The sequence below is a fragment of the Actinomyces bowdenii genome, assembly GCF_017592395.1.
GTDB classification, from domain to species: Bacteria; Actinomycetota; Actinomycetes; order Actinomycetales; family Actinomycetaceae; genus Actinomyces; species Actinomyces bowdenii.
In genome coordinates this window covers 28,214-81,038 of sequence record NZ_JAGFOU010000018.1, presented here as the reverse complement: position 1 = coordinate 81,038, position 52,825 = coordinate 28,214, and the positions used below count along the sequence as shown (strand labels likewise).

The 52,825-nt window shown below is 72.5% G+C and carries 53 protein-coding genes; 29 read left to right on the top strand and 24 right to left on the bottom strand.

From position 1 onward, the window contains the following. Positions 1-340: 340 nt before the first annotated feature. The gene (locus J5X07_RS09095) at positions 341-1,306 is read right to left on the bottom strand and encodes a hypothetical protein (RefSeq protein ID WP_208479561.1); all 966 of its coding nucleotides are present in this window, start codon (positions 1,304-1,306) and stop codon (positions 341-343) included. A 153-nt stretch (positions 1,307-1,459) separates the two neighbouring features. After that, complete coding sequence (ychF, locus tag J5X07_RS09090) at positions 1,460-2,545, bottom strand: redox-regulated ATPase YchF (protein WP_208479560.1); 1,086 nt, start codon at positions 2,543-2,545, stop codon at positions 1,460-1,462. Positions 2,546-2,829: 284 nt separating this feature from the next. Here ychF and J5X07_RS09085 point away from each other — a divergent pair, with 284 nt between their 5' ends. The 9 genes from J5X07_RS09085 (at position 2,830) to J5X07_RS09045 (ending at position 8,382) form a co-directional block, all read left to right on the top strand. After that, positions 2,830-4,206 (top strand): DNA recombination protein RmuC, encoded by a 1,377-nt coding sequence (locus J5X07_RS09085; RefSeq protein WP_208479559.1) that lies wholly within the window; start codon positions 2,830-2,832, stop codon positions 4,204-4,206. A 194-nt stretch (positions 4,207-4,400) separates the two neighbouring features. Further along, positions 4,401-4,889, top strand: coding sequence for an Asp23/Gls24 family envelope stress response protein (locus tag J5X07_RS09080; RefSeq protein WP_124934252.1), 489 nt, complete (start codon positions 4,401-4,403; stop codon positions 4,887-4,889). A 33-nt stretch (positions 4,890-4,922) separates the two neighbouring features. Beyond that, positions 4,923-5,102: a hypothetical protein gene (locus J5X07_RS09075; RefSeq protein ID WP_124934251.1), complete on the top strand. Its 180-nt coding sequence runs from the start codon at positions 4,923-4,925 to the stop codon at positions 5,100-5,102. Then, entirely contained in the window at positions 5,102-5,518 is a 417-nt protein-coding gene (locus J5X07_RS09070; RefSeq protein ID WP_424924116.1) for an Asp23/Gls24 family envelope stress response protein, read from the top strand. Before J5X07_RS09075 ends, J5X07_RS09070 begins: the two co-directional genes overlap by 1 nt. Then, the gene (locus J5X07_RS09065) at positions 5,515-6,060 is read left to right on the top strand and encodes a DUF6286 domain-containing protein (RefSeq protein ID WP_208479558.1); all 546 of its coding nucleotides are present in this window, start codon (positions 5,515-5,517) and stop codon (positions 6,058-6,060) included. Before J5X07_RS09070 ends, J5X07_RS09065 begins: the two co-directional genes overlap by 4 nt. Before the next feature lie 16 nt (positions 6,061-6,076). Beyond that, the gene (locus J5X07_RS09060) at positions 6,077-6,733 is read left to right on the top strand and encodes a hypothetical protein (RefSeq protein WP_208479557.1); all 657 of its coding nucleotides are present in this window, start codon (positions 6,077-6,079) and stop codon (positions 6,731-6,733) included. Then, the gene (locus J5X07_RS09055; RefSeq protein ID WP_124934247.1) at positions 6,730-7,404 is read left to right on the top strand and encodes an RNA polymerase sigma factor; all 675 of its coding nucleotides are present in this window, start codon (positions 6,730-6,732) and stop codon (positions 7,402-7,404) included. Before J5X07_RS09060 ends, J5X07_RS09055 begins: the two co-directional genes overlap by 4 nt. Next, positions 7,401-7,946, top strand: a complete 546-nt coding sequence (locus J5X07_RS09050; protein ID WP_208479556.1) for an Asp23/Gls24 family envelope stress response protein — start codon at positions 7,401-7,403, stop codon at positions 7,944-7,946. Before J5X07_RS09055 ends, J5X07_RS09050 begins: the two co-directional genes overlap by 4 nt. After that, positions 7,936-8,382, top strand: a complete 447-nt coding sequence (locus J5X07_RS09045; protein ID WP_208479555.1) for a transcriptional regulator — start codon at positions 7,936-7,938, stop codon at positions 8,380-8,382. The genes J5X07_RS09050 and J5X07_RS09045 overlap by 11 nt, the downstream gene beginning before the upstream one ends. Before the next feature lie 440 nt (positions 8,383-8,822). Here the strand turns inward: J5X07_RS09045 and J5X07_RS09040 are convergent, their stop codons facing one another. Both J5X07_RS09040 and J5X07_RS09035 read right to left on the bottom strand, forming a co-directional pair. Continuing rightward, positions 8,823-10,394, bottom strand: a complete 1,572-nt coding sequence (locus tag J5X07_RS09040) for an amino acid permease (protein ID WP_208479554.1) — start codon at positions 10,392-10,394, stop codon at positions 8,823-8,825. 151 nt (positions 10,395-10,545) lie between these two features. Then, on the bottom strand, positions 10,546-11,562 hold the full coding sequence (locus tag J5X07_RS09035; RefSeq protein ID WP_124934267.1) for a 4-hydroxy-3-methylbut-2-enyl diphosphate reductase: 1,017 nt from the start codon (positions 11,560-11,562) through the stop codon (positions 10,546-10,548). An 83-nt stretch (positions 11,563-11,645) separates the two neighbouring features. Here J5X07_RS09035 and xseA point away from each other — a divergent pair, with 83 nt between their 5' ends. The 3 genes from xseA (at position 11,646) to J5X07_RS09020 (ending at position 14,739) form a co-directional block, all read left to right on the top strand. Then, positions 11,646-12,983, top strand: coding sequence for an exodeoxyribonuclease VII large subunit (gene xseA / locus J5X07_RS09030; RefSeq protein WP_424924115.1), 1,338 nt, complete (start codon positions 11,646-11,648; stop codon positions 12,981-12,983). Between the two features lie 227 nt (positions 12,984-13,210). Then, positions 13,211-13,501: an exodeoxyribonuclease VII small subunit gene (locus J5X07_RS09025; protein ID WP_341769443.1), complete on the top strand. Its 291-nt coding sequence runs from the start codon at positions 13,211-13,213 to the stop codon at positions 13,499-13,501. A gap of 290 nt (positions 13,502-13,791) precedes the next feature. Then, complete coding sequence (locus J5X07_RS09020; protein WP_124934242.1) at positions 13,792-14,739, top strand: carbohydrate kinase family protein; 948 nt, start codon at positions 13,792-13,794, stop codon at positions 14,737-14,739. Between the two features lie 82 nt (positions 14,740-14,821). Here J5X07_RS09020 and J5X07_RS09015 read toward each other — a convergent pair whose 3' ends face one another. The 3 genes from J5X07_RS09015 to uppS all read right to left on the bottom strand — a co-directional run bounded on the left by J5X07_RS09015 (position 14,822) and on the right by uppS (position 18,315). After that, positions 14,822-15,802 (bottom strand): restriction endonuclease, encoded by a 981-nt coding sequence (locus tag J5X07_RS09015; RefSeq protein WP_208479553.1) that lies wholly within the window; start codon positions 15,800-15,802, stop codon positions 14,822-14,824. 81 nt (positions 15,803-15,883) lie between these two features. Beyond that, the gene (locus J5X07_RS09010; RefSeq protein ID WP_208479552.1) at positions 15,884-17,371 is read right to left on the bottom strand and encodes an NAD-dependent succinate-semialdehyde dehydrogenase; all 1,488 of its coding nucleotides are present in this window, start codon (positions 17,369-17,371) and stop codon (positions 15,884-15,886) included. A 128-nt stretch (positions 17,372-17,499) separates the two neighbouring features. Then, on the bottom strand, positions 17,500-18,315 hold the full coding sequence (uppS, locus tag J5X07_RS09005) for a polyprenyl diphosphate synthase (protein WP_208479551.1): 816 nt from the start codon (positions 18,313-18,315) through the stop codon (positions 17,500-17,502). Positions 18,316-18,674: 359 nt separating this feature from the next. Between uppS and trhA the strand changes: the two genes are divergently transcribed. The 3 genes from trhA (at position 18,675) to msrA (ending at position 21,150) form a co-directional block, all read left to right on the top strand. Next, positions 18,675-19,406 (top strand): PAQR family membrane homeostasis protein TrhA, encoded by a 732-nt coding sequence (gene trhA / locus J5X07_RS09000; protein ID WP_208479550.1) that lies wholly within the window; start codon positions 18,675-18,677, stop codon positions 19,404-19,406. Positions 19,407-19,675: 269 nt separating this feature from the next. Next, the gene (locus J5X07_RS08995) at positions 19,676-20,161 is read left to right on the top strand and encodes a GreA/GreB family elongation factor (protein WP_124934237.1); all 486 of its coding nucleotides are present in this window, start codon (positions 19,676-19,678) and stop codon (positions 20,159-20,161) included. Between the two features lie 269 nt (positions 20,162-20,430). Beyond that, on the top strand, positions 20,431-21,150 hold the full coding sequence (gene msrA, locus J5X07_RS08990) for a peptide-methionine (S)-S-oxide reductase MsrA (RefSeq protein WP_208479549.1): 720 nt from the start codon (positions 20,431-20,433) through the stop codon (positions 21,148-21,150). Between the two features lie 27 nt (positions 21,151-21,177). On the opposite strand, the gene J5X07_RS08985 is transcribed toward msrA, so the two are convergent. Continuing rightward, positions 21,178-23,052 carry an ABC-ATPase domain-containing protein gene (locus J5X07_RS08985; protein ID WP_208479548.1) on the bottom strand — a complete coding sequence of 625 codons (1,875 nt, stop codon included), beginning with the start codon at positions 23,050-23,052 and terminating at the stop codon, positions 21,178-21,180. A 264-nt stretch (positions 23,053-23,316) separates the two neighbouring features. Next, positions 23,317-24,282 carry an ArgP/LysG family DNA-binding transcriptional regulator gene (locus tag J5X07_RS08980; protein WP_208479547.1) on the bottom strand — a complete coding sequence of 322 codons (966 nt, stop codon included), beginning with the start codon at positions 24,280-24,282 and terminating at the stop codon, positions 23,317-23,319. Between the two features lie 70 nt (positions 24,283-24,352). Between J5X07_RS08980 and J5X07_RS08975 the strand changes: the two genes are divergently transcribed. Then, the gene (locus tag J5X07_RS08975; protein WP_243896648.1) at positions 24,353-24,949 is read left to right on the top strand and encodes a LysE/ArgO family amino acid transporter; all 597 of its coding nucleotides are present in this window, start codon (positions 24,353-24,355) and stop codon (positions 24,947-24,949) included. A gap of 73 nt (positions 24,950-25,022) precedes the next feature. On the opposite strand, the gene J5X07_RS08970 is transcribed toward J5X07_RS08975, so the two are convergent. Further along, positions 25,023-25,571: an NADPH-dependent FMN reductase gene (locus tag J5X07_RS08970; RefSeq protein ID WP_124934232.1), complete on the bottom strand. Its 549-nt coding sequence runs from the start codon at positions 25,569-25,571 to the stop codon at positions 25,023-25,025. 201 nt (positions 25,572-25,772) lie between these two features. Then, positions 25,773-27,329: a threonine ammonia-lyase, biosynthetic gene (ilvA, locus tag J5X07_RS08965; protein WP_124934231.1), complete on the bottom strand. Its 1,557-nt coding sequence runs from the start codon at positions 27,327-27,329 to the stop codon at positions 25,773-25,775. Positions 27,330-27,558: 229 nt separating this feature from the next. Between ilvA and J5X07_RS08960 the strand changes: the two genes are divergently transcribed. The 4 genes from J5X07_RS08960 (at position 27,559) to J5X07_RS08945 (ending at position 30,446) form a co-directional block, all read left to right on the top strand. Then, positions 27,559-27,921 carry a hypothetical protein gene (locus J5X07_RS08960; protein ID WP_208479545.1) on the top strand — a complete coding sequence of 121 codons (363 nt, stop codon included), beginning with the start codon at positions 27,559-27,561 and terminating at the stop codon, positions 27,919-27,921. Positions 27,922-27,986: 65 nt separating this feature from the next. After that, the gene (locus tag J5X07_RS08955) at positions 27,987-29,267 is read left to right on the top strand and encodes a hypothetical protein (protein WP_243896647.1); all 1,281 of its coding nucleotides are present in this window, start codon (positions 27,987-27,989) and stop codon (positions 29,265-29,267) included. A gap of 158 nt (positions 29,268-29,425) precedes the next feature. Continuing rightward, entirely contained in the window at positions 29,426-29,830 is a 405-nt protein-coding gene (locus J5X07_RS08950) for a hypothetical protein (RefSeq protein ID WP_243896646.1), read from the top strand. A gap of 253 nt (positions 29,831-30,083) precedes the next feature. Further along, entirely contained in the window at positions 30,084-30,446 is a 363-nt protein-coding gene (locus J5X07_RS08945; RefSeq protein WP_208479544.1) for a hypothetical protein, read from the top strand. A 104-nt stretch (positions 30,447-30,550) separates the two neighbouring features. Here J5X07_RS08945 and ilvD read toward each other — a convergent pair whose 3' ends face one another. The 3 genes from ilvD to J5X07_RS08930 form a co-directional block, all read right to left on the bottom strand. Further along, a complete protein-coding gene (gene ilvD, locus J5X07_RS08940) occupies positions 30,551-32,443 on the bottom strand; it encodes a dihydroxy-acid dehydratase (protein WP_208479543.1) in 1,893 nt (630 codons plus the stop codon). Positions 32,444-32,910: 467 nt separating this feature from the next. Continuing rightward, complete coding sequence (locus tag J5X07_RS08935) at positions 32,911-33,318, bottom strand: FKBP-type peptidyl-prolyl cis-trans isomerase (RefSeq protein WP_124933689.1); 408 nt, start codon at positions 33,316-33,318, stop codon at positions 32,911-32,913. A gap of 230 nt (positions 33,319-33,548) precedes the next feature. After that, the gene (locus tag J5X07_RS08930; protein ID WP_208479542.1) at positions 33,549-34,508 is read right to left on the bottom strand and encodes a Bax inhibitor-1/YccA family protein; all 960 of its coding nucleotides are present in this window, start codon (positions 34,506-34,508) and stop codon (positions 33,549-33,551) included. Between the two features lie 302 nt (positions 34,509-34,810). On the opposite strand from J5X07_RS08930, the gene J5X07_RS08925 reads away from it, so the two are divergent. Continuing rightward, on the top strand, positions 34,811-35,461 hold the full coding sequence (locus J5X07_RS08925) for a septum formation family protein (RefSeq protein ID WP_185732022.1): 651 nt from the start codon (positions 34,811-34,813) through the stop codon (positions 35,459-35,461). A gap of 38 nt (positions 35,462-35,499) precedes the next feature. Here the strand turns inward: J5X07_RS08925 and J5X07_RS08920 are convergent, their stop codons facing one another. Then, a complete protein-coding gene (locus tag J5X07_RS08920; protein WP_341769442.1) occupies positions 35,500-35,901 on the bottom strand; it encodes a hypothetical protein in 402 nt (133 codons plus the stop codon). 461 nt (positions 35,902-36,362) lie between these two features. Then, positions 36,363-37,061: a DUF6318 family protein gene (locus J5X07_RS13295; RefSeq protein WP_279596161.1), complete on the bottom strand. Its 699-nt coding sequence runs from the start codon at positions 37,059-37,061 to the stop codon at positions 36,363-36,365. A 449-nt stretch (positions 37,062-37,510) separates the two neighbouring features. Here J5X07_RS13295 and J5X07_RS08910 point away from each other — a divergent pair, with 449 nt between their 5' ends. Genes J5X07_RS08910 through J5X07_RS08895 form a run of 4 tightly spaced genes read left to right on the top strand, consistent with a single transcriptional unit; the run spans position 37,511 to position 42,098 of the window. Continuing rightward, complete coding sequence (locus J5X07_RS08910; protein ID WP_208479540.1) at positions 37,511-38,497, top strand: ABC transporter ATP-binding protein; 987 nt, start codon at positions 37,511-37,513, stop codon at positions 38,495-38,497. Positions 38,498-38,528: 31 nt separating this feature from the next. Then, entirely contained in the window at positions 38,529-39,386 is an 858-nt protein-coding gene (locus J5X07_RS08905) for an ABC transporter permease (protein ID WP_208479539.1), read from the top strand. Positions 39,387-39,393: 7 nt separating this feature from the next. Further along, positions 39,394-41,394, top strand: coding sequence for a sensor histidine kinase (locus J5X07_RS08900; protein ID WP_243896644.1), 2,001 nt, complete (start codon positions 39,394-39,396; stop codon positions 41,392-41,394). Further along, positions 41,391-42,098, top strand: a complete 708-nt coding sequence (locus J5X07_RS08895) for a response regulator (protein WP_280527802.1) — start codon at positions 41,391-41,393, stop codon at positions 42,096-42,098. The genes J5X07_RS08900 and J5X07_RS08895 overlap by 4 nt, the downstream gene beginning before the upstream one ends. An 88-nt stretch (positions 42,099-42,186) precedes the next feature. Here the strand turns inward: J5X07_RS08895 and pth are convergent, their stop codons facing one another. The 8 genes from pth to J5X07_RS08855 all read right to left on the bottom strand — a co-directional run bounded on the left by pth (position 42,187) and on the right by J5X07_RS08855 (position 48,775). Further along, positions 42,187-42,783 carry an aminoacyl-tRNA hydrolase gene (gene pth / locus J5X07_RS08890; RefSeq protein WP_124933694.1) on the bottom strand — a complete coding sequence of 199 codons (597 nt, stop codon included), beginning with the start codon at positions 42,781-42,783 and terminating at the stop codon, positions 42,187-42,189. Between the two features lie 30 nt (positions 42,784-42,813). After that, positions 42,814-43,413, bottom strand: coding sequence for a 50S ribosomal protein L25/general stress protein Ctc (locus tag J5X07_RS08885; protein WP_208479538.1), 600 nt, complete (start codon positions 43,411-43,413; stop codon positions 42,814-42,816). Between the two features lie 353 nt (positions 43,414-43,766). Beyond that, positions 43,767-44,618: a type I 3-dehydroquinate dehydratase gene (locus J5X07_RS08880; protein ID WP_208479537.1), complete on the bottom strand. Its 852-nt coding sequence runs from the start codon at positions 44,616-44,618 to the stop codon at positions 43,767-43,769. Then, positions 44,615-45,589 (bottom strand): Ppx/GppA phosphatase family protein, encoded by a 975-nt coding sequence (locus J5X07_RS08875; protein ID WP_208479536.1) that lies wholly within the window; start codon positions 45,587-45,589, stop codon positions 44,615-44,617. The genes J5X07_RS08880 and J5X07_RS08875 overlap by 4 nt, the downstream gene beginning before the upstream one ends. 127 nt (positions 45,590-45,716) lie before the next feature. Continuing rightward, positions 45,717-46,217 (bottom strand): DUF501 domain-containing protein, encoded by a 501-nt coding sequence (locus J5X07_RS08870; RefSeq protein WP_124933698.1) that lies wholly within the window; start codon positions 46,215-46,217, stop codon positions 45,717-45,719. Beyond that, complete coding sequence (locus J5X07_RS08865) at positions 46,214-46,882, bottom strand: FtsB family cell division protein (RefSeq protein WP_208479535.1); 669 nt, start codon at positions 46,880-46,882, stop codon at positions 46,214-46,216. The genes J5X07_RS08870 and J5X07_RS08865 overlap by 4 nt, the downstream gene beginning before the upstream one ends. Positions 46,883-46,919: 37 nt before the next feature. Next, complete coding sequence (locus tag J5X07_RS08860; RefSeq protein WP_208479534.1) at positions 46,920-48,119, bottom strand: sensor histidine kinase; 1,200 nt, start codon at positions 48,117-48,119, stop codon at positions 46,920-46,922. Then, positions 48,116-48,775 carry a response regulator transcription factor gene (locus J5X07_RS08855; protein ID WP_124933701.1) on the bottom strand — a complete coding sequence of 220 codons (660 nt, stop codon included), beginning with the start codon at positions 48,773-48,775 and terminating at the stop codon, positions 48,116-48,118. Before J5X07_RS08855 ends, J5X07_RS08860 begins: the two co-directional genes overlap by 4 nt. Positions 48,776-49,003: 228 nt before the next feature. Here J5X07_RS08855 and J5X07_RS08850 point away from each other — a divergent pair, with 228 nt between their 5' ends. From J5X07_RS08850 to J5X07_RS08835, 4 genes are all read left to right on the top strand, one after another. After that, a complete protein-coding gene (locus J5X07_RS08850; RefSeq protein WP_124933702.1) occupies positions 49,004-49,543 on the top strand; it encodes a hypothetical protein in 540 nt (179 codons plus the stop codon). Between the two features lie 131 nt (positions 49,544-49,674). Beyond that, complete coding sequence (locus J5X07_RS08845) at positions 49,675-50,745, top strand: peptidoglycan-binding protein (protein ID WP_208479533.1); 1,071 nt, start codon at positions 49,675-49,677, stop codon at positions 50,743-50,745. Continuing rightward, positions 50,742-51,458, top strand: coding sequence for an ABC transporter ATP-binding protein (locus J5X07_RS08840; protein ID WP_124933704.1), 717 nt, complete (start codon positions 50,742-50,744; stop codon positions 51,456-51,458). The genes J5X07_RS08845 and J5X07_RS08840 overlap by 4 nt, the downstream gene beginning before the upstream one ends. Beyond that, positions 51,433-52,674 (top strand): ABC transporter permease, encoded by a 1,242-nt coding sequence (locus tag J5X07_RS08835; protein ID WP_124933705.1) that lies wholly within the window; start codon positions 51,433-51,435, stop codon positions 52,672-52,674. Before J5X07_RS08840 ends, J5X07_RS08835 begins: the two co-directional genes overlap by 26 nt. The last annotated feature ends 151 nt before the right edge of the window (positions 52,675-52,825 follow it).

The window sequence follows — 52,825 nt, the reverse complement described above, 5'->3', positions numbered from 1 at the left end:
CGCCGCTACCTATCCCAGACCTCACTCCAGCAACTAACCCACACCCTGACCCACACCACCCCCGACAACCACCCCCTGATGACCATCACCACCTAACACAAAGAACACCACACCAAGAGACTTGACCGAACGCGCACTGGTACGGACTGATGGCCCCGGCCCTACCGGCAGTTCGCCGGGGTTGTCTGCACTGTGCAGGGGATGTCGGCACTTCGCACCCCTGGGGCACCTGCATTCTGCAGACAACCCCCGCATTGCGCAGGCAACCCCGGACTCTGCAGACAAACCCGGAATCCGCTCCTCACCGGGACCGGTGTTGAGGCTGCCGGCCCGGCGGGTGTCAGTCGGACTGCCGGGCGCCGGATGAGCGCAGGTCGGCCAGGTAGGCGGCCGCATCCGCCCCCGGCGGCGGCAGCTCGCGCAGATGGCGCTGGAGGCGGATCGCCTGGGCCTTGAGCGCCACGAGGGTCATCCCTCCGGAGAGCAGGCCCCCGGCCACGGGTACCACCTTGGTGACAGTCCTGGCCAGGGAGCCCTTGGTGACTCTGATCCCGACGACTCGCAGCGTCTGCTTGACCACCGGATACCAGGCAGTCTTCGTCAGCGCCTTGGAGCTGATCTGCTTCTGCACGGCAGGGCGGACAATCTGGTTGGCGAAGACGGTGAGCGAGCCCGCGGCTCCCCCCACCCCCAGCATGACGGCCAGGAGGAGTGCAAGCCTGCCGATCGTGTCGTCATCGGCATCGTCGAGGTCCCCCAGGAGATCCTGCCAGCCGTAGATGTAGGCGAGCTTCTGCATGACTCTGAAGGCGTGCACGTAGTACTGCGTGACATCCGCGGGGACGGTGGCGAACAGGGCCAACCCGCCGGGGATCCCCGTCGCGAAGGAGATCGCGGCAGCCTTCTTGGACTCGAACACGATCGACCTCTGGGCAATGGCATCCAGGTCCTTGATGGCCATCCCCGCCTGGACGGGCGTTGCCCCCACCGCGCTGGCGATCACCTCGTCAGAGGCGCCGGCCCTGCCCAGCTCCTGCCGCAGGAATTCAGCTCGATCGATCTTGACTCCACGCAAACGGATGATCTTGAGAAGGAAATCCATCGCGTAGCGCTGAGCCTGCCGATCCTGATCATCGAGCTCCTCGATAAGAGACCCTCGTGCACTCTTCCCAGCAGCACCGCCGACCTCGATCGTGCCCCCAGAGCCACCCTCGACCACCTCACTACCGGTCATCGTCATGCGCTCGTCGGCGCCGTCACTAACGGCGCCTTCACCACCGGTGTCCTTGCGAGCCTCGCCACTCATCATTTCTTCCTCCCGGAGATCCACCCGCAATCGTCAAGAACTCACCGAGAACGGCAGACGCTGCACGGAGCCTCGGCGTACGGCAGAGGCACACAGGCGATCCCAGATGCCTCCGGCCACCGGCTGCCCCTCCCTCGCCCCCGCGACCGGCACTCACACGTTGAAGCGGAACTCCACCACGTCGCCGTCGGCCATGATGTAGTCCTTGCCCTCCATGCGCACGCGGCCGGCAGCACGGGCCTCGGCCACCGAGCCGTAGGTGAGCAGGTCGTCGTAGCTGACGATCTCAGCCTTGATGAAGCCGCGCTCGAAATCGGTGTGGATGACGCCCGCGGCCTGCGGCGCCGTGGCCCCCTTGCGGATCGTCCAGGCCCGAGCCTCCTTCTCCCCCGCCGTCAGGTAGGTCTGGAGCCCCAGGGTGTCGAAGCCGACCCGGGCCAGCTTGTCCAGGCCCGACTCCTCCTGGCCGTTCTCGTGCAGCATCTCGGCGGCCTCCTCGGGCTCCAGCTCCACGAGCTCGGCCTCGAACTGGGCATCGAGGAACACCGCCTCCGCGGGCGCCACCAGCGCCCGCAGCTCGGCCTGCCGGGCCTCATCGCGCATGAGGTCGTCATCCATGTTGAACACGTAGATGAAGGGCTTGGTCGTCATCAGCTGGAAGGTGCGCAGGACCTCCTCATCGATCCCCGCGGCCGCCGCGCCCGCCGACAGCAGCGTGCCCTCCTCCAGGACCGCCATCGCGGCCCTGGCCGTCTCCAGCACCGCAGGATCGGCCTTCTTGCCCCGCACCTCCTTCTCCAGGCGCGGGATCGCCTTCTCCAGGGTCTGGATATCGGCCAGCACCAGCTCGGTGGTGATCGTCTCGATATCGCTGGAGGGGTCCACCCGGCCGTCCACATGCACCACGTCGGGGTCCTCGAAGGCCCGCGTCACCAGGCAGATCGCGTCCGCCTCGCGGATATTGGCCAGGAACTGGTTGCCCAGCCCCTCACCCTCGCTCGCCCCGCGCACGATCCCCGCGATATCCACGAAGGACACCGTGGCCGGCACCACCCGCGCCGAGGAGAACAGCTCGGCCAGCCTGCCCAGCCGCGGGTCGGGCAGCGGGACGACCCCGATATTCGGCTCGATGGTCGCGAAGGGGTAGTTGGCGGCCAGGACGGTCGCACGGGTCAGGGCGTTGAACAGGGTGGACTTGCCGACATTGGGCAGTCCGACGATTCCGATGGTGAGTGCCACGCCCCGGATTCTAGGCCACCTCCCGCCCCCGCCGCGGCACCTCCCCAGTCCTCCCGAGCCTTCCCCCGCCCATCACTCCCCCGCAGGATTCCGCGCCTGCGCCCCGCCCGCCCGCGACCAGCCCGCGCCCGCGATGCGCAGCCCGGCCGGGGCGCCCGGACCGCCCCGGACCCGGAGGGGCCGGGCGCGGGACGCGGAGGGGCCGCCCGGGCCACCGGGCCGCCAGAGCGCCGGGGTGCCGGGCCGCCGGCATACGTGTCGCACCCCCGTGGTGCACTGGCACCATGACGATGCCCGCGGCCCTCCTGGCCCTCCTCCTGCTGCTCACCGCCGCCATCAGCGCCGCCCTGGGATACGCCGTGGCCCTCCTGCGCGGCGCCCACCACCCGCCCGGCCCGCGCTCCGGGACCGCCCAGGAGGAGGCCGAGGAGGCCGCCGCCCTGCGCGTCGAGCTGGCCTCCTGGCGCGCCCGGGCCGAGGAGCTGGGCACCCGCGCGGACCTGGCCGAGGAGCGCGCCGAGCGCGACGGCGCCATCCTGCGCGCCCTGGCCCCCGTGCGCACCCAGCTCGAGCAGGTCGGGGCCCGGGTGGAGACCATGGAGCGGCAGCGGGCCGCCCAGCACGCCGCCCTGGCCGAGCAGCTGCGCTCCACCGCGCTGGCCGAGCGCGAGCTCGCGCGCACCACCTCCTCCCTGGAGGGCGCCCTGCGCTCCCGCTCCGCCCGGGGCCTGTGGGGAGAGGTCGAGCTGGTCCGCATCCTGGAGGCCTCGGGGATGATGCGGCACGTGGACTTCTCCGAGCAGCGCTCGGTAGGGGCCCTGGCCCACCGGCGCGGCACGCCGCGCACCCCCGGCCCCACGGCGCCGCGCACCGAGGGCGCCGAGCGCTCACGGCCCGACGTCGTCATCCACTTGCCCGGAGAGGGCCACCTGGCACTGGACGCCAAGGCCCCCATGGACGCCTACCTGGAGGCCATCTCCGTGGACGGCCCCGGCGACGCCGACCAGGAGCGCCGCGCCCGCCTGCTCACCGCCCACGCCAGGGCCCTGCGCGCCCACGTCGATGAGCTCGCCGCCCGCCGCTACGACCGCGCCCTGGGCCACTCCCCCGAGCTCGTCGTCCTCTTCGTGCCCGCCGAGCCCGTCCTGGCAGCCGCGCTGGAGGCCGACCCCGCGCTCATGGAGCACGCCCTGAGCCGGGGCGTGGCCCTGACCTCCCCGGCCTCCCTGCTGACCCTGCTGCGCACCTGCGCCACCGCCTGGGCCCGCACCGCCGTCAACGACGACGCCCGCGAGCTCCTGGAGCTCGGGCGCACCCTCTACGAGCGCCTGGGAACCGTCGCCGGCCACCTCGAGGCCCTGGGCGGCGCCCTGCGCCGCAGCGTCACCGCCTACAACCGGGCCGTGGGCTCGATGGAGACCCGACTGCTGGTCACCGCCCGCTCCCTGGAGGCCCTCGGCGCCGATCTCCAGGGCCCCGCCCCCATCGACGCCGACGCCGCCCAGGTCCGCGCCTTCTCCTCCCCCGAGCTCTCCTCCCCCGAGCCCGCCGGGCCCGAGCGCACGCCTCCCGCGCCCTCCGCCACCACTGGGGCCGCCACCAGCGCCGCCACCGGGGCCGCCCAGGAGACGGCCAACCACCACCCAGCACACCAGCAGTGATCGACGCCACTGTTGTGGGGCGTGAGGAAAGGCCGGGTCATGGCGTCCTTACCCATGTCCCAGCCGGTGCGGCGCGCCTGACGGGGGGCCACCGGCCCACCACTGCCGCCGCATCAGCCGACCCAGCCGCATCCCGGCGCCCTCCGCAACCGCGGAGCACATCCAGCCATATCACGAGCAACTCAAGGAGACCCATGAGCAACGAGACCATTCCCCAGACCGGCCAGCAGCGCGAGATCGCCAAGGAGCGCGAGGACAAGAAGCAGCAGGAGGCCACCCCGCGCGGCCCCCTCCAGACCTCCCACGGCGTGACCACCATCGATGAGACGGTCGTCGCCAAGATCGCCGGCATGGCCGCGCGCGAGGTCCCCGGGGTCTACGACATGGGCAATGCCGCGCGCCGCGTCTTCAACGCCGTGACCGACCGCATCCCCAACGCCCAGACCAACGTGGCCGGCGGTATCAGCATCGAGAAGGGCGAGACCCAGACCGCCGTCGACGTCACCGTCGTGGTGGAGTACGGGGTCTCCATCGTCGAGGTCGGCAACGCCATCCGCCGCAACATCATCCAGCAGGTCGAGGGCACCACCGGCCTGGAGGTCATCGAGGTCAACGTCAACGTCACCGACGTGCACCTGCCCGATGAGGACTCCGCCAGCACCGGCGGCACCGACCTGAAGTAGCCCCGCCTCCCGCACGCCGACCAAGGAGTCCGCATGAAGACGACACACCTTGCCCTCATCGTGGGCCTGTTCCTGGGCACCGTCCTCGCCTTCGGATCCTTCGCCGACTTCATCCTGGTGGGCCTGTGCGGCCTGGTGGGGGCGGCGGCGGGCCTGGGCCTGGAGGGCCGGCTCGACCTGCGTGACCTGCTCGAGCGCTGGACACGGCGATGATGAGCAGCACACAGGTCACCGACGGGCCCCGCCCCGGCCTCCAGCAGGAGGCCGGGCCGCCGATCGAGCAGCGGGGGACCACCTCCATCCCCTCCCGCGTCGTGGCCCGCATCGCCGAGCAGGCCGCCCTGGAGGCGCCCCACGTGGGCTCCTCCGCCGGCGGGCTGCTGGGCGTGGGCGCACGGCGCGACTTCCACACCCGTCCCGACGTGGACTGCGACATCTACGGCCGGGTCGCCATCCTGCGCATGGACGTCGGCCTGGTCTTCCCCACCCCCATGGCCAGCGCGGCCCAGCGGCTGCGGGACCACGTGCGCTCACGGGTCGAGCACCTCACCGGCCTGGAGGTCGGGCGCATCGACGTCGAGATCTCCTGGCTCGACCCCGGAAGCACGGCGAGAGGAGCCCTGAGATGAGCAACGACCCGCGGAGCCTGACCCGGCGCCCCTCGCGCAGCCCGGCCGCCGTCATCCTGGCCGTGGGCATCATCGCCCTGGGCTCCCTGGGCGCCTGGCTGACCGGCGCCCTCCTGCTGACCGGCCACTGGCCCTCCCAGGCCGCCCCCACCATGGCAAGGCTCGGATCCACCGCCATGGATTCCCCCGGGGTGCTGGCCGCCGCCTGTGCCCTGGCCCTCCTCGGCCTCATCATGCTGGTGCTGGCGCTGTGGCCCGGCCGCCCCGCGCACCTGGCCATCCTGCCCGACGGCATCCCGGGCCAGACGGCCCTGTCCCGCCGCGACCTGGCCACCCTCATCCAGCGCCGGGTCGAGCAGGTCGACGGCGTCGAGACCGTCCGGGTCAGGCTCACCCGCAGCCGGGCCGACATCCGCGTGAGCACCCTCATGGATGACGGGCGGCTGCGACCCGCGGTGGTGCAGGCCGCGCAGGACGCCCTGGAGCAGCTGCACCCCGCGCAGACCATGCGGTGCCGAGCGCGCGTGCGGCGCGCCGACTGAAGGAGGACCACCAACCATGCGCTCAGTATCCGGAGCACTCAACCGAATCGCGCTGGCCGTCACCGGGCTGGCCGCCCTCCTGGTGGCCGCCTGGCTGGCCGCCTCCCACCTCGACCTGGCCGCCTCCTGGCCCCAGGGCCGGGCGCTCCTGGCCCCCGCCGGCGCAAGGCTCAAGGAGCTGGTCGCGGGCGAGGAGCACTGGATCGCACCGGCCGCCGCCGCGGCCTCGATCCTGGTGGTCCTGGCGGGGATCGCCCTGCTGCTGGCCCAGATCCCCCGCAGGGCCCGCACCAGCCCGCTGCGCCTGACCGGCGATGACGGCACCCTCCTGGCCACGCTCGACCCCCGGGTCATGGGCCGGGCACTGGCCGAGCGGGCCGAGGAGATCCCCGGAGTCGCCTCCTGCACCGTGTGGGTGGCCGGGTCCTCGCGCAGCACCTGGCTCCAGGCCACCGCCCGGATCGCCCAGGACGCCGAGGTCGCCTGGGCGGTCAGCGACCTGCGCCGTCGGCTGGCCCAGGACGCCGCCACCGCCCTGAGCCACGCGCCGCACCAGGTCGACGTGCTCATCCGGCCCCACCGCTCCACCGTCTCGCGCAGCCTCACCGGCGCCCGGGGCCCGCACCGCGCCGGCGCCGCACAGGTGCGCCCCACCCGGGACGTGGTCACATGAGCCGGCCCCCGCAACCGGCGGGGCCGGAGGCCACCGCCGGCCCCGCAGCCCCTGCGAGCCACCGGCCCAGCGCCTCCCCCGCGAGCCGGGGCATCGAGCGGCACCTGGTGCTGCGCGCCCAGGACGGCGACGCCGACGCCTTCGAGCAGCTCATCAACCGCTACCAGGGCCGCCTCTTCCGCGCCGCCTACATGATCCTGGGCAACCGGCAGGACTCCGAGGACGCCGTCCAGGAGGCCCTCATCCTGGCCTGGAGGCGCCTCCACCTGCTGCGCGAGCCCGAGGCCTTCCACGGCTGGCTGCTGCGCATCTGCACCAATGAGGCCACCAGCGCCGTCAGGCGGCGCAGCCGCCACCGCACCGACCCCCACGACTCCGAGAGCCTGGAGTCTCTGGACTCCCAGGCCGGGGATGCCCGCACCGGCGCCGCCGGGGGCTCCACGGCCGCCGACCCGGCCAGGTCCAGCGAGGTCAATGCCCAGATCCAGGCACTGGCCGATGTGCTCTCCACCCTCCGCCCCGAGCTGAGCGTCGTCTGGGTACTCAGGGAGGTCGAGACCATGTCCTACGAGGAGATCGCACGAACCCTGAACATCACCGTCTCCACTGTCCGCGGCAGGCTGGCACGCGCCCGCTCCGCCGTGATCAAGCGGATGAAGGAGTGGACATGACAACCACCGATCCCACCCACCCATCTACGCAGCCGGAGCAGGCGCCCGCCAGCGGCGGCGACCAGGAGCAGGCCACCCAGGACTACCACCGGCTCATCGCCTCCATCCACGAGGAGTGGGACGCCCTGGAGTCCCAGTCCGACCTCTCGGTCATGCCCTCCGCCCGGATCATGCAGTCCGTGATGGAGGCGGTGCGCGCCGACGCCCGGCACGGCGCCCAGGTCCAGGTCCCGCCCACTGACCTGGGCCCCTACACCCTGACCGAGCTCTCCCTGCGCACCCTCGTGCGCAGGGCCGTCGACCGGGTTCCCGGGGCAAGGGCGCTGCGCTCCTCCTTCGAGCACGCTGCGGCCACCGACGGGCACCGGGGACTGGGGGCGCCCACCTCAGTCCACTGCCGGATCTCGGCCCACGCCGCCTGCCCGGACCTGCCCGCGCTGGCCCAGCAGGTGCACGCATCCGTGCTCGAGGCCTTCCACGAGGACCTGGACTGCAGCCCGACCGTCAACATCCATGTGGAGGACCTGCACGATGAGGACTGAAGACACCGCCGCAGCCCTGGTCCGGACGGTGACCGGCGTCCCCGGTGTCCGGGGCATCGAGCCGGGCATCGCCTCGGCCCTGCGCACCCTCGACACCCACCTGCGCGGCCAGGCCGGGCAGGTCGCCCGCTTCGGCATCGTCGTCGACGATGCCCAGCGAACCACCATCGAGGTCGGCCTGGACGGCTCACGGCCCGTCAGGCAGGTCGTCAGGGACATCCAGGCAGCCGTCATGCAGGCCCTCCACCAGCCCGAGGAGCACGAGGATCCCCAGACCGGCAGCAGGACCGGCGCCTCCGACGACGGCGACGACGCCAGCCGCGGCGCCGCCGCATCCCCTCACGCGCACGGGGGCTCCCACCAGGCGCCGCCGCACGGCCATCAGGCTCGGCCCCGCCCGAGCGTCACCGTGCGCGTGCAGTCCCTGTCCGCCTGACGGCTCGGATCTGCGGCCTGACCCCCGGGTTCGAGCCGGCCTGCGCCCCCGGGCCCGAGCCGGCCGGCACCAGGATCGCCCGGACGCCCCGGCCCAGGCAGCCGCGCCCCTGGGAGGTGTGGTGAACGCGGTCGAGGGGCCCGGTCTGGGGTGGAGGGGCCAATGGAGCACCTGAGGGGCAGATCGGACGTCACTTCGCGACAGAGGCGTCACTTGGCGGAATGGACGTACCTTGTAGGTGTCGTCCACGTCGCGAAGTGACGCCTTTTCCGCCAACCGACGTCCAATCGTGGGCCCCGCCGCCCCAGCCCCCGGCTCCGCCCACCCGCGAGTTGCGCCAGCCCTCCACGGACGGGCAACGGGGACCCGCAACCCCCGGGCTCAGGGCCCCGGGGCTCAGGAAGCGCTCTGGGATCAGGGGGCAGCCGCCGTCGGGACGACTACCGGGCCTCGTGTGCCGAGGTGCCCGACGCCGTCGTGCCCGAGACATCCACCTCGGCCAGCGGCACCATCGGCGTCCCCCGGGTCAGCCGGTGGCCCAGCCACACCAGGAGGAAGGCCGGCAGCCCGATGTAGGAGGAGAGCACCCCCAGCAGCTCGCCCTTGAAGACCGCCTCGTAGTTCTGCCCCAGGATCACCACCACGCACATGGTGAAGGCCACCACCGGCCCCAGGGGGAACAGGGGCGCCCGATACGGCAGATCAGCGGGATCGTGGCCCTGCAGCACATAGGCGCGCCGGAAGCGGAAGTGGCACACCGCGATCCCCACCCAGACGATGAAGCCCGACAGCGCCGAGACATTGAGCAGCCAGGAGTAGGCCGTGTCCCGACCCACCACCGCGGTGAGGAAGCCGGCCGCCCCCACCAGCGCCGTCGCCCCCAGCGCCCGCACCGGCACCCCATGGCGGTTGACGTAGCCGAACCACTGGGGGGCCTGGCCCTGCAGGGCCATCGAGTGCAGCATGCGGGTGGAGGCGTAGAGCCCGGAGTTCCCGGCGCTGAGCACCGCGGTGAGGATGACCGCGTTCATCACCGCGGCCGCGGCCGCGATACCCGCCCGGTCGAAGACCAGGGTGAAGGGCGAGTAGGAGACGTCCTCGGTGCCCGTGCGCAGCAGCCGCGGGTCGTTGTAGGCCACCAGGGTCCCCACCACGGCGATCGCCCCGATGTAGAACAGCATGATCCGCCAGAACACGGTGCGGATCGCGCGCGGCACGTCGCGGCGCGGATCGCGGGCCTCACCCGCGGCCACTCCCACCAGCTCGGTGCCCTGGAAGGAGAAGCCGGCGATCATGAACACCGAGACCACCGCCAGCGCCCCGCCGTGGAAGGGGGCGTCCCCCACCGTCCAGTTGCTCAGGCCCGCGCGGTGGCCCCCCAGGACGCCGGCGATCATCGCCACCCCGGCGATGAGGAAGACCACCACGGTGACCACCTTGATGGCCGACAGCCAGAACTCCCCCTCCCCGAAGGCCCGGGCCGACAGGGCGTTGAGCCCGGTGAGCACCGCCAGGAAGAGCCCCGCCCACACCCAGGAGGGCACGTCGGGCAGCCAGTAGGCCATGATGATGCCCGCGGCCACCAGCTCGGCCGCCACGGTGATCGCCCAGTTGAACCAGTAGTTCCAGCCCATGGCGAAGCCGAAGGAGGGGCTGACGAAGCGCGTGGCGTAGGTCTGGAAGGAGCCGGCCACCGGCATGTGCGCGGTCATCTCCCCCAGGGACTGCATGAGCAGCAGCACCATGAGGCCCACCGCCGTGTAGGCGGCGATCGCCCCACCGGGCCCCGCCTGGGAGACCGTGGCGCCCGAGGCGACGAACAGGCCCGTCCCGATCGCCCCGCCGATGGCGATCATCTGCATGTGGCGGTTGGTCAGGGTCCGTCTCAGGCCGCTGTGCTCGGGGGACTCGCTCCCGGCGTCGGGGCCGGGGCCGCCGGGACTGCCGGCGCCGCTGATGCCGCCGCCCCCGGGGACGGCGGCGCGGGTCTCATCATCATCACTGTGCACCATCGGGGCGAGCCTAGCGCCCGGGCCCCCGGTGCGGGAGCCGGTCTCAGTGGCTGGCGCCGCCGCGCCGGCCGCCCCGGGCCCGAGCCCGCCCAGAGCACCGGCCCATCAGGACTCCGCCCGCCAGCGCCCCACGGCTGCCCTCAGGGGCCGCTCAGCAGGTGTGGTCGGCCACCGGCTGGCGCCTGTCGTGCCCCTGCTCGCCCGCGGCACCCCTGAGATCGGCGCGCAGGTTCTTGGGCAGGGAGAAGGTGATCCGCTCGGTGGCGGTGCGCACCTCCTCGACGTCCTCGAAGCCGTGCTCGGCCAGGCGCTCGATGACCTCGCGCACGAGGATCTCGGGAACCGAGGCGCCCGAGGTGACGCCCACGGTGCGCACGCCCTCCAGCCAGGCCGGGTCGATCTCGCTGGCGAAGTCCACCCGGTGGGAGGCCCCGGCCCCCGCATCGAGGGCCACCTCCTTGAGGCGCACCGAGTTCGAGGAGTTGCCCGAGCCCACCACGATCATGAGATCGACCTGCGGGGCGATGACCTTGACGGCCGCCTGCCGGTTCTGGGTGGCGTAGCAGATGTCCTCCCCCGGCGGGTCGGACAGGGCGGGGAAGCGCTCGCGCAGCAGCCGCACCGTCTCCATGGTCTCGTCCACACTCAGGGTGGTCTGGGAGATCCACACCACCCGCTCGGGGTCGCGCACCTGGACCTGGTCCACCTCGTGGGGGCCGTTGACCACCTGGATGTGCTCGGGGGCCTCCCCCTGGGTGCCCTCGACCTCCTCGTGGCCGGTGTGGCCCACCAGGATGATGTCGTAGTCGTCCCGGGCGAAGCGCACCGCCTGCTTGTGCACCTTGGTCACCAGGGGGCAGGTGGCGTCGATCGTGTCCAGCCCCCGCGCCGCCGCCTGCTCGTGCACCGCCGGGGAGACCCCGTGGGCCGAGAAGACCACGCGGGCCCCCTCGGGCACCTCATCGGTCTCCTCCACGAAGATCGCGCCGCGCCGTGACAGGGCCTCGACGACGTACTTGTTGTGCACGATCTCCTTGCGCACGTAGATCGGCGCCCCGTAGTGGGCCAGGGCCTGCTCGACGGCGTCGACGGCCCGATCCACCCCGGCGCAGTAGCCGCGGGGGGCCGCCAGCAGGATCCTCTTGCCGCGCGTCGTCTCAGTCGTCATGGTCACCGTCCCACTGTGCCACAGCGGGGGCGCGGCACGCAGTGGCGACCGCCCACCGTGGCGGACATGGCACAGTGGTGCGCGTGACAGGTCCGACCGCCCCTGAGGCCTCCCCCGAGGCCCGCCCCGCCCCGCAGGCGGGGCGCGGGCTCGCCCCCCGCGCCAACCTCACCACCGCCGAGAACCCCTGGCCGCTGCGGCTGCTGTCGACCAAGATCGAGGAGTACGTGGCCCGCATGAGCCAGGTGTGGGTCGAGGGGCAGATCGTCCAGCTCAACCGCCGCCCCGGCGCGGGCATGGCCTTCCTCACCCTGCGCGACGCCGAGGCGGATGTCTCGATGTCGGTGGCCGTCTACTCCCGCGTCCTGGACGCCATCCAGTCCCGCGGCGCCGGGCTGGCCGAGGGCGCCCGGGTGGTGGTGCGCGCCAAGCCCACCTTCTGGACCAAGCGCGGCTCCCTCCAGCTCCAGGCCGACGACATCCGCGCCGTGGGCGTGGGCGACCTGCTGGCGCGCATCGAGCAGCTGCGCCGCGTCCTGGCCGCCGAGGGGCTGTTCGACGCCGGGCGCAAGCGGCCCCTGCCCTTCCTGCCGCGCCGCGTGGGGCTCATCTGCGGGCGCCAGGCCAAGGCCAAGGACGACGTCGTGGTCAATGCCCGGCTGCGCTGGCCGGGCCTGCCCTTCGAGATCCGTGAGGTCGCCGTCCAGGGCGCGCGGGCCGTGCCCGAGGTCACCCGCGCCCTGGAGGAGCTCGACGCCGATGAGCGCATCGACGTCATCGTCATCGCCCGCGGGGGCGGCGCGGTGGAGGACCTGCTGCCCTTCTCCGACGAGGGGCTGGTGCGCGCCGCCGCCGGGGCCCGCACGCCCCTGGTCTCGGCGATCGGGCACGAGACCGACTGCCCCCTGCTCGACCTCGTGGCCGACTACCGGGCCTCCACGCCCACGGACGCCGCCCGCAGGATCGTGCCCGACCTCGCCCAGGAGACCGTGGGCCTGGACTCCGCCCGCGAGCGCATGCGCGCCCTCGTCTCCTCCCGGCTCCAGGCCGAGCAGAGCGCCCTGGACCAGCTGCGGGCCCGCCCGGTCATGGCCGACCCCACGGTCATCGTCCGCGAGCGGGTGGGCGAGCTGGAGCGGGAGCGCGAGCGCATGCGCCGGGCCCTGTCCCACCGCCTGTCCCTGGCCGCGGCCGACCTGCGCGCCGAGCGGGCCCGCCTGACCGCCCTGTCCCCCCAGGGGGTCCTGGACCGGGGGTACGCGATCCTGCGCACGCCGGGGGGACGGGTCATCACCGGTGCCGAGCAGATCAAGAAGGGCGACCTCATCGAGGGCGTGCTGGCCTCCGGGCGCCTGGTGGCCCAGGTGGTGGGGGCCACCAAGCCCCCGTCACAGCCGTCCGAGCCCTCCGAGACCCTGTAGCTGCACATCTTCAACAACCGACCGCCCGGGCGAATGGCGGGATTGCGCGGCTCTGCGGCTCGGCCGATCCGTCTTCGCGCCCCGAAGATGTGCAACGGGGCGTGGGCTGCACATCTTCACCTGGGCCCCCGACGGGATCATGCGGAGAAGTCGGGGTCCTGGGGCGCTGGGCCGGCTGAAGATGTGCAGCGGGGCGGGAGCGGGGCCCGGCATGCGAGAATCGAGGCGTGAGCCTTGATCCGATCTCCCAGTCCACCGGCCCGGCCCCGGGCTCCCCCGACCTGCCCGACGTCGCCTCACTGTCCTATGAGCAGGCCCGCGAGGAGCTCGTGGCCGTCGTCCAGCGCCTGGAGGCGGGATCGGTGCCCCTGGAGGACTCCCTGGCGCTGTGGGAGCGGGGCGAGGCCCTGGCCCAGCGCTGCCAGGGCTGGCTCGATGAGGCCCGGGCCCGCCTGGCCGCCGTGGTCGAGCAGGACGGCGCCGCCGGCCCCGGCGCCGCGCGCTCCCCCGAGGCCTGAGCCGCCTCCCCGCGGTGCGCGCCCCGGAGCGTGCTGCGCACCCCGGAGCCCGAGGAGGGCGCTGCCGGCCCGGGGCACTCGCGATTCGCCGGCCGATGAGCCCCCGCGCACGCGCCCGGGTCGCTAGGCTGGCCCCATCAGAGCTCCCTGGGGCCCGACCGATGCGCCCCGGGCCATCTGGACCTGACCGCCTCGCGCACCGGCCGCGCGCAGCGGGCAGTCCCACCGCAGTCCCGTTCTCACCACCGCCTCCGCCCAGCCATGAGCGGATCAGCCTGAAGGAGCCCACCATGAGTGCACCCGGCCGCCAAGGAACCGCCCTCGTCATCGGCGAGGCACTGGTCGACGTCGTCATCCACCCCGGCCAGGAGCCGGTGGACATCCCGGGCGGGTCTCCCGCCAATGTGGCGCTGGGCCTGGCCCGGCTGGGGCGCGACACCGAGCTGGACTGCTGGATCGGGGACGATGAGCGCGGGCGCGCGGTGCGCGCCCACCTGGAGGACTCCGGGGTGCGCCTGACCCCGGGCTCCGACGGGGCCCGGCGCACCTCCACGGCGCAGGCGACGATCGGGCAGGATCGGGCAGCCACCTACGTCTTCGACCTGGACTGGGACCCACCCCACCCCGCCGCGGCCGAGGCCGGCGCGCAGCCCCCCGTGCTGGTGCACACCGGCTCGATCGCCGCGATCCTGGAGCCGGGCCGGGCCACGGTCGAGCAGGTGCTGCGCGACCACCGCGGGACCTCCACGATCTGCTACGACCCCAATGCCCGCCCCCAGCTCATGGGCTCCCCCGAGGCCGCGCGCGAGATCGTCGAGCGGCTGGTGGCGCTCTCGGACCTGGTCAAGTGCTCCGATGAGGACATCTCCTGGCTCTACGGCCAGGACGCGGACATGGAGAGCGTGCTGCGCGGCTGGCTGGACCTGGGGGTGGCCATCGTGGTGGTCACCCGGGGCAAGGCCGGGGCCCTGGCCCTGACCGGCTCGGGGCTGCGCCTGGAGGTGCCCGCGGACCCCGATGTCGTCGTGGCCGACACCGTGGGCGCCGGGGACTCCTTCATGGGGGGCCTGGAGGACGCCCTGTGGAGCGAGGACCTGGTGGGGGCCGATCGCCGGGAGGCCCTGCATGCCGTGGACGCCGCCGCCCTGGAGCGGATCGTGCGCCATGCGGCGGCGATCGCCGACATCACGGTCTCGCGGGCCGGGGCCAATCCCCCCACCCGCGCCGAGCTGGCCTGAGGCGCCCTGCCGGGCCCGGGGAGGGCGGTCCCGGGGCGGCAGGGCGGCAGTCCGCCCGCCCTGCTGGGCCCGCGGCGCCGGCTCAGGCGAAGAAGGACTCGTCGATGTCGAGGATCCGCAGGGTCCGGGCGGCGCGCACCCCCACGCCGTGGCGCATCATGAGGGAGGCCAGGCCCTCGCCGTCGATGAGGACGACCCGCACCGGGCAGCGCTCGGCGTAGGCCCAGGTGTCGGCGGTCAGCTCACCGGTGGTGATGAACACGCCGTGGGCCAGGCCGCGCCTGAGGACCTCCCGGGTGAAGGCCTGGATGACGGGCCTGCCCGCGGGCAGGCCCGCCGGGGAGAGGCGCTTGGCCTGGATGTAGGCGCCGCCCAGGCCCCGGGGGTCGTCCTGGGCGTCGGTCTCGATGCCGCCGTCGGCGGTGGGGTGGACCTCGGGCGCCTCCCCCATCTCGTAGCCCATGGCCTCCAGGACGGCCAGGATCGTGCGGCCGTAGGCCTCCAGCCCCTGGTTGTGGAGCCTGCCCAGGAGCTCGGCGGTGAGCCGCTGGCGCAGGCGCTCGACCCCGTCGGCGATCTGGTCGGTGGGGCTGACGGCCTGGGCGACGATGGCGCCCGTCCGGGATCCGGGGGCTGCCTCGTGGGCGTGCTTGCCCGCTGAGGAGCGGCGCTGGGCGGCCGCGTACTCGGTCAGGGCCACCACGTCCTTGTGGGTCAGCCCGCCGCGGAACTCCGAGAGGATCTGGCGGCCCAGGTCGGTGATGCGGAACTGGCCGCGCGAGGGGCGCTCGACAGCGCCGATGCCCACCAGGTGGGACAGGGCCAGGGCCGCCCGGCTGTCGCTGGGCCGGCGCCAGGACCCGGGCTCCTCCTGCTCCTGCAGATCCTGGGGGGACTCGCCCAGGGCGATGCGCTGGAGGATCCTGAACTGCTGGACCCGCCCGTCGTCGAGCAGGCGCAGCAGCGGGGTCATCAGCTGCTCCCAGGTCAGTGGCGCGGCGGGCTCGGGCTGGGCGCGCACGGCGCGCGCGTCATCGGGGGCGGGGCGCTCGTCGATGACCATGGCGCCAGTCTATGGGGCGCGCGCCGCTGATGCCGCCCGCTCGGCCCCCGGGCGGGCGGCCCGCCCTGCCCGCCCGGGGCCTCAGCCCAGCTGCGGGGCGGGCATGCCCACGTAGACGGTCTCCAGGTAATCCTCGATGCCCTCCTTGCCGCCCTCACGGCCCAGGCCGGAGTGCTTGAGGCCGCCGAAGGGCGCACCGACATTGGAGATGGTGGCGGAGTTGACCCCCAGCATGCCCACCTCCAGGCGCTCGGCCATGCGCATCACCCGCGTCATGTCCCGGGTGTGGAGGTAGCCCGAGAGCCCCACCTCGTCGTCGTTGGCCAGCGCCAGGGCCTCCTCCTCGGTGGAGAAGGGCAGCACCGGTGCCACCGGCCCGAAGATCTCCCGGCGCATGATCTCGCTGCCCGCGGGCATGTCCACCAGGACGGTGGGCGGGTAGAAGCAGCCGGCGCCGCGGGGGATGGCGCCCCCGCACAGCGCACGGGCCCCGGAGTCCAGGGCGCGCTCGACCATCTCGGCGAGAGCATCGCGGTGGCGCGCGGAGATGAGCGGGCCGACCTGCACGCCCTCCTCCAGGCCGCTTCCGACCCTCTGGGCCGACATGGCCGCCGCGAGCCCCCGGGTGAAGTCCTCGTAGACGCCCTCCTGGACCAGGAAGTGGTTGGCGGCATTGCAGGCCTGCCCCATGTTGCGCATCTTCGTGGTCACCGCCGCCCCGATGGCGGCATCCAGGTCGGCGTCGTCGAAGACGATGAAGGCGGCATGCCCGCCCAGCTCCATGGAGGTGCGCAGCACGTTGTCGGCCGAGCGGCGCAGCAGCTCCTTGCCGACGGCGGTCGAGCCGGTGAAGGAGACCTTGCGCAGGCGGGGGTCGGCCAGGAGCGGGCCGGTGACGGCCTCGGAGTCCCGGGTGGGGAGCACCGACAGCACGCCGGGGGGAAGGCCCGCCTCGATGAGGATCCGGGCGGCCAGCAGCGCCGTCAGCGGCGTCTCGCGCGAGGGCTTGAGGATCGCGGTGCTCCCGGCGGCGAAGGCCGGGCCCAGCTTGCGGGTGGCCATGGCCAGGGGGAAGTTCCAGGGGGTGATGAGCAGGCACGGCCCGACGGCGCGGCGCAGCACCATGGCCTGGAGGTGGCCCTCGGGCACGCGGAAGACGTCGCCGCGCACCCGCACCGCCTCCTCGGCGAACCAGCGCAGGAACTCGGCCCCGTAGGCGACCTCGGCGCGGGACTGGGCCAGGGGCTTGCCCATCTCCAGGGTCATGAGCAGCGCCAGGTCCTCGCTGTAGTCGGTGGTCATCAGCTCGAAGGCGCGGTGCAGGATCATGCTGCGCTCGCGCGGGGCGGTGGCGCCCCAGCGCTCCTGGGCGGCCGCGGCGCAGTCCATGGCCCGGGCCGCGTCGCGCGGCCCCGCGCAGGACACGGTGGTGAGCACCCGGCCCGTGGCCGGGTCGAGCACGTCGAGGCGCTCGCCGATGGAGCCGTCCTGGAACTCCCCGTTGATGAGCACCCCGGTGGGGATGCGGTTGAGCAGCTCGGTGGCACGAGACTCTGTCATGGATGTCATGGCCGTCATGGCTCTCCTCCTGTGCGGGCGGCACTGCACTCAGCGAGTCATCGTGCCACGCATCACCGGGCGCCGACCACCACCGCCGGCCGCGCCCGTCTACCGCACATCCGCCGCCTACTTGCCGCCTACCTGCCCAGGCGGCGCTCGCGGCGGGAGTAGTCGCGCAGGGCGCGCAGGAAGTCGATGCGGCGGAAGGCCGGCCAGTTGACCTCGCAGAAGTAGTACTCGGAGTGGACCGACTGCCACAGGAGGAATCCGGAGAGCCGCTGCTCGCCGGAGGTGCGGATGACCAGGTCGGGGTCGGGCTGGCCCTTGGTGTAGAGGTGGTCGGTGATGTCCTCCTCGCGCAGGGAGGCCGCCACCTCCTCCAGGGTGGCGCCGTCGGCGGCGCGCTCGCGCAGCAGGGCGCGCACGGCGTCGGCGATCTCCTGGCGCCCCCCGTAGCCCACCGCGATGTTGACCTCCATGGCCGTTGCGGCCGGAGCGCCGGCCGGGCTGCCGGGGCTGCCCCCAGCAGACCCGTCCGCGTCGGGCGCATCGGGGGCGACGGCGGCGCGCAGGCGGTGCGCCACCGGCTCGGGCAGTAGCTCGACGGCGCCCACCAACCGCAGCCTCCAGCGGCCGGTGGCCGCGAGGTCCTCGACGGCGCGGCTGATGATGTCCAGCAGGGGCGAGAGCTCGGCGGGGTCGCGCGAGAGGTTGTCGGTGCTCAGAAGCCACAGGGTGACCACGCGCACGCCCGCCTGCTCGGCCCAGGTGAGGAACTCGGAGATCTTGTCGGCACCGCGCTCGTGCCCCTGGGCGGCACCGAACCCCATGGCCCTGGCCCAGCGGCGGTTGCCGTCCAGGATGACACCGACGTGGTGCGGGGCCCTGGCCGGGTCCAGGCGCGCCGCCAGGCGGCGCTCATAGAGGTTGTAGAGGATGTTGTCGCCTGACATACCGCTCCTGGGGAATCGGAGGTCCGGGAGCCGGCGTCGGGTGACGGCGCCGGATAGGGACAACGGTAGCGCGAGCGCGCCGCAACCGCCCGCCATGCCGCGGCCGCCCGACCGGCCCGGTCTTCCCGGAGGCGCGCGACGGGCGCTCTCCCGCGCACCGATGAGTCGCCGCCCCGCCACTGGCCGGCCATCGCCCAGCGGCCCTCTGCCGGTGCTCTGCCGGCCCCATGCCAACCCTCAGGCGCCGAGCCGCCGCCCACGGCGCTCCTGGCCGCCGTCCAGGAACCTACGGTACCGTAACCTACGTGACCGTAACTTCCGGTCGTCGCGCCGGCCGCCGACGCCGCACGAGGACGCCCATGACCACCACCGCTCCCCGAGCCCCGCAGCCCCCGCCCGGCAGCGCGCCCGATGCGCCCGACCGACCGGCCGCATCGACCCCCGCGGGCGTGGCGGCCTCGCTCAAGCCCCGTCTGCGCGGGTGGATCCATGCGGGCACGGCGCCCCTGGCCCTGGCGGCCTGCATCGTGCTCACGGCGCTGGCGCCCAGCGCCGCCCTGAGGTGGGCCAGCGCGGTGTACCTGACCTGCTCCCTGCTGCTGTTCGCCAACTCCGGGGTCTACCACATCGGCAACGGGCACTGGTCGGCCCGGGTGACCTCGGTGCTGCGGCGCATCGACCACGCCAATATCTACCTGCTCATCGCCGGCACCTACACTCCGCTGTCGGTGGCGCTGCTGCCCGGCCCGACCGCGGCCCTGGTCCTGGGGGTCGTGTGGGCGGGGGCGGCCATGGGCACCGCCACCAACCTGCTGTGGATGAGCGCCCCGCGCTGGTTCACCGCGGGCCTGTACGTCGCGCTGGGCTGGGTGGCGATCTGGTTCCTCCCCCAGTTCTGGCGCTCGGGCGGCCCCGCCATCGTGTGGCTGCTGGTGGCCGGGGGCCTCATCTACACCCTGGGCGCAGTGATCTACGCGCGCAAGGCCCCCGACCCCTCGCCACGGTGGTTCGGCTTCCACGAGGTCTTCCACGTCTGCACGGTGGCGGCCTGGGCCTGCCAGTGCGTGGCCTGCTACCTGGCCATCCTCTGACCACGCCTCGCAGGCCCGACCGGCCGGCCCGGCGCGCATCGGCGCAGGTCAGCCCCTCTACAACCGGTACCGGGACGGTCTCAGTCCGCGGAGGGGCCCGCCCGCACCCAGGATTCTCACAGTTCGCTGCGTAGAGTTGCCCATCAAACCCGCCTGGGCCCATGACCTGCGCGACAGGCCGACGCACGGCCGGCGCGCCAGAGCCATCGCCCGCAGGACTGTCGCGCCCCTACGACGCGGCGCAGCCGAGCACTACCCGAGGAGCACACATGTCCGAGCAGACGCAGGGAACCTGGCTGACCCAGGAGGCCTACGACCGTCTTGCCGCCGAGCTCGAGCACCGCAAGACCGCCCAGCGCAAGGAGATCGCCCAGCGCGTGGAGGACGCCCGCCAGGAGGGGGACCTGCGGGAGAACGCCGGCTACCACGCCGCCCGCGAGGAGGCCGGGCTCAACGAGGCCCGCATCATCCAGCTCGAGGAGACCCTCTCCAGTGCCCAGATCGGCGAGGCCGCCGCCGACGGGTCGGTCTCGGCGGGCACGATCGTCACCGCCACCGTGGCCGGCAAGGAGCAGACCTTCGCCCTGGGCGGCCAGGAGATCACCGAGGACGTGCCCGACGGCGTCAAGGTCTTCTCCCCCGACGCGCCCCTGGGCCAGGCCCTCATGGGCCACCGGGCCGGCGACGAGGTCTCCTACGAGGCCCCCAACGGCCGCACCATCTCCGCCCGGATCGTCAAGGTCACGCGGGTCTAGCCCGACGCCGGCCATCAGCCGGCCGCTGACCACCGGCCGGCCAGCAGGCCCGACCGCGCCGCCCCCTCCCGCCACGGGAGGGGGCGGCGCGCCTTCGCCCACCTGCACAGGCACGCTCAGGGCACTCAGGGCACACAGGGCACGCAGGGCACTGCGGGGGCCGAGCAGGAATGAGCCGGGCGTATTCCCGTTTTCAGCGAGGAGCATCCGGCTCAGCGCAGAGGGAAGCGCGGGCAGGACGAGGGGATGGAGGCAGTAGCGTACTGGCCATGACGACATCGGCCCCAGCCCCTGCACGCAACCCGCTCCTGCCCGGCCGCGAGCGCTCGATCCTGCCCGCGCCCGGCGCCCACGTCGTCCTGGGGACGCCCCTGGACGGCCCCTGGCCCCAGGGCTCCCAGGTGATCTACCTGGCGGCGGGCTGCTTCTGGGGGGTGGAGCGCATCCTGTGGCGCCAGGAGGGCGTCATCTCCACGGCGGTGGGCTACATGGGCGGGACCACCCCCAACCCCACCTACCAGGAGATCTGCACCGGGGCCACCGATCACGCCGAGACCGTGCGCGTGGTCTACGACCCGGCCGTGTGCGGCCAGGGCGGCGAGGCCCTTCTACGAGTCTTCTGGGAGAACCACGACTCCACCCGTCTCAACCGCCACGGCAACGATGTGGGCACCCAGTACCGCTCGGCGGTGTGGACCACCACCCCCGCCCAGCTGGAGGCGGCCACCCGCATCCGCCAGGCCTTCCAGGACGAGCTCACCCGCCTGGGCCTGGGCACCACGGTGACCACCGTGGCCCCCGTGGATGAGGTCTACGCCGACTTCGGCGGCCCCTTCTACCTGGCTGAGGACTACCACCAGGGGTACCTGCACAAGAACCCGGGCGGCTACTGCAATCACGGCCCCAACGGGGTGACCTGCCCGGTGGGCATCACCGATCTGCCCGCCCAGACCGACGTGCTGGACCCCAGTCAGGCTCCGCGGACCTGACATGGGCGCCCGGCCTGCCGGCCCGGTTCAGGCCAGCTCCAGGCCCCGGTAGCGGCTGACGGCGGCGGCCACGTCCACCATGCGGGGGCGCACGAGGAAGGCCGGGCGCTGCCCGCCCTCGGCCAGGGCGTCCAGGCCCTCGTCGTCGAGCAGGCCCTCCAGGTCCTCCAGGCACTCGGCCAGGGGGGATTCGCCGTCGAAGCGCTGCTCGAGCAGGGCCCGCAGGGCGCGGGCGACGGCCTCGGCCTGACCGGGGTCCACCACCCCGGCGACGTCGGAGATGTCGATCTCCTCGCGGTCCAGGACCAGGGCGCGGGTGCCGTGGGAGCGGGTCCGCGAGGGCCCGCGCCTCGTGCGCGGCGGGGCCGGCAGGGGGATGCGCGCGATGGGCGGGGGGAAGTCGTCCAGCGCGGTGAGGGGCCGGGGCTGGGCGGCAGTGACCTCGCGGGCGTGCTCGGTGGCGTCGCGCAGCCGGTAGGAGTCCATGAGCAGGACGCGGTCGGCCACGTCCAGGTAGTCCCCGGAGCCGCCCATGACCATGAGCGTGGAGACATCCCGCTGCCGGGCCAGGGCGCCGATCCGATCCACCAGGGGGGTGATGGGCTCGCGCTCGTCGGCCACGAGGTTGCGCATGCGCGAGTCGCGGATGAGCAGGTTGGTGGCGCTGGTGTCCTCATCGAGCAGCAGGGTGGTGGCACCGGCCTCGATCGCCTCGATGATGGAGGCGGCCTGGGAGGTCGAGCCCGAGGCGTTGCGCGTGGTGAAGGCGGCCGTGTCCCGCCCCGCGGGCAGGTGGGAGATGAAGGGCGTCAGGTCCACGCCGGTGACCGCGCGCCCGTCGGCGGCCCGCACCTTGACGGCCTCGGGCACGGTGGCGACCAGCTCGCGGCCGTCCCCGGGGATGTGCGGGTAGACGCCGCGCTCGATGGCGCCCAGGAGCGTGGACTTGCCGTGGTAGCCGCCGCCCACGATGAGGCTCACGCCCGTCCCGATGGCCGTGCCCCGCACCGCCCCGGCGTGCGGGAGCTCGACGACGGCGGCCAGGGACTCCGGAGCAGTCAGGGGCAGGCCGTCGGCCAGGGGCTCGTCACTGACCCCGGAACGGCGCGGGAGCATGGCGCCGTCGGCCAGGAAGGACACCCAGCCGCGCTCCTGGACGATGGCGCTCAGCGCCCGGTGGTCCTCCAGGGCGGCGATGTGCTCGCCCAGGCGCTCGAGGCGCTCGCCCGTGAGGTCCAGGGCCTCCTTCAGCGCCCGCACCAGGTCGAGGCTGACGATCCTCGCGGCGGCGCGCCCCTGGATGGAGCGGCCCTGGGCGGGCAGGGCGATGCGGGCGCGCGCCTCGATGGTCCAGCCGCCCCATGCGTGGGCGCCGTCGCGGGGGGCCGGGCTCTCGGGGCGCAGCACGATGCTGGAGCGCTCCAGGATCTCCTGGCCGGGGGAGGCGATGGACAGCTCGGTGCCGCGGAATCCGGAGTGCAGCTCGCGGGTGAGGAAGTCGGCCAGGGCCAGGCGGCGGTCGGCGGTGCTCAGCAGGCCCTCGCCCTGGAGGGACTCCAGGCCGGGCAGGTCGGTGGGGATATCGATGTGGATCCTGGTGGGCGGGGCGTAGGGGTCGGGCTGGACCCGGTCGATGTGCAGGACCCAGCCCTCGGGGGCCTCGTAGCGCCCCACGATGGCCTTGTAGGCGGCGTAGGAGCGGCCGTCCAGGGCGTGGAGGTGGCCGATGAGGTCGGACAGGGCCCCGTCGCGGGGCTCATCGCGGTAGACGCGCCGCTGGCCTGCCCCGCGCCGGTCCCGGGACTGGCCGCCGTCGCGGTAGCCGCCGCGGCTCCCGGGCCCCCGGCCGCCTGCCGACCGGCCTGGTCCGCCGGATGCTCCCCATTCGTCGCGATCGCTCATGCCCGCACCCTATCGGCCCGCCAGACCCCGCCCCTGCACATCTTCAGCGCGCCCACCGACGGGACCATGCGGAATACTCGGGGTCCACCGGGCGGGATCGGCCCGAAGATGTGCAGCGCGGAGGGTGTTGCACATCTTCACCTCGAGCGCCGACGGGATCCTGCGGAGAAGTCGCCCTCGGGCGGGGTGAGGGCCGGCGAAGATGTGCAACGGCCGGGGGCGCGGGCCCCAGCGGGCTCTTGCCGGGCGGCGCGCGCCGGCGGCTCAGGCCTCGCCCCTCTCCCGGTGGGCGGCGAAGGCGCGGTGGACCGCGCTGGTGAGTCGATCCAGCAGGGCCGAGCGCAGGCGCCACCGGTACCAGGTGAGCTCACGATCGAGCGGCACCAGCCCCGGCACCGGCAGCAGGCCGGGGTGCCGGTCGAGCAGGGGCCGCGGGAGCAGCCCCCAGCCCATGCCCGCCTCCAGGGCCCGCGCGTAGGCCTCATTGCCGGGGACCTGCGGCCCCGGCAGCCCTGATGGCAGCCCGGCGGCGCTCAGGACGAGGTCCTGCAGGTCGTCAGTGCCATCGAAGCGCAGCACCGGCAGGCGGGCGACCCTGTCCAGTGCGCCGTCCTGGAGGCGCTCGTGGGGCCCTGCGCCCGGGGCGCTCAGGCCTGCGCTGGACAGGAGGGCGGGTGAGGCGACGGGCAGATAGCGCATGCGCCCCAGGGGCTGGCTGCTGCAGCCGGCCACCGGGTCTCGGGCCGCCGAGATGGCGGCCATCACCGAGCCCTCGCGCAGCAGCTCGGCGGTGCGGCCCTCGTTGTCGGCCACCAGTCGCAGGCGCAGGTCCGGCCAGTGGGCGATCTCGGGGAAGAGCGTGGGGAACCATGTCGCCAGGGAGTCGAGATTGACGGCCACCGCGATCTCCACCGGCTCCGGTGCCGGGCAGGGGCCATCGGCATGGCAGCCCCGGTCCTGCGCAGCGCCCGCCGCCGCGCCCAGGCCCAGCTCGGCGCTCATCTCCCCCGCCAGGAGCTGCTGCTGGCGGGCGTAGCGCAGGACCGTCGCCCCCTGGGCTGTCACCCGCGAGGGGCTCCCGCGCTGGATGAGGACCCGGCCCAGGGATGATTCCAGGGCGCGGATGCGCTGGGAGACCGCGGAGGTGGAGACCGCCAGGGCGCTGGCGGCCCGCTCGAAGGAGCCGGTGTCGGCCACGGCCAGGAGGGCGGCCATCTGATCGGGATGCATGAAGGCCTGCTTCACAGCATTCAGATTATCGCGCTTTGCTTCACCCGCGCCGGCTCCTAGCGTGGGGGCCATGGATCTTCTGACTCCCGCGCTCACTGGATTCGGCACCAGCCTTGGATTGATCGTCGCCATTGGCGCCCAGAACGCCTGGATCCTGCGCCAGGGGGTGCGCCGCGAGCACATCGGCCTGGTCATCGCCATCTGCACCATCTCCGACGTCGCGCTCATCGCTCTGGGGACCGGCGCGATCGGGGTGGTCTCATCCCTGGCGCCCTGGGTGCTGGAGGTCCTGCGCTGGGGCGGGGTGGTCTACCTGACGGGATTCGCCCTGTCCTCCTTCCGCTCCGCGCTCCGGCCCGCAGCACTGAAGGCCCAGGAGGAGCGGCCCGCCTCCTCGGTGGCGGCGACGACGCTGGCCCTGACCTGGCTCAACCCGCATGTCTACCTGGACACGGTGGTCATGCTGGGCTCGGTCACCAACCAGTTCGGCCAGGAGCGCTGGGTGGCGGCCGCGGGGGCGATCGCGGCCTCCGCGGTGTGGTTCATCGGCCTGGGGCTGGGGGCGCGGGCCCTGTCCCGCCCCCTGTCGCGGCCCGCGACGTGGCGCGTGCTCGACGTCATCGTCGGGCTCATCATGCTGGTCGTGGCCGCCCACCTGGCCCTGTGAGCCGCGGGCCCGCACGCGCACAGGCGCCCCCGGCCGGGAGTGGCCGGGGGCGCCCAGGATGTCCGGTCGGCGCTCAGCGCAGGGTGGACAGGGCCTTGTCCTGGGCCACCACGGCCTCGACCACAGCGGCGACGTTGTGGTACTCCGCGGGGGAGAAGGCGCCGTTGGAGAAGTCGGTGGCCAGGGAGACGTTGACCTGGGGGGTGACGACACCGGTGGTGAAGTTGACCAGCACGTCGCGCAGGTGCTCCAGCGGGCGGAAGCCGTTGGAGTAGGAGTAGGCCACCAGGCCGACGGCCTTGTTGGCCATGACGGAGGGGACGACGAAGTCGATGGCGTTCTTCAGCGCACCGGGGATGGAGCGGTTGTACTCCGGGGTGACGAAGATGTAGGCGTCGTAGGAGCTCAGGGCCTCGTTGAAGGCGACGGCCGCGGGGTCCTTGGGGGCCGCCATCATGGGGGGCATCTCCTCGGCGAAGACCGGGAGGTTGAAGGCCGCGATGTCGACGAGCTCGGCCTGGACACCCTCGGTGGCGTTGGCCTGGTCGACGACCCACTGGGCAACGGAGCCGCCAACGCGGTTGGGGCGCACGGAGCCGAGGACGACGGCGATACGGGTCATGGTGTTCTCCTTGATGAGACGACAGGAAAGCACATGCGGAGGGGCTCGGTCGAGCGCGCAGTACTTTATTCGTGAACTACCCTAGGGATAGTCGGCCCCAGGGTCCAACACCCTCACCAATGAAACCTGTCACAATCCTGAGGCTGGGCTGATGGCCGCCCCGCGCTGCCGGCCCCGCCGGGGACCGGGGCGCCCCGCCGCTCAGCGCGCCAGGAAGAAGCGGGCCGCGGGGTCGGCGGTCTCCTCCTGGTAGGCGTAGCCGAGGCGGTCCATGTAGCGGGTGAGCTCGGCGTCGTCGGCATCGGCGGCGAAGGCGCACAGGATGCGCCCGTAGTCGGCGCCGTCGGTGCGGTAGTGGAAGAGGGTGATGTTCCACTGGGTGCCCAGGATCTCCAGGAAGCGCGCCAGGGCGCCGGGGGACTCGGGGAAGAGGAAGGAGAAGAGCCGCTCGGGCACCCCGACGGCGGCCCTGCCCCCGATCATGGAGCGCACGTGGACCTTGGCCAGCTCGTCCTCGGTGAGGTCGATGACGCCGTAGCCCTCGGCCTCCAGGTCGGCGACGATCTCGGCGCGCTCCTGGCGCCCCCGCGTGATGCGCACGCCCACGAAGATGCGCGCGGGGTCGTCCTGGGCGCGGCTGGCCGAGAGCCGGTAGTTGAACTCGGTGACGGCCCGCCCGCCCAGGACGGAGGCGAAGCGCAGGAAGGCGCCCTGCCGCTCGGGGATGGTCACCCCGAGGATGGCCTCGCGCTGCTCGCCCAGCTCGCTGCGCTCGGAGATGTAGCGCAGCTGGTGGAAGTTGAGGTTGGCGCCCGACAGCACGCATCCCAGGCGCTCACCGGCCAGGCCGTGCTCGACGGCGTAGCGCTTGAGCCCGGCCAGGGCGATGGCCCCCGAGGGCTCCGAGATGGCGCGCAGGTCCTCGAACAGGTCGCGCACCGCCGCGGAGGTCTCATCGGAGGAGACGGTGATGACGTCGTCGAGCAGGGCGCGGCACAGGCGGAAGGTCTCCTCCCCGATGCGGCGCACGGCCACGCCCTCGGCGAAGAGCCCCACGCGCTCCAGGGTGGTGGGCTCGCCCGCATCCAGGGCGGCCCTCAGGCAGGCGGAGTCCTCGTGCTCCACCCCGATGATCCTGATGTGGGGCATGAGCTGCTTGATGAGGACGGCGACGCCGGAGGCCAGGCCGCCGCCGCCCACGGGCAGGAAGACCCGGTCGAGCTCGGCGTCCTGCTGGATCATCTCCAGGCCGATGGTGCCCTGGCCCGCGATGACGCGGGGGTCGTCGAAGGGCGGGATGTAGCTCAGGCCCTCGGCCTCGGCCAAGTGAAGGGCCCGGGCCTTGGCGGCGTCGAAGTTCTCGCCGTGCAGGAGGACCTCTCCTCCCAGGGCGGCGACGGCGTCGACCTTGATCTGGGGGGTGACGGTGGGCATGACGATGAGGGCGCGCATCCCCAGCAGGGCCGCGGAGCGGGCCACTCCCTGGGCGTGGTTGCCGGCCGAGGCGGTGACCACGCCGCGGGCGCGCTCGGCCTCGCTCAGGGAGCGCATGGCGGTGTAGGCGCCGCGGATCTTGAAGGAGTGGACGGCCTGGAGGTCCTCGCGCTTGACCTGGACGGTGCAGCCCAGCCGGGCCGAGAGGGCCTCCATGGGCTGCAGGGGGGTGTGCTCGGCGGCCTCGTAGACGGGGGCGCGCAGGATCTCGCGCAGGTAGCGGGTCGGATCCCAGGTGGTGCCGGGGGTGTCGAGCTCGTTCACGGCCGACAGCCTAACCGCGCGCCGCGGGGCGGCGTCGAGCACTGCCGCAGCCCTGGCGCCCCGAAACCGCGCCTCGCGCACGCGCGGGCCGGCCCGATGTGAGGAGGTACGTGCGATCCGTGGACAGTGCCAGATGGTATCGGTTAGATTAAGCACTGTTCTCACGGATCGGATGGGCGGTGGCAGCGGAACTGCCGGATTCCGGCATTGTCGAGCAGCACCATCCCCGATGAGCATCGGAGGCTGGGCGGTGAATATCCATCTTCAGTGGAGTGACCTCATAGCGTTGTCGACCTCGGTGGACGCGGTGCGCGACGGCCTGGACGGCCTCGATATTGCTGCAGCGCTTGATGGTGCGGAGGCGGCCATGCCGGGATCGACGAGCGCGGGGAGGGTGGCAGCCGCGGCCGCTGCGATCAATCACTGCAGGGCGGCGCTCGGCGCCCAGTACGGGGCTGTGGGCCATGGCACCCGGGGCATGACGGCGTCCCATCAGGGCAGCGATGAGGCAGTGGCTGGTAGCGCCTCCGTCCTCAGCAAGGAGGCAGCCGCCAGTGCGGCGCAGTGGGCCAGCAGGAAGGGTCTGGACTGACGATGGTCACGTGGGCGGATGTGTGCGGATGGCAGCCCGAGCCGTTGGCAGGGGCGTCGGATTCCTTGAGCAGCGCGATCGCGTCCCTGACCAGTCTGCGCGAGCAGGCGCAGAATGCGCGCGTCGGGGTGGCCTCTGAGGCTATGAGCGTGGACGCCGCGCGCAGCGCCCTCGGGCGCTGCGACACCTCCCATGGCGCCCTGCTGACGCAGGTGGCTTCTCTCATGCGGGCCACATCCGAGGCCTGCGATGGTGTGACTGCCGTGCGCAGGAGAGTGCTCGCCTGCCAGGACTACGCCGCAGCGCATCCTTTGCTCTCCCTTCACGCCGACGGCTCCGTGTCCACCCACCTGGAGGCCGGCGGCGGCATGCCAGATGCCTCGGATTCCGCCTCCAAGACCGCAGAGGCCCAGGCGCAGGCTGCCGAGCTCGAGGCGATGGTCACCGCCACCCTCACGCACGCCAATCATGTTGACCAGGCCTTCGCCAGCAGCCTCAATGCGTTAGCGACCCCCGACCCCAAGCCGGGGCCTACTCCAATCCCGCCAAGCCCCGACAACCCCGGTCCACCACGAGATTCTCCGAACCGCTCCCGGTACGGCCGCTCACGCCAAGGAGAGGAGCAGGAGGACAAGAGCACCACCACGCAGGGGGGCAACACGGGGCTTCACAAGCCCCCGATCCCCGGTGAGCACGCGGACATGCCCGGGGTCACCCCCTGGCAGTACCAGGGCGACTCCAAGGACGAAGGATCAGGGAAATACGCCCAGCGCCCACCCACAGCCAAGGACTACGCGGTGCACGAAGCGGCGACAACCGCGGCAGGCCTGTTCGGGCTCGTATGGCCCGACGCATCGAGGAACCTTCTGCACTACCTCGAGAACACCGGAGAACCCCAGCAGATCAATGTCAACCGCATGATGAAGGACATGCCCGAATTAGATGACAACACACAGAGGGACGTCAAGGATTTAGCTAACCAAGCGAAGAATGACGCTATCTCCTCCGGCGCATCAGGACCGGTGACCTACACCTTCAGCACCGCCTGGAAATCAGAATATGCAGACCAGAAAGAGCACCCCAACTGGTTCTACGCCACAGGCGGCTATCAGCGTGCCACCGAGGGCACCGTGACGGTATACCCCCCGACCGAGGGCAACCCGGAATGGACATACAAGTACAACTACCGCATCCATGTGGCGGACCGCTACAACTGGGACGCAAAGAAGGCAACGAAGATCGGGGATCTCACCATCACGGACAAGGAACTGCAAGAACTACATAAATCCGGACTCGCCCAGGAGTACGATCTCATCGGCGAATCATCAGTGGTGAGCGGGCCATGAGGACCCTGAAACTATCCAGCATGCACTGCCCACCTCTCCACCGAACCGTCATCATCGCACTCGCCGCCTTCTGCATCACAGGAGCGTCAGGATGCAGTGTTCTGCAATCAGAGGCACCCGATTCCTCGGGAAGACCTCGTTCAACCCAAGGAGCGAGCATGGCCAGCACTCATCAGGAAGGGGCGCCCTACCCCGCGGACATGGAGCATCTCGACCAGATCCTCGCCATCGGCCAGGGCCATGAGCTGCCCGAAGGCGCCGAGGTCGCCTCAGTCAGCCCGGCCACCAACTTCGCCGAGGGATTCCCCGGAGGCTGGGGCTACATCATCGCCTTCACCGCCACCGACCCAGCCATCCGCACCTACGTCACCAACAACACCATCCACGACGGCAGCATTCTCGAAAAGTACTCAACGGCTCCCCCGGACGGGCTCGACCTGGAGGATGTGGACGTCAGCACGATCAGCAACCCATGGTCCGCAGGGACCAACGATGACGCGACCCTCCTCCTGGAGCGCCCCCTGGGCCGGGGCTGGCTCATCATCAAAGGCGCACCCCGCTGAGGAACCAGCCTCACAGCAGACAGGCAAGCCACCACGCAGCCAGCGCGCACCAACCCCCTTGGAAATGTTACTCAGAGCACCAAACCCATCATCCAGCCAAACCAGAACCTCAAGAACAGCGCTCACCCTGTGCATCGCACTGTGCGCAACAGGATGCGGCACCCGCGCCCCCAGCGAGGCCGGACCAACTCACATCATCCAGGAGACCACCACCGTCAGCACTCATCAGGAAGGGGCGCCCTACCCCGCGGACATGGAGCATCTCGACCAGATCCTCGCCATCGGCCAGGGCCATGAGCTGCCCGAAGGCGCCGACGTCGCCTCAGTCAGCCCGGCCACCAACTTCGCCGAGGGATTCCCCGGAGGCTGGGGCTACATCATCGCCTTCACCGCCACCGACCCAGCCATCCGCACCTACGTCACCAACAACACCATCTACAACGGAAATAACATTGACAAGCATTCGGCAGCGACCCAGAACGGGCTCAACCTGGAGGATGTGGACGTCAGCACGATCAGCAACCCATGGTCCGCAGGGACCAACGATGACGCGACACTCCTCCTGGAGCGCCCCCTGGGCCGGGGCTGGCTCATCATCAAAGGCGCACCCCGCTGAGAAGGACCACGCACACCCGCCCCTCTTTTCGACAATTTGCATGAGATCGGCCTTTTCCAGCGCCGGAAAGGTACGATCTCATGCAAATTGTCGAAAGGAGGGGGTCAAGGGCGGGGGACGCCGAGCCGGGACAGGTCGCGCACCGCCCCCAGGTCGGCGCTCGTGGCCAGCATGGCGTAGGCGCGCAGGGCCGCCGAGACCTTGCGGGGCCGCTCCACGTGCGGGGTCCAGGCCGCATCCCCGCGGGCCTCCTCCTCGGCGCGGCGCCGGGCGATCTCCTCCTCATCCAGGCGCACCGAGATCGAGCGCGCCGGGATGTCGATATCGATGATGTCCCCGCTGCGCACCAACCCGATGAGCCCCCCGGCCGCGGCCTCGGGGGAGACGTGCCCGATGCTCAGCCCCGAGGTCCCGCCCGAGAACCGCCCGTCGGTCAGCAGGGCGCACTCCTTGCCCAGGTGCATGGACTTGATGTACGTCGTCGGGTAGAGCATCTCCTGCATGCCCGGCCCCCCGCGCGGCCCCTCATGGCTGATGACGACGACGTCGCCGGCCCTGACCCTCCCGCCCAGGATCCCGGCGACGGCGTCGTCCTGGGACTCGAAGACCACCGCGGGCCCCGAGAAGGTGAGGATGGAGTCATCCACCCCCGCGGTCTTGACGATGCAGCCCTTCTCGGCGATGTTGCCGAACAGGACGGCCAGGCCGCCGTCGGCGGAGTAGGCGTGCTCGACGTCGCGGATGCATCCCGCCTCGCGGTCGGTGTCCAGCGCCTCCCAGCGGGAGGCCTGGGAGAACATCTCCGTGGTGCGCACCCCGCCGGGGGCGGCCAGGTAGCCGGTGCGCACCTCCTGGCTGAGCCCCGAGCCGGGGACGCCGTCGGGGCCGGGGCGCATGATGTCGTGGTCGGCCAGGGCCTGGGCCAGGGTGGAGCACAGGACATTGGTGGTGGAGGTCTCCAGCAGGCCACCGCGATCCAGCTCGGCCAGGATGCCCATGATGCCGCCGGCGCGGTGGACGTCCTCGATGTGGAACAGGTTGGTCGAGGGCGCCACCTTGCACAGCTGGGGGACCTGGCGCGAGAGGCGGTCGATGTCGGCCATGGTGAAGTCCACCCCGGCCTCCTGGGCGGCGGCCAGCAGGTGCAGCACGGTGTTGGTCGAGCCGCCCATGGCGATGTCCAGGCTCATGGCGTTCTCGAAGGCGGCCTTGGTGGCGATGGATCGCGGCAGGACCGAGTCGTCCTCCCCCTCGTAGTAGGCCTTGGTGATCTCCACGATCTGGCGGCCCACGCGCTGGAACAGCTCGCCGCGGTCGGCATGGGTGGCCAGGATGGTGCCGTTCATGGGCAGGGCCATCCCCAGGGCCTCGGTCAGGCAGTTCATGGAGTTGGCGGTGAACATCCCCGAGCAGGAGCCGCAGGTGGGGCAGGCCAGGCGCTCGATGGCGCTGATGGTCTCATCGGAGACCGTGGGGTCGGCGGCGTCCATCATGGCGTCGATGAGGTCGAGCTTGCGGGTGGTGCCATCGGCGGCCGTCATCTTGCCCGACTCCATGGGCCCCCCGGAGACGAAGATCGCCGGGATGTTCAGGCGCATGGCCGCCATGAGCATGCCGGGGGTGATCTTGTCGCAGTTGGAGATGCACACCAGGGCGTCGGCGCAGTGGGCGCTGGCCATATACTCCACGGAGTCGGCGATGAGGTCGCGGCTGGGCAGGGAGTAGAGCATGCCGTCATGGCCCATGGCGATGCCGTCGTCCACGGCGATGGTGTTGAACTCCTTGGCGATGCCCCCGGCGGACTCGATCTGCTCGGCCACCAGGCGCCCGACGTCGCGCAGGCCGACGTGGCCGGGGACGAACTGGGTGAAGGAGTTCGCGATGGCGATGATGGGCTTGCCGAAATCGGAGTCCTTGACACCGGTGGCGCGCCACAGGGCACGGGCCCCGGCCATGTTGCGGCCGGAGGTGGAGGTGGCGCTGCGGTACTGCGGCATGGGGTCTCCTTGACGAAGGGCGCGGGTCTGCGCTCAGGGTAACTGTCACGACGTCAGGTCTCTTCCAGGCGACCACCTCGTGGGACCAAGGACACCTCCCGCAGTGGCGCCGGCACTCCTGGGCCGGGATGGAGCCACCGGTTCGCCCGGGCGGATCCGCGCCAGGCCGACGGCGGTGGGGCGCGGCCGGCGTCGGCGGGCAGTTGGCCGACACTTCGCGACAAGGGCGGCACTTCGCGGAATGCACGATACTTCTCTGAGTCACGCATTCCGCGAAGTTCCGCCCATTCCGACAAACGACGTCGAACCTCAGCTGCTCGGCACCCGGCCCCACCCGACCAGGGGGCGTGATGGCCGCGCACGCAGCACCGCCCCCGGCTGCGGGGCACTGCCAACAGCAGGGGGCGGCACAGGCGCGCCGGCCATTTGCCCGGTACCGGGTCCGGCCGGGAGCGATGCTCAGGTGGTCACATGACGCCGAGGATCTCGGTGACGAAGACGAGGGTGTCCCCGCCCTTGATGCCGGCCTGCGGCACGCCGCGGTCGCCGTAGCCCAGCTCGGAGGGGATGGACAGCAGGAGGCGCGAGCCCACGCGCTGGCCCACCAGGGCGTCGTCCCAGCCGCGGATGACCATGCCGACCCCCACCTGGAAGTTCAGCGGCTGGCCGCGGTCGTAGGAGTTGTCGAAGACGCTGCCGTTCCAGGACTGGCCCAGGTAGTGGGCCACGATGGTGTCGCCGGCCTCGACGACCTGCCCGTCCCCGGCGTCGAGGACCTGGACCTGGAGGCCCTCGGGGGCCTCGGGCCCGGGGAAGGTCAGGGTGGGCTTGGAGCCCGCGGCTCCCTCAACGGTGGGCATATTGGTGTTGATCATGCCCGCGAGCCTACGCCAGGCCCGCACACTGCCCGGGACCCGGCCCTCGGCTCGCCGCGAACCGCCCCGCCCTCTCCCGCGGCGCTGGGAGCGCCGCGCACGGGACCTCAGCCGAGCCTGACCCGGAACATCGCACCGGGCCAGACGGGGGAACCGTCTGGCCCGGTGCGATGAGCGAGGGCCGCCCGGGGAGCGCCGGGTCGGTGCGGGGCCGGGCCCAGAGGCCCGGCTCAGTCCCGGAAGTAGGACAGCAGGCGGAGGAACTCCAGGTACATCCACACGATGGTCACCACCAGGCCGAAGGCGCCGGCCCAGGCGTAGCGCTGGGGCAGGCGGTTCTCCACGCCGCGCTGGATGGACTCGAAGTCGATGGCCAGGCAGAAGGCGGCCAGGACGACGGCCACCAGCCCCAGGACGACCCCCAGGGGGATGCCCATGATCTCGATGCTGCGCAGGCCCCACTGCCCGCTGGTCACACCGGTGAGCATGAGCCCGAGGTTGATCAGGGAGAACAGGGCGTACCCTGCCACCGCCACCAGGACGATGCGCAGGAAGCGGCCCTGGACGCGGAAGCCCGCGAACTTGTAGGCGCACAGCATGACGGTGAAGGTCGCCGCCGTGGCCAGCACCGCCTGCATGACGATGCCCGGGTAGCTGTACTCCATGACCCCCGAGAAGCCACCGAGGAAGAGCCCCTCGAAGGCGGCATAGAGCATGATGAGGGCCGGTGAGGGCTTGGACTTGAAGGAGTTGACCAGGCCCAGGACCAGGCCGGCGATGGCGCCCACGAAGGTCGCCATGTAGCCCAGGCCCATGGTGGCCGGGGAGGTCACGAGGTTCCAGGCGATGGCGCCGGCGAGGACGATGATGCCGAACAGGCCCGCGGTGCGGATGATGACGTCGTCGTAGGTCATGCGGCGCATGTCCACGCTGCTGGCCGACGGCGCCCGGTACTGGGCCTCCAGACCCGCGAGCTGCTCGGGGGTGACCTGGCCGTAGCCCTGGGGAGCCTGGCCGTAGCCCTGGGGAGCCTGGCCGTAGCCGGGCTGGCCGTAGGCCTGCGCGCCGTAGCCGCCGGGCTGGTAGCCGGGCATGGCGGGGTACCCATTGGGGGTGTACGCGGGGACGGACTCGCGCACGCCGCCTCCGGGCTGGAAGGCGGAGCTGCGGCTGAAGTAGGGGTTGCTCATGTGGTGTGCTGTCCTCTCCGGGGGGACGGTTGAGCGCGGCCCCCGTTCGAGGACCGGCGACCCGGGTGAGGCGAGCGACCAACCTCCGCCGGGAACTGGCCCCATTATGCCCAGGCGATCCCCCCGGTTGGAAACCCCTCCCCGTGCTGGGCGGCGCCGCCGATGGGGAGCCCTCCCCAGGGGCCTCCCGCCCGACCACCGCAGACCGCCCCGTCCGCCTGCCGGACACGGGCCCGGAGCGGCCCCCTCGCCAGCAGCCGATGCGCTGGTATCGAACCGTGACTTCCGGCAGACTCCGACTCATGCGCTCCCGCACCTTCGTCACCATCCCCGCACTCCTGGCGCTGGCCGCCGGCCTGACGGCGTGCCGCAACTATGAGCCCATCGCCATCGAGCCGATCGACGATCCCAGCGCCTCGGCCTCCTCGGGCGCCTCCCAGGACTCCTCCCCGGCCCCCGGCGGCGGGCCGAGCGCCTCGGCCTCCCCGACCCCGGGCGAGCCGAGTGCCTCCCCCTCCGAGACGCCCAGGCCGACGCGGATCTCCGACCTGTCGGTGGGCGACTGCACGCTGGAGAACAGCTCGGCGGCCGAGGGGGAGAGCGTCAGCGAGGTCTCCGTGGTCAACTGCGAGACGCCGCACGATCGTGAGGTGATCTCCATCGGGCAGTCCTCGATGAGCGCCTACGACGAGACCGCCCTGGCCTCGGAGATCGACACGGCCTGCACCGCGGCCCTGATCGAGTACATGGGAGGCACGGTCGGCGACTTCTCCACCAGTTACATGTACCCCTCCCCGACTGCCTGGGAGGCCGGCAACCACTCCTACTACTGCTTCGCCACCACCAAGGACGGCAGCCAGAGCACGGGCTCAGTGAAGAACGGGCCGACCACCACTGGCGGATCGGGCGGCCCCGCAGCGGGCCCCGCGACCAGGAGGCCGGAGACGACCTGACCGCCGGGGCCGGGCCCGACGCGCGGGGTGGGGGCGGGTCAGTGGCCTTGGGCCTCCTCGCCCTGATCGGTCAGATAGGTCTGCAACCGCACCAGGTCGAAGGGCTCATCAGCATCCGTGGTCGTCAGCAGCCCGGCCACCGACCGTACCGGGCCGCCATCGACCGAGTAGGTGGCCCGCCACGTCGTGGTCAGGGTGATCCTGACCCCCTGCGCCGTGGAGGAGTACTTGTGGAACACCGTATGATCCGGCCACGGCGCCCCGGCGTCGGTGGTCGTCAACGAGGTCCCATCGCCCCAGGACCAGGTGTAGGACACCGGCGTGGCCACCACCCGCACCGACGAGCCGCCCACCACTGTATCGACCACCTGGTCGGCATCCGAGGTGTGCACGATGACCACCTTGGACACCAGTGCCCGGTCCCCCGCGGGCTGACGCACGATCCCCGACCCCTGCGCCACTACCCGCTGCGCATCCGAGGACGTCAGCACCACCGTCCCGCCCCCGCCTCCAGGCCCAGCCCCACCACCCGGACCAGGACCCGGACCACCGCCAGGAATCCCGAGGTTATACCCCAAAGCACCCCCCGCAGGCAGGATCACGCACTGGCCACTAACCAAGGCCATGCACACATCCCCCAATGGCACTCCAAGACCACCCTCCGCCCCAGAAGCAGACGGACCACCGCCTCCCCCGCCCAGATCCCCCGGGCCCGGAACCCCAGCACCCTCCGACCCGCCCTGTGTAATCTCAGTAGTCCGCGTTTGAGTCACGCCAACGGTGTTCCCACCTCCCTCTGCAGAAAAAATGGGATCATCAGTTGGTGATGCCATAGCGAAAGGAGATCCACCTGATGAGATAACCAATATCGCACAGGCAAGAATGGCGATCCTCCTGAGTCTCACGCCGGCTCGCCTTCCCTGATAACCCATCGCCCATTTTCATATTTCATCGCGAGCATGAGAACAACCCCACCATTGGCATCAGCAACATCGGGAGCGTTCCCACTCCCATCGTAGGTGTAGGTCGCATCCCTATTGAAAACCACATCGATACGGGAGTAGTCACTGCCGGGGCCGGGCTCGACGTACTGGGTGTTGGTCACGGTATGCACCCACGGATCACGCCACCCGCCCTTGCTGTGCAACTCGGTGACATTGTCGATGACCGAGGTGCAGAAGACGCAGTCCTCGCGGCTCATCGCCCGCCACTGCTCCAGATCCCCCGTGGCGTACACATACGGGTAGAGCTGGACGAAGTACTCCGCCGTCGCGATCGCACCCGCCGGGGAGTTCTCATCCATGCCCGCAGGCCTCTCAGGCAGCGCCGTCGCCAAGGCGGCCCGACGACTGGCCTCCTGCTCCGCCGGCAGCTCCGCCACCGGCCCACCGCTCGGATCAGCACCCACGCCGGCACCCGGCGCCTCCGACTCCCCCGTCCCGGATCCCACAGCCCCCGGCTCCGGCGCACCCGCCGAGCTTCCAGGGCTGGCCGTCGCCACGGGGGACGCGCCCACTGCCGGCCCCGCCGAGGCCGCCGCACCGCCTCCCCCGCCACCGCACCCGCCCAGGGCGGGGGCCACCACCAGCACCACGCACATCACCAGCCGCCCCCACCCGGAGCGCCCACGCCCACACACCCCACACGTGCTCATCATCGACCACCATCACCACAAAGCAGAAGAAACCGGGAACCACCAGCACGGTCGGCATTGACCAGCACTGATCACACGACTGTAACCACAGCGCCCACCCCACGCCAGTCCAACCGCCACGCCTGTGGATAACCCCGGACTCTCCTCCGCCAGGAGGACTCCCCTCGGCCGGTGGGCTCATCGGCCAATGCCCCGGGTTCCTCAGCCGGGCCGATCCGGCTCACACCCTCCCCCGCCTACCGTGATGGATATCGGGTCAGCACCCGGGAGCCCGCGCAGCAGCCGCCACACAGCGGCCCTCGCAGCCCGGCACCGCCGGCCCCTCCATCGACCAACCCGCACCCCGCATTCCGCACCGATCAGCCCCTACCGAGCAGAGAGAAGAGGACCCCACCATGATCGAGGCAGTCGACCTGACCAAGCACTACGGCAGCAAGGTCGCCGTGGACCACATCTCCTTCACCGTCGAGCCGGGCACCGTCACCGGTTTCCTGGGCCCCAACGGCGCCGGCAAGTCCACCACCATGCGCATGATCATGGGCCTGGACAAGCCCACCGCCGGCCGCGTGACAGTCAACGGCAGGCCCTACCGGGACCTGGCCGCGCCACTGTGCGAGGTCGGCGCCCTGCTGGATGCCAAGGGCCTGCACGGCTCGCGCACCGCCCGCGCCCACCTGACCCAGCTCGCCGTCTCCAATGGCATCCCCACCAGCAGGGTCGACCAGGTCCTGGAGCTCACCGGCCTGACCAGCGTGGCCAAGAAGCGCGTCAAGGGGTTCAGCCTCGGGATGGGCCAGCGCCTGGGCATCGCCGCAGCGCTCCTGGGAGACCCCCAGGTCCTCATCTTCGATGAGCCCGTCAACGGCCTGGACCCCGAGGGCGTCAAGTGGGTGCGCGAGACCTGCCGCAACCTGGCCGCCGAGGGCCGCACCATCTTCATCTCCTCCCACCTCATGAGTGAGATGGCCCAGACCGCCGACCACCTCATCGTCATCGGGCGCGGCCGCATCCTCACCTCCGGCCCCGTCAACGACGTCATCGCCTCGGCCACCACCAGCCGTGTGCGCATCGCCTCCCCCCAGGCCACCGCCCTGGCCCAGGAGCTCGCCCGCCGCGGCATCGAGGCCACCGCCCTGGAGCCCGGCGTCCTGCAGACCACCACCGCCCCCGCCGCCACCATCGGCGAGGTCGCCGCCTCCACCGGCATCATCCTCCACGAGCTGACCACCCTCAGTGCCAGCCTGGAGGAGGCCTACCTCAACCTCACCGGTGACGAGGTCGAGTACACCACGGGCAGCCCAGTGACCACCGGCGCAGCCGGCTCCCAGTTCCCGGCACCCGCCATGCAGCGCCCCGCCCAGCACAGCAGCCGGGCCGCCTGACCCGCTCCCGCACACCCCGAAAGGCACGATCATGACCACGACCACCGCCTCACCGGCACTGACCACCGCACAAGCCGCACGCCCCTCCCGGTCCCTGCGCCGCCCGGCCATCACCGGGCGCCAGACCTTCGCCCGGGCCATCGCCGCGGAGTGGGCCAAGATCCGCTCCCTGAACTCGACCTGGATCACCTCCTCCATCACCGTCGCCATCACCGTCCTGTTCGGCGCCGGCCTGGCCATCGCGATGAGCACGAGCCCCGAGACCCAGGCGGGAGCCGCCGAGGCCGTCACCTCCGGCGCCACCTTCGGCCAGATCGCGGTGGCGGTCCTGGCGGCCCTGACCGTCACCGGGGAGTACTCCTCGGGGCAGATCCGCTCGTCCCTGGCGGCCGTCCCCCACCGGGGACGCCTGCTGGTGGCCAAGGCGATCACGGTCGGCACCATGGCCTTCGCCCTCGGCCTCATCTCCACCGCCCTGTCCTGGGCCATCTCGGCGCCCTTCATGGACGGTCACGCAGGCTCCCTGGCCGACGCCGAGTACCTGGGCCTGTTCTGGGGCACGGGCCTGGCCTTCGCCCTCATCGCGCTCATGAGCCTGGGCACGGGCTTCCTGCTGCGCTCCACCGCCGGGACGATCACCGTCATGACGGTGCTGCTGTTCGTCATCGACATCCCCGTCCGCCTCATGACCATGAAGTGGGAGTGGGCCGTCAAGGTCGTCGAGATCCTGCCCTCAGCCGCCTCGCTCTCCGTGTCCGACCCCCTGGAGTACACCTCGCGGTGGGCCCAGGCCTCTGTCGACCACCCCGTCGTGCTGGCCGCCTTCCTGGCCTGGACCCTGGTGCCCCTCGCCCTGGGCTGGCTCGCCTTCTCCCGCAGGGACGCCTGAGGCCCCCATGGTGGTGACCCACCGAGGCGACCCCGCCCCGGGCCGTCCCGCAGCACTGCGGGGCGGCCCGGCCCGCTGCACCGGCCTCGTCGACGCGGCACCCGGCCGGCCCGAGCCCTGCGGCCTGCCCGACCAGGACCGCCCCGCCCCCAAGCCTTCCCATGAGCCCGGCCCCAGCGCCCGCCTCCCAGGCCCGCCGCCCACCGGCCTGGACGGCGCCAATGCCTCCCCGCGCTCCGCCCGCCTGGCACTGCTCCAGGCCGCCGCCCGGGCGCTGCCCTCGTCGTCGGGCACTGCGCGCCAGAGCCCACCCCGCCCCACCACGACCGCCACAACCGCACCCGGGGGCCGCGCAGCCCCAGAAGATGCCACACTTGCCACGATGCACCTGACCACCGCACTGCACCGAGCCTCCCCCGTGCGCGCCTCCGTGGGCGCCCGCCTGCGCACCTGGTACCGCGAGCACCCCTGGCAGGTGGACTCCCTCATCGCCCTGAGCATCTTCCTGATCAACATCCCCCTGGGCCTCCTGCTGCTGATGCGCCCCTCGGAGCTGCAGAACCTCCCCCGCGAGATCGCCAGCGCCCTGCCCCTGGCCCTGGGCTCCAGCGTCATCGCGGTCATCCTGCTGGCGGTTCGGCGCCGCTTCCCCCTGGCGAGCTGGGCCGGTCTCCTGCTGCTGCTCATCGCCTTCCAGGTCATCGGCCAGGCGGTGCTGCCCCTGACCGCCGAGGAGGCCGCCTTGGCGATCGGGGGCCTCGCCGCCTTCATGGTCCTGGGACTTCCGCTGTGCCTGGGCACGATCGCCGTCTACCGCCGCCCTGCCGCGGCCTGGGGCGCCTGGGTGGTGACCAGCCTGGTGTTCTCCGCCAGCGCCCTGCTCCTCGACAACGACGGCGCCTCTCCTGAGACGACGTGGCGCGAAGCCATCAGCAACTTCGTGGTCTTCGCGATCCCCGTGCTCATCGGACTGACCATCAGGGCCTCGCGCCGCAACCTCGAGGAGATGCGGATGCAGGCGGCGCGCCTGGCCCTGGCCCGCGAGCAGAGCGCGCTGCTGGCCGCCGCGGAGGAGCGCAGCCGCATCGCCCGCGAGATGCACGACGTCGTCGCCCACTCCCTGGCGGTGATGATCACCATGGCCGACGGCGCCTCGGCGGCTCTCGATCGCCAGCCCGAGCAGGCCAAGAAGGCCCTGGAGATGCTCTCGGAGACCGGCCGCAGCGCTCTGGCCGACACCCGCCGCCTGGTGGGAGTCCTGCGCGAGGACCCCCCTGCCCCTTCAGAGGCCTCGCCGCCCTCGGACGCCTCGGCCCCCTCTGCGCCGGGCGGGCTCGGCGGCCCGGGCGACCCGGTCGGCCTCGTCCAGGGCACCGGGCACCCGAGCGCGGATCCGCTGCGCCATGGGCCCCAGAGCCCCCCGGTGGCCTCCGGCCCCGTCCCCGTGGTGCGCGAGCTGCCGGTCCCCGAGTTCGCGCCCCCGGGCACGGTGGCGCCGCAGGAGCCCAGCGCGCGGATCGCCGACCTGCGCCGTCAGGCCACGGGCACCCACGCCGACCCCACCGCCGGTGACACCCCCCTGTCCCCCGCCCCCGCGCAGGCCGACATCGCCACCCTGGTGGAGCACTTCAGGGCCGCCGGGGTGCCGGTGACCTACACGTGGACGGGGGCGAGCCTGCCGCCGGACAAGGCCCTCCAGCTGACCATCTTCCGCATCGCGCAGGAGTCCTTGACCAATGTGCTGCGCTACGCCCCCACCACCAGGTCGGTGGCGGTCACCGTGGAGCGCCACACGGGCACCGCAGTGCTCACGGTGGACAACCAGGCGGCCCCGGGCTCACGGCCCATGCACGGATCGGGCAAGGGCCTCATCGGCATGCGGGAGCGCGCCGCGGTCTATGGTGGATCAGTGCAGGCCGGCCCCACCCCCACCGGATGGCGTGTGCGCGCCGTCCTGCGCTGGGACGAGCAGGATGAAGGGAGCCCCTCGTGGCAGATGCCTCTGTGAACACCGCGGCCGGCGACGACGATCAGGACGCCGAGCCGCTGCGCACCGTCCGCGTGGTCCTGGCCGACGACCAGTCCCTCATGCGCATGGGCTTCCGCATGGTCCTGGATGCCGAGGAGGGCATCGAGGTGGTGGGCGAGGCCTCCGACGGCGCCGCCGCCGTCTCCCAGGCCAAGGCCCTGCGGCCCGATGTCATCCTCATGGATGTGCGTATGCCGGGGATGAACGGCATCGAGGCCACCGAGGTCATCGCCCAGGAGTGCCCCGGCACCCGGATCCTCATCCTGACCACCTTCGACCTGGACGAGTACGCCTTCTCCGGGCTGCGTGCGGGAGCCTCCGGCTTCCTGCTCAAGGACACGCGCCCCGCCGAGCTCGCCGAGGCCATCCGCACGGTCGCCTCCGGGGAGGCGGTGGTCTCGCCCCGCGTCACCCAGCGGATGCTGGAGATGTTCGCCTCCGCCCTTCCCGACACCGGTGGGGCCCCCGCCTCTGAGGATCCCCGGCTGGCCTCCCTGACGCCCCGGGAGCGGGAGATCCTCATGCTCATGGCCCGCGGCATGTCCAACGCGGAGATCGCCGCGCACCTGGTCGTCTCCGCCACGACGGTCAAGACCCATGTGGGCAATGTGCTGGCCAAGCTGGATGTGCGCGACCGGGTGCAGGCCGTGGTCGTGGCCTACGAGACCGGCCTCATGACCTGACCCCTTCCTTTCGACAATTTGCATGAGATCGGCCTTTTCCAGCGCTGGAAAAGGCCGATCTCATGCAAATTGTCGAAAGTGGGGAGGATCAGGGGGCGTGGAGGCGCTGCTGGGCGGCCTCGAAGCCCTCGGCCACCACCTGCTCGACGACGTCGGCCGCCTGCTCCAGGGTGACCGCCAGCTCCTCGCGCTCGCGCGCGGGGAAGTCGGAGAGCACGAAGGCCGCGGGGTCCTGGCGCCCCGGAGGGCGGCCCACCCCCACGCGCAGCCGCGCGTAGTCCTTGGTCCCCAGCACGGAGGAGATGGAGCGCAGGCCGTTGTGGCCGCCCTCCCCTCCGCCCTTCTTCAGGCGCAGCTCGTGCGGCGGGATGTCGAGCTCGTCATGGATGACCAGGAGCCCCGCGCCGGGGTCCACCCCGTAGTAGCCCAGGAGGGATTTCACGGGGCCGCCGGAGACATTCATGAAGGAGGTGGGCGCGGCCAGGACGGCCCGGGGGCCGGGCGCCCCGCCCGGCAGCATCCCCAGGCGCACCTCGGCCAGGCGGGCGCGGGCCCTGTGGGGGGACAGCCGGGCCCCGGCACGCCCCGCCAGCACCTCGATGACCATATGGCCGACGTTGTGGCGGTTGCGGGCGTACCGGGCCTCGGGATTGCCCAGCCCGACGATCAGCCAGGGGGAGGCCACGGGCGGATCACTCGGCTCGCTGCGACTCGGTCACTGGCCCTCGGACTCGCCCTCGGCCTCGTCCTCGGGGACGGTGGCGGCCACGGCGCCCTTGTCGGCCACGTTGACCACCGCGGCCTCGGGGTCGGAGACGGCCTCGACGCCCTCGGGCAGGGTCAGGTCGGCAACGGTCAGCACGGTCCCGCCGGCCACGCCGGTGATGTCCACCTCCAGGGTCTCGGGGATGGAGACGGCGGGGGCGGACAGCACGACGTGGGCGGCCTCGATCATGTGGATGGTGCCGGGGGCGGCCTCGCCGACGACGGTCACGGGAACCTCGACCTCAACGCGCTCATTGCGGTTGACCAGCAGGAAGTCCACGTGCTGGACGCCGGGGCGGATGGGGTGGCGCTGGACCTCCTTGGTCAGCACCAGCAGGGTCTCGCCGCCGATCCTGAGCTCGACCAGGGCGTTGTCGTTGCTGCGCAGGGCCAGGCGGGTGGCGTGCTCCTCCAGCAGCAGGTGGCGCGGCTCGGTGCCGTGGCCGTAGACGACGACGGGGACCTGGCCGGCGCGGCGGGCCTGGCGGGCCGAGCCCTTGCCGAACTCGGTGCGGTCCTGGCCCGTGAGGGTGATGGCGTTGTTGGCCATGTGGCTCTCCTAGATGATGAGGAGCGGGACCAGCGCCCCGCGGTCAGTGGTCCGGCGGGCGCATCGACGCGCAGCACCGCCAGGCACCACCACGTCGATCACGGATGCGCGCTGGGCAGCGCGTCCCTCGCCGGGGCAACGCCGGGCAGTCTACGCCACCGCGAAGCGGCCCCGGAAGGCGGCCGGCGGTGAGGCGCCCCACCCGCAGGCATCGCCGTCGACGGGGCGGGCCACCGGGACTGGGACCGGGCAGACCCTCCCACGTGGCGCGCGGGCAGCCGCCGGGGCGCTCAAGACCCAGCGCCTCCGGGCATGAGAGCCTCCGGCTGCCAGTGGCTCCGGGCCCGGAGGATTCAGCCCCCCAGCAGGCCCAGGCAGCGGCGCACCTCGTCGATGGGGAGCTGGCCGGGGGCGGAGGCCCGGGCCTCCCCCCGCCCATCGGGCACGACGGCGAAGGTCAGGGCCGAGCCGAAGACCGGCGCCACGCGACTGACCGCCCCCAGCGCGCCCATGGAGATCGCGGCCACGGGAACCTCCAGTCCCGCCGACATCCGGGCGCCCACCCCCAGCAGGCGGGCCACATCCTCGGCGCTCTGCGGCATCACCGCCACCTTGGCCAGGTCCGCGCCCTGGGCGGCCATGCGCACGAGCACCGCCTCCAGCTCGGCGTCGGCAGGGGTCCCCCCCAGATCGTGGAAGGAGCCGACGACGTCGATCCCCCGCGCGTGGGCGCGCGCGGCCAGCTCGGGCAGGCAGCCGCGCCGGACCTCGACGTCGATGGCCGCGGGGCGCGTCGGCCCGGCCCAGGCCCCCAGTCCTTCGAGGATCGCGAGCAGGAGGGCCCTGTAGGCGGCCTCCCCCACCCGCGCCCCTCCGCCCTCGGCCGCCGTGCGGCAGGTCAGCAGCACCGGCGGGCCGGCCCCGCCGCATCGGGCGAGGCCCTCCAGGGCCCGCCCGGCCGCCCCGGCGAGGGACTCGGGGCCCTCCCCCGGCGGCGGGGCCGCGCCCTCCAGGGCCCGGCGCACCTCGTCGAGCAGGTCCACGCGCAGCTCCAGGGCATCGGCCCCCGCGGCCGCGGCACGGCGGGCCTGCTCCGCCGCATCGCCGGTGGTGGGCCCGGTCAGGGGGACGACGACGGCGGGCGCGCCCCCGCCGATCCGCGCGCTCCCCCAGGTCAGGGCCCGCCGGGCACCCCGCTCGCTCATGGGCGCCCCCGATCGAGCAGCGACAGCGCGACGCCGTCGAGGATGTCGCGCAGGCTCGTCACCGTGCCGCGCAGGGGCCGCCCGGCGGCCGCAGTGTCGGCGGCCACCCGGGCCACGATCTCGCTCCACACCAGGGCCCCGGCGGCGATGACGTCGCGGCGCCCGGGCGACAGGAAGCCCCACCCCTCCCGCTGCTCGGGGCTGGAGTGGACAATGGCCTCGCAGGAGGCCAGGACCTGCTCGACCCCCAGCTCGGCCCCGTCGACGGCCCGCGGGTCGAAGGCCTCCAGGCCCAGGGCGTGCGATGCCACGGTGGTGATCGTCCCGGCCATCCCCACCAGGAGCCCGGGGGCGCTGAGGTCGACCACCCGGGCGGCCTCCTCCAGCAGGCCGCGCACCTCCGCGCGCGCCGCGGCCTCACCGTGGGGGGTGACGCCGTGGGCCAGGTGGCGCTCGGTGATGCGCACGCTGCCGATGTCCAGGCTGATGGCCGCGCTGGGCGCCTCCACGCCCAGGACCAGCTCGGTGGAGCCCCCGCCCAGGTCCACCACCAGGCGGGGGGCCCGCGCGGCGGCCGTGCCCAGCAGGGAGCCGGCGAAGGCCAGGCGCGCCTCCTCATCCCCGCTGATGACCTCGGGGGCGATGCCCAGCAGGCGGCCCACCCCGGTGGTGAAGACCTCCCGGTTCTCGGCGTCGCGGGTGGCGGAGGTGGCCACGAAGCGCCGGTGCTCCGGCCCCTGGGGGACGCCGTGGTGCTCGCACTGGGCGGCGAAGTCCGCGACCACCGCCAGGGTGCGCTCCAGGGCGGCGTCGTCCAGGCGGCCGGTGCGGTCCACGCCCTGCCCCAGGCGCACGATCTCGTTGCGCCGCTCCAGGGTCTCCAGCCCCACGGCCCCGGCCCGGCGGTGGGCATCGGCGATGAGGAGGCGGATGGTGTTGGTTCCGCAGTCGATGGCGGCCACGCGGGTCATGGGCGGGTCCTCCTGGAGGGGCTGGGCTCAGGCGGTTCAGTCGGGCGCTGGGCGCTCCTGGCAGGAAACGTAGCAGCCCGGGCGGGCTGGGCGGCCCGGCGGGCGGCCGTCCCCGGGGACCTGCGGCTCAGCAGTGGCAGCGGGTCTCATCCCACAGGCCGCGGGCCCGCAGGGCCGCCAGGGTGCGGTCCCCCATGGGGTTGACGCCCGGCCCGGTGGCCAGCGTGTGGCCCAGGACTGCGTGGAGGCACTTGACGCGCGTGGGCATGCCCCCCGCGGAGATCCCCTCGATCTCGGGCACCCGCCCGAGCTCGGCGCGGCGGGTGAGGTAGTCCTCGTGGGCGCGGGCGTAGGCCTCGGCGAGGTCGGCGTCCTGGGCGAGGTCGGCGTTGAGCTCCTCCATGAGGTGCTCGGCCTCCAGGGTGGAGCAGCCCTTCACCGCGGCGGGGTGGGTGAGGTAGTAGCTGGTGGGGAAGGGCGTGCCATCGTCCAGGCGCGGGGCCGTGCGCACGACGGCGGGGCGCCCGCAGACGCATCGCGCGGCGATGGCCACCACGCCCCGGGGGATGCGTCCGAGCTGCTCGGTCAGGGCCTCGAGGTCGGCCTGGGTGACGGGGGTGTCGGTCATGGGGTCTCCTGGGGCGCGGGCGCCTGGCTGGGCGCCGCGGTGGGCGTGGGCGCGGGCGCTCCGCCGGGCTGCTGGTCCGGCCGGCCGCTGGGCTGCGGGGTGGTGGGGGCCCAGCCCCGCTGGGCGGGGTCCGGTGGCGCCTCGGTCTGCCCGGCGCCCCCCGCCGCCCGCGAGGACTTCTGGAGGGCCTCGTACCAGGGCAGGCGCTGGGAGTCCTGCCCGGCGTCGGGGCCGCCCTCGCCGTCGCCCAGGCCATCGGCCCCCACGACGACGTAGGTGGTCTCCCCCGGCATGACGTAGCCCAGGCGCTGGCGGACCTGGGAGCGCACGAAGGTCTCGTCCTGCCACTGCGCGAGCTCGCGCTCCAGGGCGGTGGAGGTGGCCTTGGCCTCGGCGAGCTGGTTGACGACGTCGTCGTACTGGGCGCGCTGGGACAGGTAGGCGCGCAGGGAGGTGAAGACGACGGCGAAGGAGATGAGGGCCACGATGACGAGGGTCACCACGCGCGGGGGGATCCCCCGCTCGACGACGACCGGGGCGGCCGCCTCCTCGGGGGCCTCCCGCTCGGCGCGGCCGCGGGCGGGGGCGATGGACTGGCCGGGATGCGTCCCCGAGCCGCGCGAGCCTCGGCGGCCGGCGGTGCGGGAGGGGCGGCGCGGCGTCATGCATCGAATCCTGCCCCAGGTCGGTGGCGCGGGGCGCTTACGACACAGGGGGCGCCGGCAGGTCCATGACGGCGCTCAGCCCCCCGCCGGGCCTGGCGCGCAGGTGCAGCTCGCCGCCGTGCGCGGCGACAACCGCCGAGACGATGGCCAGGCCCAGGCCGTGCCCGGCGCCCCGCGAGCGGCCCCGGCCGCGGACGAAGGGCTCGCGCAGGACCGGGATCCTCTCGGCGGGGATGAGCGGGCCGTCGTTGTCGACGGCGAGCCGCACCGCGCCATGGAGGGCGCCATCGGCCGGGCACCGCCGCGTGCTCACCACCACCCGGCCCCCCTCGACGTTGTGGCGCACGGCGTTGCGCAGAAGATTGGACACGGCCTGGCGCAGCAGGACCGGGTCCGCCTGGGCCCGCGCCTCCTCCAGCGCGAGCTCCACGCGCAGTCCCCGGTGCCGCGTCTGTGCGCGCAGGCGGGCCAGCTCGTCGCGGACGACGGCGGCGATATCGACCTCCTCGCGCTCGGCCTGCCCGGCCTGGGCATCGGCGAGATCCAGGAGGGCGTCGATCAGCTCCCGGTTGGCCTCGTTGGTCCGCCGCACCCGGGCCAGGACCTCGCCCAGGCCCTCCACTGTGGGATGGGGGTCGGCCAATGCGACGTCGATCACGGTCTGGGTGGTGGCCAGGGGTGTGCGCAGCTCATGGGAGGCGTTGGCCGCGAAGCGGCGGTGCACCTCGAAGGCCCGCTCCAGGGAGGCCAGCATGCCGTCGAAGGTGTCGGCCAGGTCGTGGATCTCGTCATGCGGGCCGGACAGCGCCAGGCGCTGGCGGAGATCCCCGGAGGCGGCGCGCCGGGCGGCCCGGCTCATCGAGGACAGCGGCCGCAGCATGCGCCCCGCCAGGATCCACCCGATGGTCCCCGAGAGCAGGGTCAGCGCCAGCAGTGCGATCACCGCTGATCGCAGGATGATGGTCGCCAGTGCGCCGGTCTCCTCGCCCAGGGCGTCGTCGGCAGCGACCGCCAGCTCGGCGGCCTCCACCGGTCCGACCCCCTGGGGCCACTGGCCCCCTCCGGCTGGGACGAGCACGTACACATCGAGGACCGCATAGCGGGTGTAGAAGTACACCAGGGCGATGAGCACGGCGCCGGAGACGGCCACGACACCGGTGTAGGTCAGGGTGAGGCGGGCGCGGATGCTCAGGCGCCGCGGGCGGCCCAGGCCCCCCGGCTGCGGGCGCCCCCTCATGCGCTGAACCTGTAGCCGGCGCCGGGCACGGTCTGGATCACCCAGGGGTCGCCCAGCTTGCGGCGCAGATGGGAGATCGTCACGCGCGAGGAGTTGGTGAAGGGGTCGGCGTTGGCGTCCCAGGCCCTGGCCAGGAGCTCCTCGGCACTGATCACCCCGCCATCGGCCTCCATGAGGATCTGGAGGATGGCGAACTCCTTGGGGGTGAGCCGGACGGGCCGGCCGTGTCGGTGCACCTCCCGGCGGAAGGGGTCGAGCCGCACGCCGTGGGCCTGGATGACCGGGGGGCGCGCGGGCTGGCTGCGCCGCTCCAGGGCGCGCAGCCTGGCCACCAGCTCGGGGAACTCGAAGGGCTTGACCAGGTAGTCGTCCGCCCCCAGCTCGAAGCCCGCCACCCGGGCGTCCAGCCTCCTGGCGGCGGTGAGCATGAGCACCCTGGTGCCGGGGTGCTCCTCGGCGACCCGGCGGCAGACCTCGTCTCCGTGCACCAGGGGCAGGTCGCGGTCCAGGACCAGGACGTCGTAGTGGTGCTCCCCGATCCGCTCCAGGGCCCTGGCCCCATCCCCGACGACGTCCACCGCCATCGCCTCGCGGCGCAGCCCGGCCGCGATGGCCTCGGCCAGGTACTCCTCGTCCTCCACGACCAGCACGCGCACTGCTGCCCCCTCGATACCCGCAGGCGCTCATCGCGCCTGACGCCGTGAGTCACTGACGGCCAGATTGAACCACCACCGACGTTGCCACGGCATAAGCGGCACCGTGAACGCCATGGCAACACCGGTCCGGCTTGTCTTGCCCCCGCGGGCGGGACGCATCCGCTCCTGTCCGCCCAGTAAGGGCTGCGCCACTGGGCCGGCCACCGCACCTAGTACGGAGGGACATCCATGACCACCATTGGAGGGACCAGCATGATGAGAAGGGCCGCGGCCACCAGGACGGCCGCGGCCGCCGGGGCGATCTGCGCGGCGATGGTACTGAGCCTGCTCGCCGGCTGCGCCCAATCCGCGGCCCCCGCGTCGTCCTCCCACTCCTCCACCGACGCCGCCGACCTGCAGCAGTACACGCTCTCCATCTCCCGCTGCATGCGGGGCAAGGGCTTCGATGTCCCTGATCCTGATAGCGATGGAGCCCTGGCGATCCCCACCACGGGCGACCCCGAGGCCATTGAGAAGGCCTACAAGGAGTGCGAGAGCAGCGCCGGCCCGCTCCCGGGGGCCGAGGACGTGTCCGAGGAGGAGATGCAGCAGTTCTATGTCCAGGTCACCGAGTGCCTGCGCCAGGAGGGGTACGACGTCGCCGACCCCGCCCCGGGCGAGGGCCTGCGCCTCGATGAGACCATCCCCGAGGAGGCCCTGAGCACCTGCGCTGAGAAGGTCGGCTCCGGGTCTCCCAGTGCGCCGCAGACCACGAGGGGCGGCAAGTGATGCGAGCCCTCAATGACCGCGCGCCCGCGCCCTCGGAGTCCACGAGCGCTGCGAAGGGCGCCACCGCGCAGGACCGGACGGAAACCACGGATGCCGCCCGACCCGACGCTCCCGCGAGCGAGGCCCGCCCCATGCGACGCCGCGCCCTGCTGGCCGGCGGAGCCTGCGCCGCCCTGGCCCTGACCGCGGGCGCCGTCATGCGAGCCAGACGGATCGGACCATTCTCAGCACCCTCGGAGCCGTCCTCCCGCCCCTTCAGCGGGGCCACCGACACAGTGACCCGCGGGGACCTGCAGGGCCAGGCCTCGGTGTCCGGGACACTGCGCTACTCCGAGGCCCGCACTCTCACCTCGGGGTTCGAGGGCGTGCTCATCGGCCTGCCCGCCTCCGGAACCGTCCTGACCCAGGGCGACCTCCTGTACCGCGCGGGGGCCGAGGCCGCCTACCTCATGCACGGCGCCCTGCCGGCCTGGCGGACCCTCGAGGCCGGCGTGGACGACGGCGAGGACGTCCGCCAGCTCCAGGCGGCGCTGAGGTCCCTGGGCTACTTGGAGGGCGAGCCCGATAACCGCTTCGGCCGAGCGACCACCAGCGCCGTCCTGCGGTGGCAAAGGGATGCGGGGCTGTCGCGCACCGGGAGCGTCCCGCTGGGACAGGTGGTCTTCTCCCCCGGGGATCTGCGGGTGGGGCCGGTCAGTGCCAGGCTCGGGGACCGCGTGGGCATGGAGTCCGAGCTCTACGCGGTCACCAGCACCACCCAGGTGGTGGATGCCCCCGTCAAGCTCTCGGACCAGGGGCTGGCGGTCATGGGAACGGCTGTGACCATCACGATGCCCGATTCCTCCACGGCCTCCGGCACCATCAGCACCGTGGGCACGCCCACGGAGAAGACCTCGGGATCGGGGGAGTCCAAGGAGAGGATCATCCCGGTGACCATCACCCTGGATGAGGCCGGGTCCAGCACCGCCTTCCAGGAGGCCTCGGTGACGGTGGCCCTGCCCAGCCAGACGCGCGAGGACGTGCTCTCAGTGCCCCTGGGCGCACTGCTGGCCCTGAGCCCGCAGCAGTACGGCGTCGAGGTCGTCCAGGACGATGGCACCACCCGCAAGGTGCCGGTCACGACCGGGCTGTTCGCGGCCGGGCGCGTGGAGATCTCCGGTGAGGGGATCACCGCGGGCCAGTCGGTGGTGGTGCCGCAATGAGGAACCGCATCCTGTCCCTGCGGGACGTGCACCGCAGCTACGGAGAGCCTCCCGTGACCGCCTGCGCGGGTGTGAGCCTGGAGGTCGATGACGGCGAGCTGGTCGCGATCGTGGGCCCCTCGGGCTCGGGGAAGTCCACGCTGCTCAACCTCATCGGAACCTTGGACCGCCCCAGCTCGGGCACGGTCGAGATCGACGGCCTCAACGTCGGCTCCCTGAGCGACGCGAGCCTGTCTGCGCTGCGTGCCAGCCGGATCGGCTTCGTCTTCCAGCAGTTCCACCTATCCGATGGCGTCACGGCGCTGGACAACGTGGCTGACGGCCTGCTCTACAGCGGCATTCCCCGCTCCGCCAGGCTCCAGCGCGCTCGCCGGGCGCTCGAGCGCGTGGGACTGGGGCACCGGCTGGATCACCGCCCCCACCAGCTCAGCGGGGGCGAGCGCCAGCGCGTGGCCATCGCCAGGGCGGTGATCGGCGATCCCGCGCTGCTGCTGGCCGATGAGCCGACCGGGAACCTCGATTCGGTCTCGGGGGCCTCGATCGTCGAGCTCCTCCACGAGCTGCACCGGCAGGGGACCACCATCATCGTCATCACTCATGACAACGAGCTCGCCTCCCGACTCCCCCGGCGCATCAGCCTGAGCGACGGCCGCGTTGTGGGCGACTCGATGCGGAAGGAGGACGCGCATGGCAGCGCACACATCACGCACTGAGACTGGCGCCGCCCGCCGTGCAGCAGTGGGGCTCCGACCCTCATGGCTGCTCCCCGGCGACGCACTGCGCCTGGGGCTGACCGGTCTGCGGGCCCGGCCCGCCCGGGCGCTCCTGTCGGCCCTGGGCGTCGCCATCGGTATCGCCGCCATGGTCGCGGTAGTGGGGGTCTCCGCCTCCAGCCACGCCCAGCTCACCGCCCAACTCGACTCACTGGGCACCAATCTGCTGACGGCGGGCAGCGGCCAGGACCTCTTCGGCAAGGATGCTCCTCTCCCCCAGGATTCTGTGGGCAGGGTGCGGCTCATCGAGGGGGTGCGCAGCGCCTCGAGCACCGGGACGGTCAAGAGCTCCCTGGTCTACCGCAGCCCGCTGATCGACAAGAACGCCTCCGGCGGGATCGCCACCCTGGCTGCCGAGCAGTCGCTCCTGGAGGTTGTGGCGGGACGGGTGAGCAGGGGCGGATGGCTCAACGAGGCCACCGCGGACTACCCGGCCACGGTCCTGGGGAGCAGTGCCGCACGAAGACTGGGGGTGGTCTCGCCGGGGACGAATGTGTGGATCGGTGGGACGTGGTTCACGGTGGTCGGCATCCTTGAGCCGGTCGCGCTGGCTCCCGAGCTCGACAACGCCGCGCTCATCGGCCGAGGCGCGGCCTCCTCCCTACTGGGATACGATGGCAAGCCGAGCAGGGTGTACACACGCAGCGATGACGACGCCGTGCCCACCGTCCGGTCCCTGCTGGCGCCCACGATCTCGCCGCAGGCCCCCAACGAGGTGAAGGTCTCCCGCCCCTCCGACGCGTTGGAGGCCAAGAACGCCGCGGACAGGGCACTGACCGGCCTGATGCTGGGGGTGGGCTCCATCGCCCTGCTCGTCGGCGGCATCGGCGTGGCCAACACGATGATCGTCTCGGTGCTGGAGCGGCGCAGGGAGATCGGGCTGAGGAGGTCCCTGGGCGCCAGGCGCGGTCATATCCGGATCCAGTTCATGGCCGAGGCTCTGGTGCTGTCCTTCACCGGAGGGATCCTGGGCTGCCTCATCGGCATCGCGGTATCAGGGGGGATGGCTGCGCTGCGCGGCTGGCCCTTGGCCATACCGCCCCTGGCGATCGTGGCAGGACTGGGGATCACGGTGGTCGTTGGCGCACTGGCGGGTGCCTACCCGGCGGCGCGGGCCGCCCGCACGCCACCGACCGCCGCGCTCAGCGCGCCCTGACGGACCAGTGGCACCCAGAGCCAGGGCAATAGCCCGGGCCTCCTGAGCGGCTCGGGAGCCCCGAGCGGCACTGCGGGGTGCGGCCGACTCCTCGTCGGCCGCAACCCCGGGGGGGGGTGGGTGGCCTCAAGCGGGCGGGCTCAGGCCGGGG

Bases quoted from the DNA above. Each gene is read 5' to 3' on its own strand.
- J5X07_RS09095 (WP_208479561.1), bottom strand. From the start codon at position 1,306: ATGAGTGGCGAGGCTCGCAAGGACACCGGTGGTGAAGGCGCCGTTAGT.
- J5X07_RS09085 (WP_208479559.1), top strand. From the start codon at position 2,830: ATGACGATGCCCGCGGCCCTCCTGGCCCTCCTCCTGCTGCTCACCGCC.
- J5X07_RS09080 (WP_124934252.1), top strand. From the start codon at position 4,401: ATGAGCAACGAGACCATTCCCCAGACCGGCCAGCAGCGCGAGATCGCC.
- J5X07_RS09075 (WP_124934251.1), top strand. From the start codon at position 4,923: ATGAAGACGACACACCTTGCCCTCATCGTGGGCCTGTTCCTGGGCACC.
- J5X07_RS09070 (WP_424924116.1), top strand. From the start codon at position 5,102: ATGAGCAGCACACAGGTCACCGACGGGCCCCGCCCCGGCCTCCAGCAG.
- J5X07_RS09065 (WP_208479558.1), top strand. From the start codon at position 5,515: ATGAGCAACGACCCGCGGAGCCTGACCCGGCGCCCCTCGCGCAGCCCG.
- J5X07_RS09060 (WP_208479557.1), top strand. From the start codon at position 6,077: ATGCGCTCAGTATCCGGAGCACTCAACCGAATCGCGCTGGCCGTCACC.
- J5X07_RS09055 (WP_124934247.1), top strand. From the start codon at position 6,730: ATGAGCCGGCCCCCGCAACCGGCGGGGCCGGAGGCCACCGCCGGCCCC.
- J5X07_RS09050 (WP_208479556.1), top strand. From the start codon at position 7,401: ATGACAACCACCGATCCCACCCACCCATCTACGCAGCCGGAGCAGGCG.
- J5X07_RS09045 (WP_208479555.1), top strand. From the start codon at position 7,936: ATGAGGACTGAAGACACCGCCGCAGCCCTGGTCCGGACGGTGACCGGC.
- J5X07_RS09040 (WP_208479554.1), bottom strand. From the start codon at position 10,394: ATGGTGCACAGTGATGATGATGAGACCCGCGCCGCCGTCCCCGGGGGC.
- J5X07_RS09035 (WP_124934267.1), bottom strand. From the start codon at position 11,562: ATGACGACTGAGACGACGCGCGGCAAGAGGATCCTGCTGGCGGCCCCC.
- J5X07_RS09020 (WP_124934242.1), top strand. From the start codon at position 13,792: ATGAGTGCACCCGGCCGCCAAGGAACCGCCCTCGTCATCGGCGAGGCA.
- J5X07_RS09015 (WP_208479553.1), bottom strand. From the start codon at position 15,802: ATGGTCATCGACGAGCGCCCCGCCCCCGATGACGCGCGCGCCGTGCGC.
- J5X07_RS09010 (WP_208479552.1), bottom strand. From the start codon at position 17,371: ATGACATCCATGACAGAGTCTCGTGCCACCGAGCTGCTCAACCGCATC.
- uppS (WP_208479551.1), bottom strand. From the start codon at position 18,315: ATGTCAGGCGACAACATCCTCTACAACCTCTATGAGCGCCGCCTGGCG.
- trhA (WP_208479550.1), top strand. From the start codon at position 18,675: ATGACCACCACCGCTCCCCGAGCCCCGCAGCCCCCGCCCGGCAGCGCG.
- J5X07_RS08995 (WP_124934237.1), top strand. From the start codon at position 19,676: ATGTCCGAGCAGACGCAGGGAACCTGGCTGACCCAGGAGGCCTACGAC.
- msrA (WP_208479549.1), top strand. From the start codon at position 20,431: ATGACGACATCGGCCCCAGCCCCTGCACGCAACCCGCTCCTGCCCGGC.
- J5X07_RS08985 (WP_208479548.1), bottom strand. From the start codon at position 23,052: ATGAGCGATCGCGACGAATGGGGAGCATCCGGCGGACCAGGCCGGTCG.
- J5X07_RS08980 (WP_208479547.1), bottom strand. From the start codon at position 24,282: ATGCATCCCGATCAGATGGCCGCCCTCCTGGCCGTGGCCGACACCGGC.
- J5X07_RS08975 (WP_243896648.1), top strand. From the start codon at position 24,353: ATGGATCTTCTGACTCCCGCGCTCACTGGATTCGGCACCAGCCTTGGA.
- J5X07_RS08970 (WP_124934232.1), bottom strand. From the start codon at position 25,571: ATGACCCGTATCGCCGTCGTCCTCGGCTCCGTGCGCCCCAACCGCGTT.
- J5X07_RS08960 (WP_208479545.1), top strand. From the start codon at position 27,559: ATGAGCATCGGAGGCTGGGCGGTGAATATCCATCTTCAGTGGAGTGAC.
- J5X07_RS08950 (WP_243896646.1), top strand. From the start codon at position 29,426: ATGGCCAGCACTCATCAGGAAGGGGCGCCCTACCCCGCGGACATGGAG.
- J5X07_RS08945 (WP_208479544.1), top strand. From the start codon at position 30,084: ATGGAGCATCTCGACCAGATCCTCGCCATCGGCCAGGGCCATGAGCTG.
- ilvD (WP_208479543.1), bottom strand. From the start codon at position 32,443: ATGCCGCAGTACCGCAGCGCCACCTCCACCTCCGGCCGCAACATGGCC.
- J5X07_RS08935 (WP_124933689.1), bottom strand. From the start codon at position 33,318: ATGATCAACACCAATATGCCCACCGTTGAGGGAGCCGCGGGCTCCAAG.
- J5X07_RS08930 (WP_208479542.1), bottom strand. From the start codon at position 34,508: ATGAGCAACCCCTACTTCAGCCGCAGCTCCGCCTTCCAGCCCGGAGGC.
- J5X07_RS08925 (WP_185732022.1), top strand. From the start codon at position 34,811: ATGCGCTCCCGCACCTTCGTCACCATCCCCGCACTCCTGGCGCTGGCC.
- J5X07_RS13295 (WP_279596161.1), bottom strand. From the start codon at position 37,061: ATGTGCGTGGTGCTGGTGGTGGCCCCCGCCCTGGGCGGGTGCGGTGGC.
- J5X07_RS08910 (WP_208479540.1), top strand. From the start codon at position 37,511: ATGATCGAGGCAGTCGACCTGACCAAGCACTACGGCAGCAAGGTCGCC.
- J5X07_RS08905 (WP_208479539.1), top strand. From the start codon at position 38,529: ATGACCACGACCACCGCCTCACCGGCACTGACCACCGCACAAGCCGCA.
- J5X07_RS08900 (WP_243896644.1), top strand. From the start codon at position 39,394: ATGGTGGTGACCCACCGAGGCGACCCCGCCCCGGGCCGTCCCGCAGCA.
- J5X07_RS08885 (WP_208479538.1), bottom strand. From the start codon at position 43,413: ATGGCCAACAACGCCATCACCCTCACGGGCCAGGACCGCACCGAGTTC.
- J5X07_RS08880 (WP_208479537.1), bottom strand. From the start codon at position 44,618: ATGAGCGAGCGGGGTGCCCGGCGGGCCCTGACCTGGGGGAGCGCGCGG.
- J5X07_RS08875 (WP_208479536.1), bottom strand. From the start codon at position 45,589: ATGACCCGCGTGGCCGCCATCGACTGCGGAACCAACACCATCCGCCTC.
- J5X07_RS08870 (WP_124933698.1), bottom strand. From the start codon at position 46,217: ATGACCGACACCCCCGTCACCCAGGCCGACCTCGAGGCCCTGACCGAG.
- J5X07_RS08865 (WP_208479535.1), bottom strand. From the start codon at position 46,882: ATGACGCCGCGCCGCCCCTCCCGCACCGCCGGCCGCCGAGGCTCGCGC.
- J5X07_RS08860 (WP_208479534.1), bottom strand. From the start codon at position 48,119: ATGAGGGGGCGCCCGCAGCCGGGGGGCCTGGGCCGCCCGCGGCGCCTG.
- J5X07_RS08850 (WP_124933702.1), top strand. From the start codon at position 49,004: ATGACCACCATTGGAGGGACCAGCATGATGAGAAGGGCCGCGGCCACC.
- J5X07_RS08845 (WP_208479533.1), top strand. From the start codon at position 49,675: ATGCGACGCCGCGCCCTGCTGGCCGGCGGAGCCTGCGCCGCCCTGGCC.
- J5X07_RS08840 (WP_124933704.1), top strand. From the start codon at position 50,742: ATGAGGAACCGCATCCTGTCCCTGCGGGACGTGCACCGCAGCTACGGA.
- J5X07_RS08835 (WP_124933705.1), top strand. From the start codon at position 51,433: ATGGCAGCGCACACATCACGCACTGAGACTGGCGCCGCCCGCCGTGCA.